Origin of the sequence: Paraburkholderia acidipaludis NBRC 101816 (assembly GCF_000684975.1) — a bacterium.
Classification (GTDB): Bacteria; Pseudomonadota; Gammaproteobacteria; order Burkholderiales; family Burkholderiaceae; genus Paraburkholderia; species Paraburkholderia acidipaludis.
The window spans coordinates 1-57,137 of sequence record NZ_BAXZ01000013.1 but is presented as its reverse complement, the minus strand read 5'-3'; the positions used below and the strand labels follow the sequence as shown (position 1 = coordinate 57,137).

At 63.0% G+C, this 57,137-nt stretch carries 50 protein-coding genes and 1 pseudogene (1 of these 51 running past the window's edge); 25 read left to right on the top strand and 26 right to left on the bottom strand.

All coding sequences use genetic code 11. From position 1 onward, the window contains the following. Positions 1–1,819, top strand: partial view of an acyltransferase family protein gene (locus tag BAC01S_RS16110; RefSeq protein WP_027795699.1) — the 3' portion only. It extends 215 nt beyond the left edge of the window; the window shows 1,819 of its 2,034 coding nt (coding positions 216–2,034); its start codon lies beyond the left edge, outside the window; its stop codon occupies positions 1,817–1,819. A gap of 58 nt (positions 1,820–1,877) precedes the next feature. Here the strand turns inward: BAC01S_RS16110 and BAC01S_RS16105 are convergent, their stop codons facing one another. After that, entirely contained in the window at positions 1,878–2,684 is an 807-nt protein-coding gene (locus BAC01S_RS16105; RefSeq protein ID WP_027795698.1) for a class I SAM-dependent methyltransferase, read from the bottom strand. 209 nt (positions 2,685–2,893) lie between these two features. Here BAC01S_RS16105 and BAC01S_RS16100 point away from each other — a divergent pair, with 209 nt between their 5' ends. Then, positions 2,894–3,853 (top strand): glycosyltransferase family 2 protein, encoded by a 960-nt coding sequence (locus tag BAC01S_RS16100; protein ID WP_027795697.1) that lies wholly within the window; start codon positions 2,894–2,896, stop codon positions 3,851–3,853. A 58-nt stretch (positions 3,854–3,911) separates the two neighbouring features. Here the strand turns inward: BAC01S_RS16100 and BAC01S_RS31485 are convergent, their stop codons facing one another. Further along, on the bottom strand, positions 3,912–5,657 hold the full coding sequence (locus BAC01S_RS31485; RefSeq protein ID WP_043202476.1) for a hypothetical protein: 1,746 nt from the start codon (positions 5,655–5,657) through the stop codon (positions 3,912–3,914). 429 nt (positions 5,658–6,086) lie between these two features. Here BAC01S_RS31485 and BAC01S_RS16090 point away from each other — a divergent pair, with 429 nt between their 5' ends. Further along, positions 6,087–7,145, top strand: coding sequence for an acyltransferase family protein (locus BAC01S_RS16090; protein WP_027795696.1), 1,059 nt, complete (start codon positions 6,087–6,089; stop codon positions 7,143–7,145). Positions 7,146–7,148: 3 nt separating this feature from the next. Here the strand turns inward: BAC01S_RS16090 and BAC01S_RS16085 are convergent, their stop codons facing one another. Then, positions 7,149–7,568 (bottom strand): hypothetical protein, encoded by a 420-nt coding sequence (locus BAC01S_RS16085; protein ID WP_156954425.1) that lies wholly within the window; start codon positions 7,566–7,568, stop codon positions 7,149–7,151. 33 nt (positions 7,569–7,601) lie between these two features. Between BAC01S_RS16085 and BAC01S_RS16080 the strand changes: the two genes are divergently transcribed. After that, a complete protein-coding gene (locus BAC01S_RS16080) occupies positions 7,602–8,738 on the top strand; it encodes a branched-chain amino acid ABC transporter substrate-binding protein (RefSeq protein WP_027795694.1) in 1,137 nt (378 codons plus the stop codon). A gap of 250 nt (positions 8,739–8,988) precedes the next feature. On the opposite strand, the gene dld is transcribed toward BAC01S_RS16080, so the two are convergent. From dld to glcC, 3 genes are all read right to left on the bottom strand, one after another. Continuing rightward, positions 8,989–10,731 carry a D-lactate dehydrogenase gene (gene dld / locus BAC01S_RS16075; RefSeq protein ID WP_027795693.1) on the bottom strand — a complete coding sequence of 581 codons (1,743 nt, stop codon included), beginning with the start codon at positions 10,729–10,731 and terminating at the stop codon, positions 8,989–8,991. Positions 10,732–10,767: 36 nt separating this feature from the next. Further along, positions 10,768–12,141, bottom strand: a complete 1,374-nt coding sequence (locus BAC01S_RS16070) for an MFS transporter (RefSeq protein WP_027795692.1) — start codon at positions 12,139–12,141, stop codon at positions 10,768–10,770. Positions 12,142–12,347: 206 nt separating this feature from the next. Next, positions 12,348–13,115 carry a transcriptional regulator GlcC gene (gene glcC, locus BAC01S_RS16065; RefSeq protein WP_027795691.1) on the bottom strand — a complete coding sequence of 256 codons (768 nt, stop codon included), beginning with the start codon at positions 13,113–13,115 and terminating at the stop codon, positions 12,348–12,350. A gap of 281 nt (positions 13,116–13,396) precedes the next feature. Between glcC and BAC01S_RS31480 the strand changes: the two genes are divergently transcribed. The 8 genes from BAC01S_RS31480 to BAC01S_RS16025 all read left to right on the top strand — a co-directional run bounded on the left by BAC01S_RS31480 (position 13,397) and on the right by BAC01S_RS16025 (position 22,420). Continuing rightward, positions 13,397–14,212 carry a DeoR/GlpR family DNA-binding transcription regulator gene (locus BAC01S_RS31480; RefSeq protein ID WP_043202475.1) on the top strand — a complete coding sequence of 272 codons (816 nt, stop codon included), beginning with the start codon at positions 13,397–13,399 and terminating at the stop codon, positions 14,210–14,212. Between the two features lie 21 nt (positions 14,213–14,233). Then, on the top strand, positions 14,234–15,136 hold the full coding sequence (locus BAC01S_RS16055; protein ID WP_084168609.1) for a substrate-binding domain-containing protein: 903 nt from the start codon (positions 14,234–14,236) through the stop codon (positions 15,134–15,136). Further along, positions 15,133–16,719 carry a sugar ABC transporter ATP-binding protein gene (locus tag BAC01S_RS16050; RefSeq protein ID WP_245616599.1) on the top strand — a complete coding sequence of 529 codons (1,587 nt, stop codon included), beginning with the start codon at positions 15,133–15,135 and terminating at the stop codon, positions 16,717–16,719. Before BAC01S_RS16055 ends, BAC01S_RS16050 begins: the two co-directional genes overlap by 4 nt. Beyond that, positions 16,716–17,720, top strand: a complete 1,005-nt coding sequence (locus tag BAC01S_RS16045) for an ABC transporter permease (protein WP_027795688.1) — start codon at positions 16,716–16,718, stop codon at positions 17,718–17,720. Before BAC01S_RS16050 ends, BAC01S_RS16045 begins: the two co-directional genes overlap by 4 nt. Further along, positions 17,713–18,699, top strand: a complete 987-nt coding sequence (locus tag BAC01S_RS16040) for a tagatose kinase (protein WP_043202473.1) — start codon at positions 17,713–17,715, stop codon at positions 18,697–18,699. The genes BAC01S_RS16045 and BAC01S_RS16040 overlap by 8 nt, the downstream gene beginning before the upstream one ends. Beyond that, a complete protein-coding gene (locus BAC01S_RS16035; RefSeq protein ID WP_027795686.1) occupies positions 18,692–19,975 on the top strand; it encodes a D-tagatose-bisphosphate aldolase, class II, non-catalytic subunit in 1,284 nt (427 codons plus the stop codon). Before BAC01S_RS16040 ends, BAC01S_RS16035 begins: the two co-directional genes overlap by 8 nt. 229 nt (positions 19,976–20,204) lie before the next feature. After that, a complete protein-coding gene (locus tag BAC01S_RS16030) occupies positions 20,205–20,981 on the top strand; it encodes an L-iditol 2-dehydrogenase (protein WP_027795685.1) in 777 nt (258 codons plus the stop codon). 104 nt (positions 20,982–21,085) lie between these two features. After that, positions 21,086–22,420, top strand: a complete 1,335-nt coding sequence (locus BAC01S_RS16025; RefSeq protein ID WP_043202471.1) for an ABC transporter substrate-binding protein — start codon at positions 21,086–21,088, stop codon at positions 22,418–22,420. A 176-nt stretch (positions 22,421–22,596) separates the two neighbouring features. Here the strand turns inward: BAC01S_RS16025 and BAC01S_RS16020 are convergent, their stop codons facing one another. Continuing rightward, on the bottom strand, positions 22,597–23,901 hold the full coding sequence (locus BAC01S_RS16020) for an adenylosuccinate synthase (RefSeq protein ID WP_027795683.1): 1,305 nt from the start codon (positions 23,899–23,901) through the stop codon (positions 22,597–22,599). 145 nt (positions 23,902–24,046) lie between these two features. Between BAC01S_RS16020 and gcvA the strand changes: the two genes are divergently transcribed. Both gcvA and BAC01S_RS16010 read left to right on the top strand, forming a co-directional pair. After that, positions 24,047–24,946, top strand: a complete 900-nt coding sequence (gene gcvA / locus BAC01S_RS16015; RefSeq protein WP_027795682.1) for a transcriptional regulator GcvA — start codon at positions 24,047–24,049, stop codon at positions 24,944–24,946. Between the two features lie 241 nt (positions 24,947–25,187). Next, positions 25,188–26,738, top strand: coding sequence for an FAD-dependent monooxygenase (locus BAC01S_RS16010; protein WP_027795681.1), 1,551 nt, complete (start codon positions 25,188–25,190; stop codon positions 26,736–26,738). 121 nt (positions 26,739–26,859) lie between these two features. Here the strand turns inward: BAC01S_RS16010 and BAC01S_RS16005 are convergent, their stop codons facing one another. The 8 genes from BAC01S_RS16005 to BAC01S_RS15970 all read right to left on the bottom strand — a co-directional run bounded on the left by BAC01S_RS16005 (position 26,860) and on the right by BAC01S_RS15970 (position 34,406). Then, a complete protein-coding gene (locus BAC01S_RS16005; protein WP_043202467.1) occupies positions 26,860–27,648 on the bottom strand; it encodes an SDR family NAD(P)-dependent oxidoreductase in 789 nt (262 codons plus the stop codon). 2 nt (positions 27,649–27,650) lie between these two features. Further along, a complete protein-coding gene (locus BAC01S_RS31475; protein ID WP_043202463.1) occupies positions 27,651–28,757 on the bottom strand; it encodes a glycerol dehydrogenase in 1,107 nt (368 codons plus the stop codon). Beyond that, positions 28,751–29,464 carry an HAD family hydrolase gene (locus tag BAC01S_RS31470; protein WP_043202460.1) on the bottom strand — a complete coding sequence of 238 codons (714 nt, stop codon included), beginning with the start codon at positions 29,462–29,464 and terminating at the stop codon, positions 28,751–28,753. The genes BAC01S_RS31475 and BAC01S_RS31470 overlap by 7 nt, the downstream gene beginning before the upstream one ends. Continuing rightward, positions 29,461–30,978 (bottom strand): xylulokinase, encoded by a 1,518-nt coding sequence (locus tag BAC01S_RS15990; protein ID WP_027795679.1) that lies wholly within the window; start codon positions 30,976–30,978, stop codon positions 29,461–29,463. The genes BAC01S_RS31470 and BAC01S_RS15990 overlap by 4 nt, the downstream gene beginning before the upstream one ends. 33 nt (positions 30,979–31,011) lie before the next feature. Further along, positions 31,012–31,926, bottom strand: coding sequence for an MBL fold metallo-hydrolase (locus BAC01S_RS15985; RefSeq protein WP_052408760.1), 915 nt, complete (start codon positions 31,924–31,926; stop codon positions 31,012–31,014). A 2-nt stretch (positions 31,927–31,928) separates the two neighbouring features. Continuing rightward, complete coding sequence (locus BAC01S_RS15980; protein WP_027795677.1) at positions 31,929–32,702, bottom strand: SDR family NAD(P)-dependent oxidoreductase; 774 nt, start codon at positions 32,700–32,702, stop codon at positions 31,929–31,931. 94 nt (positions 32,703–32,796) lie between these two features. Then, a complete protein-coding gene (locus tag BAC01S_RS15975) occupies positions 32,797–33,765 on the bottom strand; it encodes a shikimate dehydrogenase family protein (protein WP_027795676.1) in 969 nt (322 codons plus the stop codon). Then, positions 33,762–34,406 carry a glucose-6-phosphate isomerase gene (locus BAC01S_RS15970; RefSeq protein ID WP_027795675.1) on the bottom strand — a complete coding sequence of 215 codons (645 nt, stop codon included), beginning with the start codon at positions 34,404–34,406 and terminating at the stop codon, positions 33,762–33,764. Before BAC01S_RS15970 ends, BAC01S_RS15975 begins: the two co-directional genes overlap by 4 nt. A gap of 212 nt (positions 34,407–34,618) precedes the next feature. Between BAC01S_RS15970 and BAC01S_RS15965 the strand changes: the two genes are divergently transcribed. The 8 genes from BAC01S_RS15965 to BAC01S_RS33875 all read left to right on the top strand — a co-directional run bounded on the left by BAC01S_RS15965 (position 34,619) and on the right by BAC01S_RS33875 (position 43,807). Then, positions 34,619–36,043, top strand: coding sequence for an FAD-binding oxidoreductase (locus tag BAC01S_RS15965; protein WP_027795674.1), 1,425 nt, complete (start codon positions 34,619–34,621; stop codon positions 36,041–36,043). A gap of 73 nt (positions 36,044–36,116) precedes the next feature. Continuing rightward, a complete protein-coding gene (locus BAC01S_RS15960) occupies positions 36,117–37,094 on the top strand; it encodes a sugar ABC transporter substrate-binding protein (RefSeq protein ID WP_218001699.1) in 978 nt (325 codons plus the stop codon). 69 nt (positions 37,095–37,163) lie between these two features. Further along, the gene (locus tag BAC01S_RS31465; protein WP_043202457.1) at positions 37,164–38,696 is read left to right on the top strand and encodes a sugar ABC transporter ATP-binding protein; all 1,533 of its coding nucleotides are present in this window, start codon (positions 37,164–37,166) and stop codon (positions 38,694–38,696) included. A gap of 33 nt (positions 38,697–38,729) precedes the next feature. Then, positions 38,730–39,740 (top strand): ABC transporter permease, encoded by a 1,011-nt coding sequence (locus tag BAC01S_RS31460; RefSeq protein WP_084168608.1) that lies wholly within the window; start codon positions 38,730–38,732, stop codon positions 39,738–39,740. Between the two features lie 125 nt (positions 39,741–39,865). Beyond that, positions 39,866–40,723, top strand: a complete 858-nt coding sequence (locus BAC01S_RS15945) for an SIS domain-containing protein (RefSeq protein WP_027795672.1) — start codon at positions 39,866–39,868, stop codon at positions 40,721–40,723. A 112-nt stretch (positions 40,724–40,835) separates the two neighbouring features. Beyond that, on the top strand, positions 40,836–41,627 hold the full coding sequence (locus BAC01S_RS15940) for an SDR family NAD(P)-dependent oxidoreductase (RefSeq protein WP_027795671.1): 792 nt from the start codon (positions 40,836–40,838) through the stop codon (positions 41,625–41,627). Between the two features lie 983 nt (positions 41,628–42,610). After that, the gene (locus BAC01S_RS35805; protein WP_281175916.1) at positions 42,611–43,309 is read left to right on the top strand and encodes an H-NS histone family protein; all 699 of its coding nucleotides are present in this window, start codon (positions 42,611–42,613) and stop codon (positions 43,307–43,309) included. A 144-nt stretch (positions 43,310–43,453) separates the two neighbouring features. Continuing rightward, complete coding sequence (locus BAC01S_RS33875; protein WP_084168607.1) at positions 43,454–43,807, top strand: hypothetical protein; 354 nt, start codon at positions 43,454–43,456, stop codon at positions 43,805–43,807. A 58-nt stretch (positions 43,808–43,865) separates the two neighbouring features. Here the strand turns inward: BAC01S_RS33875 and BAC01S_RS15930 are convergent, their stop codons facing one another. Next, the gene (locus BAC01S_RS15930; protein ID WP_027795670.1) at positions 43,866–44,057 is read right to left on the bottom strand and encodes a hypothetical protein; all 192 of its coding nucleotides are present in this window, start codon (positions 44,055–44,057) and stop codon (positions 43,866–43,868) included. Between the two features lie 467 nt (positions 44,058–44,524). Here BAC01S_RS15930 and BAC01S_RS33870 point away from each other — a divergent pair. Next, positions 44,525–44,941: pseudogene (locus tag BAC01S_RS33870) on the top strand (GTP-binding protein); the annotation flags it as partial. Between the two features lie 733 nt (positions 44,942–45,674). Here the strand turns inward: BAC01S_RS33870 and BAC01S_RS31450 are convergent. The 9 genes from BAC01S_RS31450 to BAC01S_RS15880 form a co-directional block, all read right to left on the bottom strand. Beyond that, a complete protein-coding gene (locus BAC01S_RS31450) occupies positions 45,675–46,040 on the bottom strand; it encodes a copper chaperone PCu(A)C (RefSeq protein ID WP_281175915.1) in 366 nt (121 codons plus the stop codon). A 113-nt stretch (positions 46,041–46,153) separates the two neighbouring features. Continuing rightward, positions 46,154–46,573, bottom strand: a complete 420-nt coding sequence (locus tag BAC01S_RS15915; RefSeq protein ID WP_027795668.1) for an ExbD/TolR family protein — start codon at positions 46,571–46,573, stop codon at positions 46,154–46,156. A gap of 15 nt (positions 46,574–46,588) precedes the next feature. Beyond that, positions 46,589–47,314 carry a MotA/TolQ/ExbB proton channel family protein gene (locus tag BAC01S_RS15910; RefSeq protein ID WP_027795667.1) on the bottom strand — a complete coding sequence of 242 codons (726 nt, stop codon included), beginning with the start codon at positions 47,312–47,314 and terminating at the stop codon, positions 46,589–46,591. A 31-nt stretch (positions 47,315–47,345) separates the two neighbouring features. Further along, positions 47,346–48,083: an energy transducer TonB gene (locus BAC01S_RS15905; RefSeq protein WP_245616598.1), complete on the bottom strand. Its 738-nt coding sequence runs from the start codon at positions 48,081–48,083 to the stop codon at positions 47,346–47,348. A gap of 53 nt (positions 48,084–48,136) precedes the next feature. Further along, positions 48,137–48,616: a TlpA disulfide reductase family protein gene (locus BAC01S_RS31445; RefSeq protein WP_052408758.1), complete on the bottom strand. Its 480-nt coding sequence runs from the start codon at positions 48,614–48,616 to the stop codon at positions 48,137–48,139. Next, positions 48,613–49,803, bottom strand: a complete 1,191-nt coding sequence (locus BAC01S_RS15895) for an exo-alpha-sialidase (RefSeq protein ID WP_156954424.1) — start codon at positions 49,801–49,803, stop codon at positions 48,613–48,615. The genes BAC01S_RS31445 and BAC01S_RS15895 overlap by 4 nt, the downstream gene beginning before the upstream one ends. 77 nt (positions 49,804–49,880) lie before the next feature. After that, positions 49,881–52,103 carry a TonB-dependent receptor gene (locus BAC01S_RS15890; protein ID WP_027795664.1) on the bottom strand — a complete coding sequence of 741 codons (2,223 nt, stop codon included), beginning with the start codon at positions 52,101–52,103 and terminating at the stop codon, positions 49,881–49,883. 53 nt (positions 52,104–52,156) lie between these two features. Beyond that, on the bottom strand, positions 52,157–52,501 hold the full coding sequence (locus tag BAC01S_RS15885; RefSeq protein WP_322786894.1) for a DUF2946 domain-containing protein: 345 nt from the start codon (positions 52,499–52,501) through the stop codon (positions 52,157–52,159). 252 nt (positions 52,502–52,753) lie between these two features. Then, complete coding sequence (locus BAC01S_RS15880; RefSeq protein ID WP_027795662.1) at positions 52,754–53,752, bottom strand: SDR family NAD(P)-dependent oxidoreductase; 999 nt, start codon at positions 53,750–53,752, stop codon at positions 52,754–52,756. A gap of 86 nt (positions 53,753–53,838) precedes the next feature. Here BAC01S_RS15880 and BAC01S_RS15875 point away from each other — a divergent pair, with 86 nt between their 5' ends. After that, positions 53,839–54,771 carry an AraC family transcriptional regulator gene (locus tag BAC01S_RS15875; RefSeq protein WP_027795661.1) on the top strand — a complete coding sequence of 311 codons (933 nt, stop codon included), beginning with the start codon at positions 53,839–53,841 and terminating at the stop codon, positions 54,769–54,771. Positions 54,772–54,998: 227 nt separating this feature from the next. Here the strand turns inward: BAC01S_RS15875 and BAC01S_RS15870 are convergent, their stop codons facing one another. Continuing rightward, complete coding sequence (locus tag BAC01S_RS15870) at positions 54,999–55,742, bottom strand: AraC family transcriptional regulator (protein WP_027795660.1); 744 nt, start codon at positions 55,740–55,742, stop codon at positions 54,999–55,001. 188 nt (positions 55,743–55,930) lie between these two features. Here BAC01S_RS15870 and BAC01S_RS33865 point away from each other — a divergent pair, with 188 nt between their 5' ends. Then, a complete protein-coding gene (locus BAC01S_RS33865; RefSeq protein ID WP_043202447.1) occupies positions 55,931–57,022 on the top strand; it encodes an FAD-dependent oxidoreductase in 1,092 nt (363 codons plus the stop codon). The last annotated feature ends 115 nt before the right edge of the window (positions 57,023–57,137 follow it).

Below are 57,137 nucleotides of genomic sequence, written 5' to 3'. Positions count from 1 at the left end.
CTTCTACACGCGAAGAATCAAGCGTATCTATCCCGCGCTGATCATCGTGCTCCTCGCGAGCCTGGCGGCGGGGCTGCTGATGATGACTTCCGGCGAGCTGATGCAGCTTTCGAAAGATGCACTCGCGAGCGTGCTGTTTGCCGCCAATCTCTACTTTTACCTTACCGCGGACTACTTTTCGCAAGGGGCTGCGGCGAGCCCGCTGCTGCATTTATGGTCGCTCGGCGTTGAGGAGCAGTACTACATTGTCTGGCCCGTGGCGTTATGGGTGCTGTGGAAATACGCAAGCCGTCGCGTGGCCGTCGCGCTGATCGTCGCGGCACTGCTGCTGTCGTTTGCGGCCAGCATCGCGCTCAGCTCCTCGCATGCGACGGCCGCGTTCTATCTGCCCGTCACGCGCATCTGGGAACTGCTGTGCGGCTCGCTGCTGGCGTGGGCGGAATCGAGGGGCGTGCAGTGGCTTTCCTCGGCACGCGCGCTGCCCGGCATGCCTCGCGGTGCGAGCCTGCGTCTTCGCGATCTGTTCGCGGGTGCCGGACTCGCGCTGATCGCGGCAAGCGTGATGCTCTACGACCCCAAGGTCGTCTTTCCAGGCTGGCGCGCGGCGTTGCCGGCTATCGGCGCCACGCTCGTCATGGGGGCCGGCGGGGCGGCGTGGATCAATCGCGGGCTGCTCTCGCGGCGGCCGGTCGTGTACTGCGGCCTGATCAGCTACCCGCTCTATCTGTGGCATTGGCCCATCCTCGTCTTCGTGCGGCTCTTGAGCAGCGGCTCGCCGTCCGTGCCGCTGACCCTGCTCGCCATCGCGCTTGCGGTGCTGCTCTCGGACGCGACGTTCAAATTCGTCGAAGCGCCCGCCCGGTTCAGCCGGCCTGCGCGCAAATATCCGGTTCTCGTGGCGAGCGCACTGTTTAGCGTCATGATGGGCGTCGGGCTTTCCAGCTACGCCATCTCGCGCGACGACGGCTTGCCCGACCGCTTTCCGGACGCCGCTTTCGGCGCGAATCAACCGGGCTGGGCCTTTACGGCGGGCTGCAAAGAGCGGTTTCCCGCCTCCGACTTCTGCGTGATGCCGCGCGACGACGGCCGCTCTGAAATTGCGCTGCTGGGCGACAGTCACGCCAACCACTACTACGAGGGGTTGCGCGCGGCGCTCGCGGGGGGCGATACCCGGCTATTCGCGGTGGGAAGCGGCAATTGCCCGCCGTTCTACGATGTCGACATTCACCTGGGCGGTTATGTGAAGCACTGCTCCGCCTTGTTCGACAAAGTTCTCGGCTACGTGGTCAAATCGCCCGCCATCCATACGGTGATTCTGTCGAGCTACGCCATTTCGTCGATCAAGGGCGGCTTCGACTATGACGAGGGCGGTTACATCAAGCTCGTGGCCGCGGACGGCGCTCATGGCGGCGGGGACAATCTGTCCGTCTACCTGGCGGGTCTCGACCGGACCTTGCGCGAACTCACCGCGGCCGGGAAGACCGTCGTGTTCGTGCTCGATACCCCCGAGCTCGATTTCGATCCCAATACCTGCGTGCGGCGTCCCGTGCAGTTTTCCGTTCGCTCGCCCTGCGCGATCTCCCGCGTGAAAGTCGATCGGCGGTTGACGGACACGCAGGCGCGGATCGAAGCGACGCTGGCGCGCTATCCGCAGGTCAAGGTGTTCAATCCGGTCCCGCTGCTGTGCGATGCCGAGCGCTGCTATGCGCGGCTGGGACAGACCTTCCTGTACTCCGATCGCGACCACCTGTCCTTCGAAGGATCGAAGTACATGGGCAAGCGGCTCATCAAGGATCTTTCGAGCGCAGGCGGAGCATGACGCTCGCTGCGGGGCGCGGGGAGAGGCCGCGCAAGCGGCCGTTATTCGCTAGTCCCGACTACATGTGGCTCACGCGGCGCAGCACGAAATACAGATTGGACGAGATCCGGTTGACGTAGGGAATGCGCTCGACCGTTCTGTTCATTCGTGCGCCCAGGTTGGCCGCGACGTTGAGCAGTTTCGATCCCTCTACGCCCTTGGCAAAGGTCGGAAATACCTGGTGATAGCCGCATGCTTCGATGACGAAGCCCGAGCGCAGAAAGGTGCTCTTCGCTTCTTCGAGCCGGTAAAGGCGGTTGTGACCGTGGTAGTTGCGCGTCACCCGCGACATGTTTTCCGTGATCGAGGAACGGTTGGGCAGGAAGGTCACGATGAAGATGCCGTCGCTCTTGAGCACGCGCCAGATCTGCTCGATGCTTTTCTGCTCGAAGGCGACGTGCTCGAGTACTCCGCTGCTCAGCACTACGTCGAAGTACTGGTCCTGATAAGGCAGCAGATATTCGTGATCGAGCGCCCGGTAGGCCAGGTTCGCGTAGTCGTGGAATTCCTGGAAGTCGTCGCCGGCCACGTCGCAGCCGTGGATTTCCAGCTGCGGGTACAGGGTGCGCAGCATGCACGAGTCGGGGGCGTGACGGCATCCCCAGTCCAGCAGGCGCATCTGGCCGGAAATATACGGCGCGTACAGCTCGAGCGAGCGTATGTGCCGGTCGAGTGTCGCGTCGTTGCCGATGGCGGACTTGATGTAGTCGCTATAGGTTCCATCGGGATTGCGCAACAGCCAGGTCCTGCAGAGTTCGGAATAGGCCGACTTCGCGGACTCGATACGTGATCTTTCCAGCTGCTTCGGATTGCTCGGCTTGTGCATGACGGTTTCCTCGCTATCTTTCGCCTGTGCGCTCGCACATTCTCCAAGGTAGCAGTCCGGCGCGCTTCTGACTGTGTGCCAGGCGACACAGCGCGGGCGCTGCCGCTCGGGCGCCGTTTGTGCGTTCGAACGCAGACTCCGGCGCGCGGGCGATGCAGACTGCAGCACGACATGGCGGATTTCACGCCTCATACAGCAAGGAATGTGCGATGCCCACTTTTTCGATCATCGTGCCCGTCTATAACGTGCAGAAGTATGTCGAGGCCGCGTTGAGCAGCGTTGCGGCACAAACGTTTACCGATTTCGAAGTCGTTGTGGTCGACGACGGTTCCACCGACGCAAGCGGTGCCATAGCCGAAGCTTTTTGCGCGAAGGACCGGCGCTTTCGCTACCTGCGCCAGGAAAACGGCGGACTGTCGGCCGCGCGCAATGCCGGGACGGCACTGGCGAGCGGCGACTATCTCTACTACATGGACAGCGACGATGTGATCGACCCCGAGACGCTAGGTCTTTGCCATGACGAATTCGCGCGCTACGGGGTGGACGTGGTGCTCTTCGGCGCCGTGCCTTTCATGGACGAAGCGCCGCTTCCGGCGACACTGAGCGAGGGCGGCAGAGGGAGGCGGCCCGAGGTCTCTTCTCCGCTGTCGTCGGAAGCTTTCGTGATGGAGTCGGTGCGGCAGGATCGTTACTTCGTCTCCGCCTGTTGCCTCGTGGCCCGGCGTTCGGCGATCGGCAGCCTGCAGTTCATCAACGGCATGCTGTTCGAAGACAATCATTTCGTCACGGCATTGCTGCTCGACAGGAAGATCATGGTCTCCGTGCTGAGCCAGGCGCTGTTCAAGCGCCGGTACCGGCCCAACTCGATCATGACTTCGCAAAGAACGATCCGGCATTACGACAGCCTGTATCGGCTCGTGCGCGAAATGTGCGCGCTCTCCTTCGCGGCGCTCGATCCGGCGCCGCGCGACGCCGTCCGCTCGTTCGTCATCGGCCATCTGCTTGGCGACCTGCACAATACGAGTGCCCAGGTGGGCGCGGGAGTCGGATTGCGCATCCGGAATATCGTGGCGACGTGGTACGTGGCCACCCACGTGTCGTTGCGTCTTCTCACGCTCAAGCGCGTTCTGCTCGCGCTTCTGCCCGAGCTATATCGCATCCGGGCCTGAGCGGCACGATCGGCGCGCCGTTAGCAGGCGCGCCGGATTCACCCCGCACGAAGGAAGCTCAGGTACCCGAGCCGGTTTCGGCATTGCTTTCGGACTTGCCTATCTCGATCTGGGTCTTTTCCCATCGATCATCTGCCTTGCTGAAGACCAGCGTGTCGTAGAAGCCCAGATTGCCGGCGGTATCGAACGACGCCACGAGCTTGCGGCTGTAGAAGCCTTCGAACCGCTGCGACGGCCGGTCTTTCAGATAGACCACGCCATAGCGCCATGCCTCGACGAACTGCGGGTCGTAGAAGATACGCTTGAGAACGGCTTCGTTCCACTCGCTATTGGGCGAGCTGAGCAGAACATCGATTGGCAGTGCGTAGAAAGCCGCTTTCTGGAAGGCGGCGTGATCCTTTACGCCGATGCGGGTGCCCGGCAGGTGAGCGATATAGGCATTGTTCAGGCCCATCAGATCGACGATAGGTCCGCGATAGGTGCGTGCGATGCCGCCGGCGGCGACGACGCCGATAACGGGGGGCGTGGAGCGGTTGGCGGTGAAGAGCGTATCGAGTGTCGCGCCGGTTTGTTTGCCTTCCGAGCCGATGGTGAACTCGCGCTTGATCGGCGAGCCGTACCTCGCAAAGGCGAGCCACGAATCGCGGTAGGAGGAAAGGGAAAGGAGCGCCGCGAGGCCGACGACCGTGGCGGGTGCAAGCCAGGTGCTGCTACTGCGCCGGGTGTTTTGGCGCCGTTGCTGCCGCGCGGAAAGCAGACGCGTGACCGAAAGCGCGAGCAGCAGCGAGAAGAGCGGCCAGGCCGGCTGATAGAAGCGCGACAGGCTGAAGTGATCGCCGCCCACGGTCACGGGCAGCGCGAGCATCAGCAGGCAGACCGCGGCGAGGGCCTGGCAGGCATCGTCGAGCGGGTCGGCCGGCGCGAGCTGCGAACGCCCAGGCAGGGCGCGGACGACACGGACCAGAAGGCGCCATCCGAAGGGCACGCACGTGATCGCCGCAATCAGGACGATGTTGCCGCCGAAGAGATATTTGCCGAGATAGGTCGTGCCGATCTTCAGGTTGTACCAGGTGGAGCTAGAGACCTTCGCGTAGTAGGTGTTGGGCAATGGGTAGCCGAAATAGGCCAGCCGGAAGAGCGTCAACGCCAGGGTGGCGGCGCACAGCGAGGCGAGGATGTACCAGACGGGTGCGGTGCGCCGGCCTTGCATGCGTAGCTTGAGCCACAGGAGCACGAGTATGGCCGGGGCGACGACCATGGCTTCGGGTCTCGCCAGCGGGGCGAGAGCGAACGGCACGCCGGCGACGAGCCAGCCTGAAACGGTGGCGGGGGGAAAGAGGAGCACGAACACCATGGCGACGATCAGCGTGCTCCAGACGCCGGTATCCATGAGCGTGATCGTGGTCCACGAGAGGTAGGCGGGCGACGCGGTAACGAGCACCGCGTAGATCAGTTTGGCCTTCCGTGCCGGTCCTTCCGGGAGCAGCTTTTCGATGGCGCTGAACGCGAGGACCTGCGTAACGAACAGCAAAAGCAGGGAGACGGCGAGCACGCCGGCTTCGTTTGCATGGACCCAGAACATCAGCGAGCATATTGCCATCCACAGCGAGGACGTATAGCCCTCGGCTGGCGGGATGCCTGGAGAGTAGATCAGCCCTTCGCCGTGGGCGAGATTCTGCGCGTAGGTGAAGAAGATTTGCGCATCGTCGATACCCAGCCCCGGTTTGCCGGTGGCCAGGTACACCAGCAGGGTGACGGCGAGCACCCAGAGCGCAATGAGCAACCATTCCGTTCGTTTCGACATGCCCCCTCCGGTGGCTGGCCGGGATTGACCATAGGCGCGCCCCGGTCTCTTCCGGAATCGCGCCACGCATGGCGGCCGGCACGGGTGCCGATATGCGACGCCTGGGCCGTGGCGGCAGGTCCCGCGGAAACTGTAACCGCAGTCCCGCGGCAGCCTGTGTGCGCTCCATAACCGAAGCGCGATCAATTCGGGCGTGGCGGCCGGCGCAGGGTGCGGAGCACTCGTGCGCGAGAGCGGGAAAACCGGGGCGCAGAAGCCCGCAGGCGATCTGGACGGCACTGTTCGTCATCCCACAGAGCGCCGTGCGATCGGGGCTTAGGCTCGCAACATTCTTCTTTCCGGCGGCGAACAGCGGCGACGTGAGCCTGCTTGGGCCGAAAGCGTATGAAGTGCGATGTGATCGGCGAGTCGAAGCTCGAGAGGTGACGCATGGCCACGGACCGCAGGATAAATGAAATCGATCTGCTGAGATTCCTGGCGGCGCTTGGGGTCGTTTTCTATCACTATGCGTTTAGAGGGCATGCGGCCGACGATTTATCCGTGGTGTCCTATCCCGCGCTCGTGCCGATCGTGAAGTACGCCTATCTGGGTGTCGATCTGTTCTTCATGATCAGCGGCTTCGTTATTTTCATGACGGTGAGCAGCGGCTCGCTTCGGCATTTCATTGTTTCGCGCGTAACCAAGCTTTATCCGGCCTTCTGGATCTGCTGCACGATTACTTTCTTCGTATCGCTGACGATCGGCGGTGCCCGCTTCCCCGTGTCGCTCACGCAATACCTGATAAACATGGCGGGTCTGGGAGCGTTTGGCGCGGAACCGGTCGATGGGGTTTATTGGTCGCTGTGCGTCGAGATGAAGTTCTACGCGCTCGTGGCAGTCATGCTGATGTCGGGCGCAATGAAGCGTGCGCCGTTGCTGTTATGGCTGTGGCTGGCGATTTCGGTTTTTGCCACCTGGCGTCACCTTCACGCCATACAGAATGTGCTGATTGCGGATAACGCCGCACTCTTTATCGCCGGCGCGGCGCTTTATCAGATCTGGTCAGGGGGCTGGTCGATCTCGATCGGCATGTTGCTCGGTGCTGCAATCTGCGTTTCGACGGCTCAGGCCGTGCATCGCGCGGCCCATATTGCGGCGTACTTCAATACGCCGATCGATCCTTTCGTGGTGGCCGCTATCATGGCCGTGTTCTTCGTGGTCATGCTCCTCATTGCCACGGGGCGTACGGGGCGCCTGGGCGAACGGCGATGGGTGCTGCTTGGGGCCTTGAGTTACCCGCTATACCTCGTTCACCAGAATGTCGGCTACATGGTCTTCAATGCCGTTTCGCCGATGGTCGGCTATCAGGTAGCGTTTTGGGGCATGGTCGTTACGGCGATAGTGATGGCGTATGTGGTTCACACGTGCGCCGAACGGCCGTTGGCGGCATCCATGAAACGCCGGCTTCGTATGGCGTTTGGCGGAGTCGTGGCGTCTACGTCGGTCTAGTGGCTAGTGGCTAGCGGCGGCGACTCGGCCGCTTTGGCGGATGCCGGCGCGGCAACGCGCGTCGAGCGGCGTGACGAAGCCCAAACGATCGATTTTTCCCTCAGGCAACTCCCACCGCGCACCAGGGTTTTCCCGCGCCGCCAGAATCCGGCCGCGCAACGGCACTATGCCGATTTCGTCATTCTGATGCGCAAAAGCCCCCAAGCCGCCGGCGCCGCGCATGGCCATACTTCTTTGCATCGCCAACCCGATCGGCAGCACCTTGTAACGAGCGAGGCAGTCATCGTAAGCCGCGACGCTATCCCCTGTTCCAGGGGCGTCCGCTGTTATAGAGGAATGCCACATGCCGCGAGCGCGCAACAAACGATAAAGCGGCATCCGTGAATAACGTGAAAGTGTGAGGAGAGAGATCTGATGAGTCATTCCGAATTTCGTCTGCCGCTGCGCGCGAGCGCCATGACCCGGGCCGTTGCGGTGTTGGCCTGCACCGCCGCCGCACTGGGCAGCACCGCGGCCCTCGCTCAGACCGACGACGTGAAGATCGGCTTCGCCGCGCCGCTCACCGGCGGCCAGGCCCACTACGGCGCCGACTTCAAGAGCGGTGTGGAACTGGCGATCGAGGACATGAACGCGACCCATCCGGTGATCGGCGGCAAGCCGGTGCACTTCGTGCTCGATGCGCAGGACGACCAGGCCGATCCGCGGACCGGCACGACGGTCGCGCAAAAGCTCGTGGACGACGGCGTGGTTGCCGTGATCGGCCACTACAACTCGGGCACGAGCATTCCGGCCGCGCCGATCTACGCGAAAGCCGGCATCCCCGAAATCGCCATGGCCACGGCGCCCACCTATACGCGCCTTGGTTTGCCCACCACCTTCCGCCTGCTGACTTCCGATACGCAACTGGGCAGCGTCCTTGGCGGGTACGCCGCGAAAGATCTCAAGTTCAAGCGCTTTGCGATCATCGACGACCGCACCGCCTATGGGCAGGGCGTGGCGGAGGAGTTCACCAAGGCCGTGAAAGCGGCAGGCGCCACGGTGGTCGATCAGGAATACACGAACGACAAGGCCGTGGACTTCCGCGCAATTCTCACGAAGATCAAGGCGTCGGACGTCGACGCGGTGTTCTACGGCGGCGCCGATACCCAGGCCGCGCCGCTCCTGAAGCAGATGCGCTCGCTTGCGATCAAGGCGACGCTGATCGGCCCGGACATGGTGCAGTCCGACAACCTGATCAAGATCGCGGGCGCGGCGTCCGAAGGTACGCTGGCCGCTTCGGAGGGCAGCCCGCTCGACCAGATGCCGAGCGGCAAGGAATTTTCGGAGCACTACACGAAGCGTTTTAACCAGCCGGTGGAGTTGTACGCGCCTTATGCTTACGACGGCACGATGGCGGTGTTCAACGCGATGAAGAAAGCGAACTCGACCGATCCGCACGTCTATCTCGCCGCGCTGAAGGCCACGAACATGAAGGGTGTCACTACCAACGAACTCGCCTACGATCAGTATGGAGACCTGAAGTATGGCGGCGTCACGGTGTACAAGGTCGTCGACGGCAAGTGGGTGCCGTCGCAGACCGTGGGCACGAAGTAGATCGTACGAAACTTCGGACCGGAAGCATTCGCGGGCGCATATCTTGCCGCCGTGGTGAACGGCCTTTGCGCGGGGTCGCCATTACCGTATGCGGTAAGTCAGCCGGCTCATGAAGGCAGGAGTGCAGTTCGGGGGCGGCGGGTAGGCGAATTGCAGATTGTCAATTATGATGCCCGCCGGCCACAGCAATTGTCGTTCTCCAGGCGGATGGTTGCGGGCCGTATTTTTCCGAACGTATCCAGAACGATGGCTATCCTGCTTCAACTGGGCAGTCGCGATAGGCAGCGAACTTCGACGTCTTGCCGATGCCGGGATTGAAGCAATTGCACGGGTCCAGCTTCTCGTAGAACGCGGCAAGCTGCGGCCTGGCTTCGTATAAATGTCCCACGTTGTGCTCGGCAGGATACTCGGCGCCGCGAACGTCGAGCAACTCGAGCATCTCATGTTCGAGCGCGAGGCAGTCGTTACCCTTGGCGACGATGTAGTCCTGATGAAAGACATGACACAGGAAGTGCCCATAATACAGCTTCAGCACGATCGCACGTTCGATCTTGTGCGGTAGCCGTTCGAACCAGTCGCGGTCGTTGCGTCGTAGCGCGATATCGAGTGCAACGATATCCTCGACCTCGCGATGATGGACCGCACGGTATCGAACGGCCGCGCTTGCTGCCGCGAAGCGATGCAGAAATGCCTTGCGGCCTTCTTCTTCGGTGCATTCGAAATATGCGCCGCCCGATTGCGAGAAACGTTTCGACAGGAACGCGCGCGCTTCGTCGATGCCCGCCGCCGGCACCTTCAGCATCAGGTGGTGCTCGTACTCCTCGCGGTACGCCTTCAGCCGCGCAGGCAAATGATCCGGCAGACACTCGCTGATCCATTGCAGCACGCGATCGGTCAGATGCTTTGGCATGAAACTCAGGCGCTCGAACAACGCATCGCAGCGCGTTTTCAGATTGAAGAACATCGGCAGCCGGTCCGTGCCGAACCGGTCGATGATGACGAACAGATCCTTGCCATATTTCCGCGCCACGTCGAACGCATCGCGATGCAGATATTCGCCCGCAATCGGCAGGTGTGCGAAGTTTGCGAGCGCGTGACGTCGGATGTCGGCCAGCACGCTCGTATCGTTCGTGCCGATGTAGAACACCTTCGCGCCTTGCTCTGCCGCGAACGTGTCGAGACGCACGGCGAACACCATCAGCTTGCCGGCGCAGCCGGAGGCTTCGAACAGGCGCCTTGAATCGGCGTTGAAGCGCGCGGGCGTGGGCGCATCGACATCGCGGACATGGATCGCGTACTCGTGATCCGAAGCCGCCACGCCGTTGTGAATATCCGCGTCGGTAAACGTGCCGTTTTCCACGCGCGACAGAATCTCCTCGGGCGTGCTGCCGAGTTCGATACCCAGATGGTTGACGAGCCGCAGCGTGCCCGCTGCATCGACGGCGGCGAACACCGCCATCTCCGTATAGGCGGGTCCGCGATGCACGAGCGAGCCGCCCGAATTGTTGCTGATGCCGCCCAGCACCGACGCGCCGATGCACGATGAGCCGATTACCGAATGCGGCTCCCGTCCGAGCGGTTTCAGCGTGCGTTCGAGTTGATCGAGCGTCGTGCCGCCGATGCAAACTACCTGATGCCCTTCGCGGATCAGATGCACGCGGCGGATGCGCGTCGTACTGACGATGACAACGTCGCGGTCGTAGTCGTTGCCATCGGGCGTCGAGCCTCCGGTCAGTCCGGTATTCGACGCCTGGGTGATGACGATCGCGCGCGCGGTGACGCATGCGGCGAGCACCCGCCATTGTTCGAGCAGCGTAGCCGGGCGCACGACTGCCAGCACGCGGCCCGTCCCGAAACGGTAGCCGGTGCGGTAGCGGCGCGTTTGTGCATCGCTGGTGAACACGTTGCGAGCGCCGACGATATTGCCGAGTGACGCGAGCAAGGTTCTACGCGTATCCCCGAGAGGCATGGCGGAACAAGCGGTATCTGACATGACGACCTTCGATCACGTATCGACGCAGGTGTCGCGTCAAGTCCGGCTCGGCTTCGACGTCGCCGCTGACGAAGACGTCGTCGTGCGCTGCGTCAGCGTCAGTACCGCGCCGACGAACAGCGCTGCCGCGACGACGACCAGACCGGCGTTCGTGCTATGCGTCACGTCCTTCATCCATCCGATGATCGACGGGCTGACGAATCCGGCGAGATTGCCGATCGAATTGATCATCGCGATGCCGGCAGCGGCGGCCGTGCCTGTAAGCACGCTGCTCGGATAGGTCCAGAAGACGGGCATCATCGACAACACACCGGCGGTGCCGAGCGACAGCGTGAACAATGCGAGCGCGAGATTCCCCGTATGGAGCGTGCTTGCGTAAAAGCCCGCTGCGGCGGCAACGGCCGCCATCGCGAGATGCCAGCGGCGCTCGTTGCGACGGTCCGAACTGCGCGCGACCAGAATCATCGACACGATTGCGACCGCATAAGGCACCGCGGTCAGCAAGCCGACATCCAGTACATCCTTGACACCCGCCGCCTTGACGAGCGTGGGCAAGTAGAAGCTCGCACCGTAGAGACCCATCATGCAGCAGAAGTAGATCGCCGCGAGCCGCCAGACACGGCCATTCGACACAATGCTGCGCAGCGACGCCTCTGCGTGCGCATATCCGTCGCATGCGATGTTATCTTCGAGAAGCTGCTTTTGCCGCTCGTCGAGCCACGACGCGGCGCGGATGCCGTTCGGCAGCACGAACAGCGTGACGATGCCCAGCACCAGCGACGGAAGCGCTTCGAGCAGGAATAGCCATTGCCAGTTCGACAGACCCTGCGCGCCGTTGAGCGCCTGCATGATCCAGCCCGATAGCGGGCCGCCGAGCACGCCTGCAACGGGAATGCCGACCATGAAAAGCGCGTTCATGCGGCCACGGCGCGCAGACGGATACCAGTACGTCAAATACAGCACGATACCCGGAAAGAACCCGGCTTCCGCGACGCCGAGGAGAAAACGCAGCGCATAGAACGTGGCCGGCGTCTTCACGAACAGCGACGCTGCCGACACCAGCGCCCACGTCACCATGATGCGGCTGATCCATAGGCGCGCGCCCACGCGATGCAGCAGGATGTTGCTCGGCACCTCGAAAACGAAATAGCCGATGAAGAAAATTCCCGCGCCAAGCCCGTACACCGACTCGCTGAATTTCAGGTCGCTGAGCATTTGCAGCTTTGCGAACCCCACGTTGACGCGATCCAGATAGGCCGCGACATAGCAGATGAAAAGAAACGGCAGCAGGCGCCAGGTCACTTTCGCGTAAGCCGCGTTCTCGAACGCGGCCTTTGCCGCTGGAACGTGGGTACGGGATCTGTCCGTGGCGGGCCGGGCGGGCACGCCTGTCGGGTTGTGCGGGGTCATCGCGAGTCTCCTGATTCGTGTGCGGCTTGCCGCCGCCGCTGAGTTTGCTAGCGCGCATTGTTCCGCGTCAGTCAGGGACTGTCGAGATATTACGGCACTGGTCCTACCAGTTAATTTTATCGTGCCAGGCGTGGCTTCACGTGCAAATCAGCGCCGACGCGGGTGCCCGGCCGGACGCGCACACGTGCCCCCGCTCGCGGTTCGCGTCATGCCCAGCCCTTGAGCCGCAGCGTCGCCCGTACCAGGCGCTGCTCCTCTGCTTCGATTTCTCGCAAACAGGTGATAGTCGTGGCGATATGCGTAGCGGCAGCCTTGTGTGCCTGTTCCGGCTGTTTGCCGATCACGGCCTTGTAGAGGCGGGCATGCTGCCTGTCGATCACGCGTTTCTCCGCCTCGCGATGATAGAGATTGTTGACGGAGGCGAAGACCGAACTCACCAGCAAATCGGTGAGCGAACTCAGCGTGTGCACGAGCACGGGGTTGTGCGATGCCTCGCAGATCGCGAGATGAAAGGCATAGTCGAGCCGCGCGCGCGTCGACTCGCCCGCGTTGTTTTCGTTTGCGGCGAGCATCTCTTCGTAGCGGCGGGCAATCAGCGCGAAATCCGCCTGCGTGCCGCGAAGCGCGGCAAGACGCGCCGATTCGGCTTCGAGCATCTGGCGGACTTCGAAAATGTCGTAAAGGGTTCTCGGCTGCGAGCCGAGGAGATGCATCATCGGCGTGAGCGCGGGTTGCGAGGTAAGCGCCGCGACGAACGATCCGCGCCCATGCGCGGTATCGATGATGCCGCGCGTTCGCAGCACCTTCAGTCCTTCCCGCACGGCGGACCGCGAGGCCCCCAGTTTGACCATCAAACGCCGCTCGGAGGGCAAGGCTTGACCGGGTTTCAGGACGCCGTCGACGATCAGGCTTTCTATGCGTTCGGCGACCACATCCGCGATCTGCAACGCGTATTCCGGCTTGTCTTCCTGCATGGCATGTTTCACTGGTCAGACCACTTTTCGAAGAGACTTTCGCTCGTAGCAATCCTAGCAACTATTGCCGCAACGCGCCGCTTATGACGAGGACTCGGGCGTTGCTCCCGGAAGATCACACATCGCGCTTTTAAAGGGTGTCGTTTCCCACCCGCCCTCGACTGCAGGGAAGACGAAGATAAGTAAAAACCCTATGTTTCGAGGAGCAAATTCACTTTGACGTTCTTTCGAATCGAAACTAAACTCTTTCGAAACAAAAGAGTCATTTTGAGTCTGGAGATATGCAGGCAAACAAGAGTTCCCTGAGGCGGCGGCTGCAAATCGTCGAACTGGTCCGCAAGCGCGGCGAGGTTTCGGTCGAGGAGTTGAGTCAGGCGTTCGACGTCTCGAGCGTCACGATCCGTACTGACCTGACCTACCTGGAGCAGCAGCGCTACCTTCTGCGGTCTTTCGGCAAGGCCCGTTATCTCGCGCAGAAGCCCGGCGAGAACGTCCTCGTTCCGGTCGCGGACGGTGCAACCCGCAAGGCATCGGAAACGGCCATTGCGCGTTTTGCCGCCGAGGCTGTTGGCGATCACGAGTCGCTGATGGTCGGCACCGGCGAAATCGTTCACAAGATTCTGCCATTCCTGGCCGATCGCTCGAACCTCGCGTTGCTGGTTCACGATGTCGGGATGGCCCAGACGGCGCAGCGGTTTCTGCACTGCGAACTGATACTGACCGGCGGCCAACTGGAGCCGGGAGCATCGGCCATGACAGGTCCTGACACGGAAGCTTCGGTGGCCCGCCGGTCCATCGATCTTTGCTTTCTCGAAGCATCGGGCCTCGACCGGAACGGCAACCTGCTTTGTGCCGATCCCGGCGTGGCAAGGGTATTTCAGGCCGCGGCTCAGGCGGCTACACGCACGATCGTCGTTGCGTACCAGCCGCAGTTGAATGAGCGCGAGGGCGAGGTGTTCGCCAAAGTCAGCGAAATCGACACGCTGCTGATTGATGATGGAATTGATCCACCAACGATGGAGCTGATGCCGGGCAACGGCCTGCAGCTCCACAGAAGGGAAAGCGGAATTCTTGAGTTCCGCAAGTCCACGACCTGACCGTAACAGAGGATGAGACAAATGAAGGTGACACCGAACCGTATTGCGGCGGTCTTCGCTACCGCAGGTTGCTTCGTCGGCGCTCCGTTTGCCTGCGCAGAGCAGGTGACGATTGGCGCTTCCCTGCTAACGCAGCAGCATCCGTTCTACGTCGCTCTGGCGGACGCGATGAAGCAGGAAGCGCAGAAGGACAACGCGAAACTCGATCTTTCGATCGCCAACCAGGATCTGAGCAAACAGATTGCCGACGTCCAGGATTTCGTCACACGCAAGGTCAACGTCATCGTGCTATCGCCAGTCGACTCGAAGGGCGTCAAGGCGGCGGTCACGATTGCCGAGAAGGCGGGCATCCCGGTTATTACCGTTGATATTGGCGCAGAGGGCGTGGAGGTAGCCTCGCATATCGCGACGGACAACTATGCCGGCGGACAGATGGCCGGACAGCTGATGTGCAAGGTTCTCGGTGGCAAGGGCAAGGTCGGTGTGATCGACTATCCGACCGTGCAGTCGGTCATCGATCGCGTCAACGGATTCAAGAAGGCACTGGGTGCTTGCCCCGGCGTCGAGGTCGTCGCGGTCCAGCCGGGCATTACCCGGGCCGAAGCATTGACGACGGCGCAGAACATGTTGCAGGCCCACCCGGATCTCGACGGAATCTTTGGATTTGGCGACGACGCAGCCATGGCTGCAGCAGTGGCCGGCAAGTCTGCGGGTAACCATGTCAAGGTGATCGGCTTCGACGGCATGCCGGAAGCACGTGCCGCTGTCGACAAAAATCCCAATTTTGTCGGGGTCATCCGTCAGTACCCCGAAAAAATGGGGGCAATCGCCGTCGATACCGCAGTGAGGGTTGCGGAGAAGCAACCGGTTCCGAAACTGATCCCCGTGGCGCCTGGGGTCTATCTGCACGAAGCCTCGAAATGAGCGCCAGCCCGAACAGCCTGCGCGCCCAGGCATCGGGCGCCATGCCCCGGTTGCATCCCGGAGCCGGTTTTGCCGTAGGCGATGAGACTGCATTGGTCGAATTGCAGTCGATCGCCAAATCGTTCGGTCCCGTCGAGGCCATCAAGAATGTCTCGCTCAAGCTGCGCCGTGGTCGGGTCCATACCCTGCTCGGCGAAAACGGGGCGGGGAAGTCGACATTGATGAAGATTCTTGCGGGCGTTCACGAGCCGACCAAGGGAAAGTTGTTCCTGCGCGGTCAGCACGTCACCTTTTCCTGTCCGTCCGATGCGCAGGCTGCCGGTATCTCCATCATCTATCAGGAGCTTAGCCTCGCAGCGAATCTGAGCGTCGCCGAGAACATCTTCGCCGGCCACGAGCCGCGCAGGCTCGGCATTGTCGATTTCCGGTCGCTCTATCAACGGGCGCAGGATCTGCTCGACGATCTCGGCATCGACATCGACGTGCACACCCCGGTCGCACGCCTGTCGATGGCGCGCAGGCAGCTCGTCGAAATTGCCAAGGGGCTGAGCCGCAACGCCGAACTCGTCATCATGGACGAGCCTACCTCGTCGCTGAGCGACCGGGAGGCAGAAGTGCTGTTCAACATTGTGGGCAAGCTGAAGGCACGGGGCGCTGCCGTCGTCTACATCTCGCATCGGATGGACGAAATCATGCGCATTTCCGACGATATTTCGGTAATGCGCGACGGAGAGTACATCTGCACCCACGACAAGAACGAGACGACGATTGGTGCGCTGATCAACCTGATGGTGGGCAGGGAGATGAGCGACGTCTATCCCCGTCGTGCCACGCCCCTCGATACGGCGCAGCCAGCGCTGCTGGAGGTCAGGAATCTGACGATTGAGGGCAAGTTTCACGATGTCGGCTTTGCCGTCAGACCGGGGGAGATCGTCGGCTTTTTCGGGCTGATCGGCGCCGGTCGTTCCGATGTGATGAGCGCCTTGTTCGGGTTGGGCCGCCCGCAGGGACAAATTGTCATGAATGGCAAGCCGCTGCGGCTGCGTTCGCCGGAAAGCGCGATTTCCGCGGGCATCGCGTTTGTGACCGAGGATCGCAAGCACGAAGGGCTCGTGCTCATGCACTCGATCGCTCATAACGTCACGATGGCCAGCTTCGAGCGAAAGGGATCCCGATTCGGCATCCTTAACAGTCGGTTCGAGGAGCGCGAGACGCGAGACGCCATTGCCCGCATGAAGATCCGGGCTGCCGGACCGCATCAGGCCGTTGGGAACCTGAGCGGGGGAAACCAGCAGAAGGTTGTCTTTTCGAAATGGCTTGCCCTCAAACCGCGCGTTCTGATTCTCGATGAGCCGACACGGGGTGTCGATGTGGGCGCGAAGTTCGAGATCTATCGCGTGATGCGTGAACTCGCCGGCGCCGGCACCGCAATCATTCTGGTTTCCTCGGAGCTGCCGGAGGCGCTGGCGATGAGCGATCGTCTCGTGGTGATGCGTGAGAAGCGCGTCGTGAAGGAATTTGAAACGGCCGGTCTGACGCAGGAAGCCGTCATGTCGTATGCAACAGGAGCGGTACAAGCATGAAACCCACTGAATTCACCGCCGATTCCGGGTCCGGCGAGACTGTTGACCGCGCGAAAAGCGTGACCACACTGTCGAAATGGCTTCGCCAGTACGGCGGAATCGTCTGTGGCCTTGTCCTGCTCTGCGGACTGTTCTCCGTCATGTCGCCGGATTTCCCGACGCTTGGCAATTTGCTGAACATCGTCATGCAGGTGTCCATCATCGCCATCCTCGGTTTTGGCATGACATACGTCCTGCTGCTGGGCGATATCGACTTGTCGGTCGGCGCCGTCATGGCGCTTGTCGGAACGGTAGCGGCGTTTGCGATGCAGCACGGCGTCCATCCCGTACTGGCCGTTGTGCTGGCCATGGCCGCTGGCCTGGTTCTCGGTCTCGTCAACGGAACCCTGACGGCGCTGCTGACGATTCCGTCGTTCATCGTCACGGTGGCGACCATGGGGGTGTTTCGCGGCCTGGCCTACATCACCTCCGGCGGTGTACCCATCTCGATTGACGACGATCGCTTCGCCGCGCTCGGAAATGGGACTATTCTCGGCGTCGCCGTTCCGATCTGGGTGCTGGGCATCCTGCTGGTCGTCAATCATTTTGTCCTGGCCAGAACGGTATTTGGCCGCAAGGCGTATCTCGCAGGAGGGAATCGCGAAGCAGCGCTCTACTCGGGCATCAACGTCAAGCGGCTGAGGGTCGCCATTTTCATGGTCTCCGGGTTGATGGCGAGCATCGGGGGCGTGCTGATGACGTCGCGCCTGTATTCAGCGCAACCCAATGCGGGACTCGGCTATGAACTGGATGCGATTGCCGCCGCCGTGCTCGGCGGTACGAGCCTGAACGGCGGTTACGGGACGATCGCGGGAACCCTTATTGGTGCCCTCATCATCGGTGTCATCAACAACGGCATGAATCTGATGAGTGTCCCGTATTTTTATCAACTGATCGTAAAGGGCGTCGTTATCCTCGTCGCCGTTTGCATCGACGTTCAAACGAAGAAGCGCCATGGCTAACACTGAACTGCATAAGGCCGGAAAAGCCGGCTACATCCTGACGATGGGCGAAATCCTGGTCGAAATCATGGCCACCGAGCGTGGACAGTCGTTCCGCAGACCTGGCACGCTCATCGGCCCATACGCGAGTGGAGCGCCCGCGATCTTCATCGACCAGGTCGCGAAGGTGGGCAGTCCCTCCGCGATGATTGGATGCGTTGGCGATGACGACTTCGGTACGCTCAACGTTGAGCGTCTGCGCGCAGACGGCGTCAACGTCTCGGGTATCTCGGTTATCAAGACCGCAACCACGGGCAGTGCGTTCGTGACCTATCGCGAGGATGGGGATCGCGACTTCATCTACAACATTGCAAACAGTGCTTCCGGGCACCTCGCTGTCGGAAATATTCGGGACGATCTGCTCAAGCAATGCAGTCATTTTCACGTGATGGGCTCGTCGCTGTTCTCGTTCCGTATCATCGAGGCGATGAAGAAGGTCATCGAGGCCGTAAAGGGGCACGGCGGCACGGTGAGCTTCGATCCGAACATCCGCAAGGAGATGCTCCGCATTCCCGAGATGCGGGAGGCACTCGACTTCATCCTGGATTACACGGACGTCTTCCTGCCGAGCGGGCACGAGGTGATGTTGCTCTCCAGCGCAAGCAGCGAGCGTGGTGCAATCGAAGAGATTCTCAAGCGCGGTGTGCGTGAAGTCGTGATCAAGCGCGGAAAAGAGGGATGCAGCTACTACGACGGCACAACCGAACTCAACTTCGCGGCCCTGCCGGTGGAGGAAATCGATCCGACCGGGGCAGGCGATTGTTTCGGTGCTACCTACATTGCCTGCCGCGCCCAGGGGTTCGGCGTCGAGCGGGCACTGACCTATGCCTGCGCCGCCGGCGCGCGGGCGGTGACCTTCCGGGGCCCCATGGAGGGGACGGCCACGCTTGCCGAACTCGACGATTTTATTGCGCAATCCTCGGAGCAACCTCATGGCTAACGTCGTAGCACGGCTCTCCGGGGACGAGGGCGCAGGGAAGCGTCTCAAGGGCATCTATTCGATCTGCTCGGCGCACCCGTGGGTACTGGCTGCTGCGATGAATCAGGCGCTCGCCGACGACACGCCGCTGTTGATCGAGTCGACCTCGAACCAGGTCGACCAGTTCGGCGGCTACACGGGGATGAAGCCCGCCGATTTTGTGCGATTTGTTCACCTCATTGCCGACCGAGCCGGTTTCCCACGCTCGCGCCTGATTCTCGGAGGCGATCACCTCGGTCCCAATGCGTGGCGCGGGTTGCCGGCGGAGGAGGCCATGCACCGGGCAGAGGCGCTCATCGATGCCTATGTCTCGGCGGGCTTTACCAAAATCCATCTCGACACCAGCATGAGCTGCGGTGGTGATCCGGTGCGCCTCCCGGACGCACTGGTTGCGGAGAGAGCGTCGCGTCTGTGCGCCATCGCAGAAGCGGCCGCCCACCGCGAAGGAAAAGACCAGAAGCCGGTCTATATCATCGGCACCGAAGTCCCGGTCCCAGGTGGCGCGGCGGAAACACTGGACACCGTCGAGGTGACGCACGCGGGTGCGGCGCTGGATACGGTCGAGATTCACCGGCAGGCGTGGCGTGACCGCGGGCTCGACGCTGCCTGGCAACGCGTGATTGCGCTCGTGGTCCAGCCGGGCGTCGAGTTCGACCATACGAAAGTGGTCGACTACAAGCCCGAGCTTGCCACGGAGCTTTCCGGGGTTCTCAAGCAGTTGCCCGGCATGGTCTTCGAAGCCCACTCCACCGATTATCAGAAGCCGGAGGCGCTTGCCTCACTGGTGAGGGACGGGTTTGCAATCCTGAAGGTCGGTCCGGGCGTCACCTTTGCGCTGCGCGAAGTGCTTTACGCGCTGGCCGATATCGAGACCGAACTCGTACCCGTAGAAACAAGGTCGAACCTGCGCGAGGTGGTTGAGCAAGTCATGCTGTCCAAACCTGGAAACTGGGAGAAGTACTACCACGGTGACGACCAGCAAAAGCGGCTGTTGAGAACCTACAGCTATAGCGACCGCATCCGGTATTACTGGGCGGACCCGGAGATCGACTCAGCGGCGCAGAAGCTGATCCGCAATCTAACGGACACCGGCATCCCGGAGAACCTGCTCAGCCGCTATTTGCCGGAACAATACTGGCAGTTTCGGCGGGGCCTCATCGACGCGTCGCCGATGAGTCTTGTCCAGAGCAAGGTTCGCGAGGTCATTGGTACCTACGCCGCCGCTTGCCGCGCTTGAGGTGGACCCAGTCCAGATACGTTTGAAAGGTGCGGGGGATCTGGCAAAGCGAAAGATCCTCCCAGCCCTTTTTGAGGCGCATCGGTTGGCGCATTGCTGGCTGGAGGAGGAAAACTAGACGGTCCATCGATGAAATCGTGAGAACCTGAGAGCAGAATAGATAGATATCCTGAATAGATGCCAACAATCAAGCACAGATTCGGAAATTTCCAGATCCAGGAGTTGAGAGATGCAACTGAAAGACAAGGTAGCCATCGTCACGGGTGGAGGTACGGGAATCGGTGGGGCGGTTGTCCGCCGGTATCTGGACGAAGGGGCAAACGTCGCGGTGGTCGACATCAAGCCGCAGTCGGAGCTCGATGTGACCTATGCAGACGGCGACAAAGGCCGTCTCCTGCTTGTTCAGGCCGATGTGACCAAACGCGAGAGCATCGAGCACATCGTGAACTCGACGGTCGAACGCTTCGGCCGTATCGATGTTCTCTATAACAACGCAGCCGTGTTCGACATGCGCCCGCTACTCGACGAATCCTGGGAGATTTTCGACCGGATCTTCGCGGTGAACGTGAAGGGCATGTTCTTCCTGATGCAGCGTGTCGCGAAGCAGATGGTCGAACAGGGTGGTGGTGGCAAGATCATCAATATGGCCTCGCAGGCCGGCCGCCGAGGCGAAGCACTCGTCTCGCACTATTGCGCGAGCAAGGCGGCGGTCATCAGCTATACGCAGTCGGCAGCGCTGGCATTGGCGCCGCATCGCATCAACGTCAACGGCATCGCGCCGGGCGTCATCGATACGCCGATGTGGAAGGACGTAGACGCACTCTTTGCGCGCTACGAAAACCGTCCGATCGGCGAGAAGAAGCGCCTCGTCGGCGAGGCGGTTCCCCTGGGACGCATGGGACGGCCCGATGAGCTGACCGGTGCTGCGGTGTTCCTCGCTTCGGCCGACGCCGATTACATCACGGCCCAGACGCTCAACGTCGACGGCGGCAACTGGATGAGTTAGTCGGTTTTCCAGGTATGCCGTTCCTCGGGCTTCGATATGCCGGATGGAACGGCGATGCAGTGCAGTACTCCATTATCGACAGCAATGAACCAAAGGAGACAGTCATGACCCTGAAAGCTTCGGCATGCCGTGGAGCAACCCGCAAGGCAGTCCTCGCCGGTGTTGCGCTCTGTGCGGCGCAGCTCGCAAATGCTGCGACCGTAACGATCGCTACACTCAATAACCCCGACATGCTGGAGCTCAAGAAGCTCTCGGCCAACTTCGAGAAAGCCAATCCGGATATCAAGCTGAACTGGGTGATCCTCGAAGAGAACGTGCTGCGGCAGCGCGCAACCACGGACATCACGACGAACAGCGGACAGTTCGACGTGGTGGCTATAGGAACGTACGAGGCGCCGCAGTGGGGCAAGCGCGGCTGGCTGACGCCAATGACCAATCTGTCGGCCGACTACGACCTTGACGATGTCGTGAAGACGGGGCGCGATGGTCTCTCGTACAACGGCACGCTGTACGCGTTGCCGTTTTACGTCGAGAGCTCGATGACCTTCTACCGCAAGGATCTGTTTGCGGCGAAGGGGCTGAAGATGCCGGACCAACCCACCTACGACCAGATCAAGGACTTCGCCGACAAGCTGACTGACAAGGCCAATGGCGTGTATGGCATATGCCTGCGCGGCAAGGCGGGCTGGGGCGAGAACATGGCGTACGTCGACACGGTGGTGAATACGTTCGGTGGACGCTGGTTCGATGAGAAGTGGAATGCGCAACTCGCGACGCCCGAATGGAACAAGGCCATCACGTTCTACTCGGATCTGCTGAAACAGGACGGCCCTCCGGGAGCGAGCTCGAACGGCTTCAACGAGAACCTGACGCTGATGGCCTCGGGCAAGTGTGCGATGTGGATCGACGCCACGGTGGCGGCGGGCATGCTGTACAACAAGGCTCAATCGCAGGTCGCGGACAAGATCGGCTTCGCAGCGGCGCCGGTCGCAGTTACGCCGAAGGGTTCGCACTGGCTGTGGGCGTGGTCGTTTGCAATTCCCAAGACCTCCAGGTCCCAGGATGCAGCAAAGAAGTTCGCCGAGTGGGCGACCTCGAAGCAATATATCGAACTGGTAGCGAAGGACGAAGGCTGGGCATCGGTCCCGCCCGGAACCCGCAAGTCCACGTATGCGCGCCCGGAGTACAAACAGGCCGCGCCGTTCGGTGATTTCGTCCTGAAGGCGATCGAAACTGCCGACCCCAACGACTCGACGCTTCAGAAGGTGCCCTATACCGGCGTGCAGTACGTAGGCATTCCGGAGTTCCAGTCGTTCGGAACCGTCGTGGGACAGCAGATTGCCGGCGTTATCGCGGGTCAGATGGATGTGGCCACGGCGCTGAAGGTCGGAAACGCGGCCGCCAACCGGGCGGTACGCGAGGCCGGCTATCAGAAGTAACGCCGGACCTTCTTCGAGTGGGGCCGTCGCACCGGGCGACGGCCCCGAGAAACGCAGGTGACACGATCATGCAGCAAGCCACATTTTCCTCGCAACCGTCATTCGGTACGAACTGAGTCAATGGGCAAGCACGACAGGAAAGCCATCCTGATGGTTCGATATCCTCTGGAGCCCCGTCAAATTTCCACGCCTTCCGCTTCCGCGAATGGCGAGCGCAGGACAATCGCATCATCGCGTTCAGGGCCGGTTGTGATCATCGACACGGGAATGCCGACTTCGTGCTGAATGGCTTCGATCAGCACCGCAGCCTCCCGCGGCAGATCGCTATATGACCGGGCGCCTCGGGTCGAGCTGTACCAACCGTCAAAGCGCCTGAGAACCGGCTGCAGCCGCTGCTGTTCGGCGTTTGTGGATGGCATGTAGTCGATACGCGCCCCGTCGAGCTCGTAGCCCACGCATAGATATATCGACTCAAAGCCATCGAGCACATCGAGCTTGGTCAGTGCCAGCAGATCGATGCCCGCGACTTTGCTGCTCTGACGCAGTTGCACGGTGTCCAGCCAACCGCAGCGACGCGGGCGACCGGTGTTGACCCCGTACTCGCTGCCTCGCTGTCTGAGCACGTCGCCGAGCGTTCCGTTCACCTCCGATGTGAAAGGGCCTTCGCCGACACGCGTTGCATAGACCTTGCTGACGCCCAGCACCCGTCCCAGATGCGACGGGGCGATGCCGACGCCACTGGCCGCGCCAGCGGCGATGGTGCTCGACGACGTCACGTAGGGATAGCTGCCCCAGTCCACGTCCAGCATGACAGCTTGCGAGCCTTCGAATACCACGCGTTTGCCCAACGAATGGGCGTCGTTGATTTGCTCCCAGACACGTCCCATGAACGGCAGGATTCCAGGCGCCATGGCAAGCAGGTCGCTCAGCATCGGGTCTCGCGGGAAAGGCTCCAGGCCCAGACCACGAAACCAGGCGTTATGGTGCGCGAGCAGGACGTCGAGCTTCTGAGCCAGCAGTTCCGGTTCGGCCAGGTCGCAGACGCGCAGGCCCCGGCGCCCGACCTTGTCTTCATAGGCCGGACCCATGCCGCGCAGGGTGGTGCCAATCGGCTTCGCACGCAAGCGTTCCTGGGCGGCATCGATGGCACGATGGACCGGCAGGACAAGCGTGGCCGTCTCGGCGATCTGGAGCACCTCTGGCGTTACGCGGATGCCCATCGCAGCCATACGGTCGATCTCCGCAAGGAGCGCCTCGGGATCGAGCGCGACGCCGTTGCCGATCAGGCCGAGCTTCCCGCGCACGACACCGCTGGGAAGCAGTGCCAGTTTGTAGGTCCGACCCTCGACCACCAGCGTGTGCCCGGCGTTGTGGCCGCCGTTGTAACGGACGACGATGTCCGCCTTCTCAGCAAGCCAATCCACGATTCGGCCTTTTCCCTCATCGCCCCACTGTGCTCCGATCACGACGACATTCGACATCCGGTAGTTTTTCCTGGTGAATTTATCGAACAGATCCGGAACCGGAACTGCTGCTAACGGGTGCAATATAGTGCTCCGGCGCAGCCTCGAAAAGCGATGTAAACTCATCAGTCTTGTCAGAAAAAATCACATAGGAATTTGCGTTATGCCTCGCCGTCTGCCACCGTTGAATGCCCTGCGCGTGTTCGAAGCCGCGGCCAGAGTGGAGAGCTTTTCCGCGGCAGCCGAGGAGCTTTGCGTCACGCACGGGGCCGTGAGCCGGCAAGTGCGGCAACTGGAGGACTGGCTTGGACTCAACCTGTTTGAGCGTCGCGGTCGAAGAGTCGTGCTCACCGCGTCGGGGCGCGCTTACCTGGGCGAGATATCGGCGGCGCTCGACCGTATCGCGCTGGCGACCAGTGAGCAACTTCGGGCCACGCGGCAGCAGATCGTGAGGGTCAATGCGCCGACGACTTTCGCGTTGCGCTGGTTGTTGCCGCAGCTTTCCGGTTTTCAGCTGACCCATCCGGCGGTGGAGGTCCGGCTGACTACTTCGGAGGAGCCGATCGAAAAGCTGGGCGACGAATGCGATGTCGCCATTCGCGGCAGCGAGCAGAAATCAGCGGGATATGCAGTCCATGAATTTTTATCGGAAGTCCGGCTGCCGGTGTGCTCGCCCAAGGTGCTGGAGTCTCACCCGATACACGATGTCCCGGACCTGGCGCACCATACCCTCCTGCACAGCGCGACCTATCCCGGCCTTTGGGCGGAATGGCTTGCAGCGAGCGGCAACCCTGGGCTTGTCGCCCGCAATTCCCGGCAACTGGATCACTTTTATTTGACCCTGCAGGCCGCCATTGATGGGCTTGGCATTGCAATGGGTCCTACTGCGCTTGTCGCGCTCGATGTCGAAGAGGGCCGGCTCGTGTTTCCGTTCGACGGGCCCGCCTTGCCGGCATGGCGCTACTGCAGTTATGTCCGCAAGGCGCGCGTTGAGGATCCCGCGATCAATCTTTTTCTGACGTGGTTGCGCGAACTCGGACAGCGCTTTTCATATAGCGCATAGTGCGGGAATGTCGACATAGCCAATCGTTGCGGCCCGTTTATTCCAATGGTATAAAGCCGTGTCGGAAAAGGCAGACTTGGTCTGGTAAGCCCAAGTCCTTTCGGTAACGAAAGCTCTGGTCTTTGGCCTCGTGCACGAGATCCCCACGACGAACAGCGGACGCGTTCAAGCGTCCAGTCGTTCGTCCGTGTGGTCCCCAGCATGGGAAACGCTCCGGTCGAACATGACACAGGAGTGAACCATGCACAAGAACCCGTCAAACATCTACGGCGTCGTCATTGCCGGAGCCGGCCCCGTCGGCCTTTTTCTCGCCTGCGAACTGCGCCTCTTCAACCTGTCGGTTCTGGTGCTGGAGCGAGCCGAAGATCGACACTCTCCCTTGAAGCGCCTTCCGTTTGGGCTGCGCGGCCTTTCCGTACCTACCCTCGAAGCGTTTTATCGTCGTGGCTTGCTGGACGAAGTCGTCGCGGCGCAGCGTGCGATCGATGCCGCAGGCAAGACCGCAGCAACCGCACATTGGATGCAGCAGCCGCGTCGGCCAGCCGGCCACTTTGCGGGCATTCCGTTCTATCACGACGACATCGACACCTCGAAGTGGCCGTATCGCCTGCCAGGTCCGACCGACACCAGCATGGCAGTCACATTGGAAACGCTCGAAACCATTCTCTCGCGCCGGGCAAGCGCGATGGGCGCCGAGATCCTGCGCGGCTTCGGCGTCGATGATGTTCTCGCTTCAGACGATGGTGTCATCGTTCATGCTGGCGGCGAGACCTTTCGCGCACGTTGGGCGGTGGGTTGCGATGGTGGCCGCAGTACGATGCGCAAGGCAGGTGGGTTCGAATTCCTCGGCTCCGATCCCGAGTTCACGGGTTATTCCGTCCAGGCCGAGTTGGCCGACCCGGATGCGCTGCGTCCTGGCCGGCACTACACATCGACCGGCATGTACACCTTTGCCTCGCCCGGCACGATAGCGATGGTGGATTTTGACGGCGGCGCCTGTCACCGGATGCAGCCGGTCACGCTCGAACATGTGCAGGCCGTATTGCGCCGCGTGTCCGGCGCAGACGTCACCTTGACGGGTCTTCAGCAGGCTTCGACCTGGACGGACCGCGCCTGTCAGGTGAGCGCGTATCGCAGAGGGCGGGTGCTGCTCGCGGGCGATGCCGCACACATCCATTCGCCGCTGGGCGGTCAAGGGCTCAATCTCGGGCTCGGAGACGCGATGAACCTCGGTTGGAAGCTGGCGTCCACGATCCGCGGCGACGCGCCCGCCGACCTGCTCGACAGCTATCAGACAGAGCGATATCCGGTGGGCGCGTGCGTTCTGGACTGGTCGCGCGCGCAAGTCGCGCTCATGCGACCCACACCGGGCACGCGCGCGCTTGCAGCAGTCATCCGCGATCTGATCGGGACCCGCGATGGCGCGACGTACTTCGCCGAGCGCGTGTGGGGCGTGTCGCTCCGCTACGATCTCGGCGGCAGTCACCCTCTGACAGGCCGCAGCGTTCCCGATTTCGAACTCGCCGACGGAACGAAGGTCGGCCACCTTTTGCGCGAAGGTAAGGGCCTCCTCCTGGACTTCGAGCCGGATGCATCGGTTCAGGCGCTTACGAACGGTTGGCGACAGCGGGTGACTTATGTCGCCGGCGGCGCCAACGATCGGCTGGGCTTGCGCGCTGTATTGGTGCGTCCCGATGGGTTTGTCGCATGGGCAAGTGAAACCGCAGTTGACAATGAGGAGATCGCCGAGGCCATTTCGCGATGGTTCGGCAAACCAGGCAATGCGGGCTAATCCGCCTGGGCGTCATTCATCGCATGCCCGGTTGTGCCTTGAGAATCGCCTGGGCGCGGTTCTTGATACGTCCTTGTGCTCATGGCTTTGCTAACGCGCGTATGCAGTTGCTGTGCCTCCATCAGCTCCCGCTCACATACCCCCCATCGACGGGCAACGTGACACCCGTGACGAACGCCGCCGCGGGCGAGGCGAGAAAGACCGCGGCGCCCACGAGATCGTCGGCTTCGCCCCAGCGCTTGAGCGCCGCGCGCGCCGCAATCTTCCCGGCCGACGCGGGCGACTCCCAGAGCGCGCGCGTCATGTCCGTGCGATGGTAGCCCGGCGCAATTGCGTTCACGCGCACGCCGGCGCTGCCGAACGAGTGCGCGAGCGCACGCGTGAGGCCCAGAATGCCGGTCTTGCTCGCGCAATAGGCGGGAACTTCCACGTCCGCGAGATAACTGAGCATCGATGCGATGTTCACGACCACGCCCTTCGAGCGTTCGAGCAGCGGCCGCGCCGCCATCGAAAAGCGCATGGCCGCGGTCAGGTTCACGTCGATGACCTCGCGAAATACCTCGTCGCGGTACTCGTCGAGCGGGCGCGCCACGCCCGCCGCATTGATGAGGATATCCAACGATTCGAGATCGCTGCAAAAGCGATTGATGTCCTCGACGTTGCGCACGTCCACGCGCTCGAAGCGGATGTGAGAGCGCGTGGCGTCGGCGCGCAGCGCTTCGAGCTTGGCGGGCGAGCTGCCCGTGGCGATCACGCGTGCGCCGAGCGAGGCGAAGCCTTCGGCGATCGCGAGGCCGATGCCGCTCGTCGCGCCCGAGACGAGCACGGTCTTGCCGTTGAAGAGGCCGGGCCGGAAGGCGTGGATTTCCTGCTTTTCCACGCAGTCATGTTGCTGGGCGGTTTGCGTCATGGTCAGGCAGCTCCTTGCTGGACGAGTGTGTCGAGGCGCGCGGCATAGCGGTCCATTGCCTTGAGAGCGGCGACGACCATGGCAGGCTCGACGGGATACGGTTCGTTGTGGATGATTTCGCCCGTGCGGCACGCGCGTGCCGCCACGGTTTCGAGCGCGTGGTTGTCGGCGGCATCGACGTTGACCTGCGCGAGGCGCGTCGGCAGGCCGACCGCGCGACAAAAGCGGAACACGCGCCGGCGTTCGTCGTCGGAGACGGTCGAGAGAAACAGCGAGGCGAGCACGCCGATCGCCACTTTTTCGCCGTGCAGCAGGCTGTGCGACGAAGCCAGGTCGGCGAGCCCGTGATGGATCGCGTGCGCTGCCGCCACGCCGCCCGATTCGAAGCCGATGCCCGAGAGCAGCACGGTGGCTTCGAGCGTCGCGTCGAAGTCGGGCGTGACGATCTGCGCGCGGCAGTCTTCGACCGCCTGCGGCGCGTGCGCGAACAGCAGGTCGCGGCACAGCCGCGCGGCTTCGAAGGCGAGCGCCGTGCCGCGTCCGCCGCACAGGTTGCTTGCATGGGCGCGCCGGCACGCTTCGGCCTCGTAGTACGTCGCCAGCGCGTCGCCAATGCCGGCGATGAAAAAGCGTGCGGGCGCGCGCACGATCACGGCGGTGTCGAGCAGCACGAGATCCGGGTTGCGGCGCACGAAGCGGTCGCGCACCACGCGGCCCGCTTCGTCGTAGATCACGGCGAGCGCGCTGCACGGCGCATCCGATGCCGCGATGGTCGGCACGCAGGCGAACGGCAGGCGCAGGTCGTCGGCGGCGGCGCGGCCCGTGTCGATCACCTTGCCGCCGCCGAACGAGACCACCACGTCCGCGCCGCTCACGCGAATCCACTCGGCGGTTTCGGCGACCGAGCGCTCGGTGCAGGCGGCGTCGACTTCACGCACCTGCAATGTGACGCGCTCGGCACGCGCGAGCACCGGTTCGAGCAGCGCAGCGACATTGCGGTCGACGAGGCACGCGGCGCGCGAGCCGAGACGCGCGAGTTCGGCATCGAGTGTGGCGAGCGCGCCTGCGCCCTGGACGTAGCGCGAGGGGAAAATGCTGGTTCTCAACATGGCGTGGTCTGCGACGGGGATTTAGATGCGGGTTCGGAAAAGAGTGCGTCCGGCAACCCGAGCGCGGCGGCAATTTCGTCTGCGCTGCGCACGATTCGTGTGCCCTCGGGGAAGTTCGCGTTGACTCCGGACGCGCCGGCATCGGGCCAGCCGAGCACGCGCATGCCGGCGGCGAGCGCGGCGCGCGCGCCGGTCGGGCTGTCTTCGATGACGATGGCCTCGGAGGGCTCGACGTCGAGCAGATACGCGGCGCGCAGATACGCTTCAGGATCGGGTTTGCCGTGGCGCACGTCATTGGCGCTCACCGAGACGCGCTCCGGCGCCTGCAGTCCGAGCGCGTTCAGATTCGCTTCGAGCAGCATGCGGCCCGCGTTCGAGACGATGGCCTGGCGCAGCCCGGCTGCGTGCGCGGCGCGCCAGAGTTCGAGCGCGCCGGGGCGCGCTTCGAGTTGCGGCGCTTCGGCCACATAACGCGCGGCCCGCAGCGCCGACCAGGTAGGGAAATCCGCTTCGATGCCGAAGCGCTCGCGGCAGATGCGGTACACGTCGAGGCCGGTGCGGCCGAACATCAGCGGATGCAGTTCGTCGCCGGCTTGAACGCAGTAGTGCGCGAGCGCCGCGATCAACGTGTGCATATGCAGCGGTTCGCTGAGCGCGAGCGTGCCGTCCATGTCCCAGAGCACGGCGCGTGGTGACGATGCGCTCATGCCTCGTCTCCGGCGAGTCGGTCGAGGTCGTCGTAGAACTGTTGCGAATGCGTATAGAGGCGCTCGAAGATCGGCATCATGCGGTCGTAAGTGTCGGCGGCGCGCGGGTCGGGCTGCACTTCGCGCGCGAAACGCACGAAGCGGCGCACGGCTTCGCCGAGCGTCGCGAACTGGCCGGTGGCGGTCGCCGCGAGCAGCGCACAACCCATCACGCCGCATTCGACCTCCGCGGGCACGAGCACCGGCGTGCGATACATGCTGGCCTTGATGTCGAGCCACAGCGCGGCCTTCGCGCCGCCGCTCGCCGCCACGAGCCGCTCGATCGCGACGCCCGCGGGCTGGATCATCGCCATATGGCGGCGCACGCCGAAGGCCACGCCTTCCAGTACGGCGCGATGCAGATGCGCGAGACCGTGCCGCGCCGCAATGCCGAAGAACTGCGCGCGCGAGTTCGGCTGCGCGCCGAAGCGCTCGCCGGTGAGGTAGGGCAGGAAGAAAAGTCCTTCGGCTCCCACGGGGGCTTCGGCGGCCTTGCGTGCGACGTCTTCGTACGAGAGCGCATTCTCGTGGAAGGCGCGGCGGGCCCAGCGCATGGCGTCGCCGCCCGAGTCGAGCAGCGTGAAGCGGCCCCACAAGCCCTCGCAGGTCGCGACGTTCGAGACCTCCGGATGCAGCATGGGCGTGTCGGCAATCACCGTGATGATCGACGAGGTGCCCGTGATGTCCGAGGCAAGGCCGGGCTCATGCACGCCCGAACCCAGCACCGAAGCCGGATAATCGGCTGCGCCCACCAGTACGGGCGTGCCTTCGCGCAGACCGGTGGCCTGCGCGGCCGCCTTCGTCACCGCGCCGAGCACTTCGTGCGGCGCGCGGATGGGCGGCAGCTTGCGCACGTCCAGACCGAGCGCGTCGAGCATGACCGGCGACCACGCGCGCGTTTGCGGGTCCATCAGGAAGGTCATCGAGGCGTCGCTCCAGTCGCAGGCGCGCTCGCCGGTCAGCCGGAAGTTCACGTAGTCCTTCGGCATGAATACGGTCGCGGCGCGTTCGTACGCCTCGCGCTCGTGCTGGTGGATCCACTGAAGCTTGAAACCGGGCCACGCAGGCGTGGGCGGATTCGCGGTGCGCGCGAGCCATGCGTGCGCGTCGGCGCCCGTGCCGTGGCGGGCGCGAAAGGCCTCGACCTGCGCGGCGGCGCGCTTGTCGTTCCAGAGCGGTGCGGCCTCGCGCGTGAGCTCACCCCCGGCGTCGATGAGCACGGTGCCGTGCATCTGTCCGCAGGCGCAGATCGTGGCGATGTGCTGCGCCGCGCCCGGCTCGGCTGCGAGCACTTCGCGGATCGCGTGGACGGCGCCTGCCCACCAGTCGAGCGGCCGCTGCTCGGACCAGCCGTAGCGCGGCACGATCTGCTCGTGCTCGCGTGCGGCGAGGCGGCGGATCGTGCCGTTCGCATCGACGAGCGCGGCGCGCACGCTGCCGGTACCCACGTCGATTGCCAGATAGGTTGTCTCCATGTTTGCTTCTCCCATCGTGGGGAGTCCCGAAGTTCAGGCGCTGCCCGCACGGGCGCGCACGCGCCACGCGCATTGGGTGCGCGCGCGGTAGAGCGCCAGCGCGCCGAGCTCCCCGGCGATGCGCGCGTCGATCTCGTCCGGCGCGATCGTGTTGAAGTCGAAGAGGCCATGATGATGCGCGATCATCGCGCGCACGCCCGCGTCCTTCGCGAGCGTCACCGCTTCGTCGAGCGTAAAGTTGCCCGGCACGCCGTGGCCGCCGCGCTCGGCGTCGCGCCCGTTCACGGGCAGCAGCGCCAGATGCGGCGCGAGCGCGGCAACGCGCTCGGCGAGCCCCGCATACGGCACGCAGTCGCCCGAATGATAGAGGCGCACGCCGGCGATTTCGATCACGTAGCCCAGCCAGGGGTGGCGCCCCTGCGCATCGGTGTCGAGCGTCTCGTGCGCCGAGGCGAGCGGCGCGACGCTCAGGTCCGGCGCACCGGCCAGCGGCCTTACGCGCTCGCCCGCATCGACGGCGATCAGGCGCGCGGCATCCACGCCGCAGCGCTTCACCGCTTCGTCGAGCGTGGCCGCGGGCACCACGAAACGCAGTTGCGGAAAACGCCGCGCGAGCGGCTGCAGCGTGTCGGGGTCCATGTGGTCGGTGTGGCGGTGCGTGCAGAACACGAGGTCGACGCGGTCGAAGTCCTCGGGCGCGATCGGCGCGGCCATCATGCGCTCGTGCGGATAATGCGTGCCGCGGTACTTGCGCGCGAGCGAATCGGAGAGATACGGATCGATCAGCAGGCGCAAGCCCGCGCCCTCGATCACGAAACCCGCCTGGCCGAGCCAGTAGAGCGCCACTTCGCCGGCGGCGACCGGCGCATGCGCGCGCGGCGCCGCGAGACGCGCCGCGAGCGGCATCTCGAAGGTTTCGACGTCGATGGAAAGAGGCGCGGCGCTCATGCTTACCAGCACACGTAGCCGCCGTCGGCGAGCACGATCGAGCCCGTCATCAGGCTCGCGGCCTCGCTGGCGAGAAAGAGCACGACCGAGGCCACTTCGTCCACGCGGCCAAGCCGGTTCATCGGCGTGCCGCCGACCCAGTGGCGGTACATCTCCTCGTTCTCGTAGACGTACTTGTTCATCTCCGTATCGATGTAGGTGGGCGCGACCGCGTTCACGCGCACGCCGCGCGCGCCCCATTCGGCGGCGAGCGAGCGCGTGAGGTGATGCACGCCCGCCTTCGACGCGTTGTAGTTCGCCTGCTCCTGCGGCCGGTTCACGATGAAGCCCGACATCGAGCCTACGTTCACGATGCTGCCCGCGCCGCGCTCCAGCATGCTCTTGCCGAACGCGCGGCAGCAGCGGAACACGCCGTTGAGATTCACGTCGATCACGCGGTCCCAGACCTCGTCGGTCATGGTTTCCGCGGGATGGTTCGAGATGGCGATGCCCGCGTTGTTCACGAGCACGTCCACGCGGCCGTGGCGCGCGATCAAGGCGTCGTGCACGCGCTGCACGGCGGCCGCGTCGGTGACGTCGAGCCGTTCGCCTTCGACCTGCGCGCCCGCCGCCGCGAGCTTGCTTACGGCTTCGTCGAGCGCGCCCTGGTGCATGTCGGTGAGCACCACGCGCGCGCCGGCCTGCGCGAGCGCATCGGCAATCGCGAAGCCGATCCCGCGCGCGGCGCCCGTCACCACGGCGAGCTTGCCGTCCAGCCGGAATTTGTCGAGATACATCGTCGGTCCTTCGAATGGAGTGGATGAGTGCGCCCGCCCGCGTTCACGCGACCGGCTGCTGCGGCGGCGTATCCGCCGGCGTGGCGCGGGCCGGTTATGCCGACTGCGCCGGCTGCGGTTTGCCCGCCGCGGCGGCGATCCGGCAGATTTCATCGAAAGCCGGGCCGTGCGTCGGAATGTCGATATGAAACACCTCGGCCATCACCCGAGTCCAGCCGTAAATGAAATAGGTCCAGCCGTCCTCGACCTGCAGGCGCCGCGCGTCCTGCTGCGCGCGCGCCTGGTCGAGGAACACGAGATTGCCGCGATAGTTGAGATCCCAGGCGATGGCGCGCTCGGGAAAGCGCGCCGCGTCCGTGAGCGGCGAACCCGGCGCGTCCTTGCCGAGTCCGGTTGCGTTGATCACGAGCGCGCCCGGCTTGAGGCGCGCAAGCACGGCGTCGTTGTCCTCGGGGTGGGGCGCGATCACGTACTCGCACGGCACGCCCAGATCGAGTTCGCGGTGAATGCGCGCGATTTCCTCGAGGCGCGCGCCCGAGCGGTTCGAGACGATCACGCGCGAGGGCCGGTTCGCGCCGCGGCTTTGCTGCATCAGGTGCCACGTGAGCGCGATGGTCGAGCCGCCCGCACCCATCGAAAACACTTCGGCGCCGGTGCGCGTGAAATGCTCCGGCGGCAGGAAGCCGTCGAGCGCGAAGCCCGACGTGATGGGATCTTTCGCGTGGCATACGAACTTGCCGTCGCGTTTCGAGAGACAGCTCGTTTCGCCCATGACGCGCGCATGCGTGTCGATCTCGTCGAAGAGATCCCCGCACGCCGCGTACAGGTCGATCTTGTGCGTGGTGACGAGCGCGCCGAGCGAGAGCGGATCGCGGCGGATGAACTCCACCGCTTCGCGATAGGCCTCGGGGTTCGCGTGCGGTGCGAAGTCGATGCCTTTCATCTCGACGTCGCCGAGCCCGAGATGGCGCGCCCACGCCGGGAAGACGCGCATGATCGAACTCTGCGCGGTGGTCACGCCGATGAAATAGAAGGTGGGTTTCGTGGCGGCGGCGTAGCTCATCGTGCCTGCTCCATTTCGGGGTGAGACGCAATGAGCGCGTCGATCTCGGTGCGCGTGCGCGCGCGCCAGGCGGGATTGGGCACGCTGCACCAGCCTCCGGCGCCGTCGTCGACGATGCGCGTGCGCATGCCGTTCGAGCGCTCGATGATGGCGTAGTCCTGGCCCGAGTCGGCGGGGTAGCAGAACAGCATCACGAAGTCGCTCCCGCCGAGGTTGACGGAACGGTGGATCCAGCGCGGCGGCACGTAGCAGACCGTGTTCGCGCGGATCTCGACGATGCGCGTCTCGCCGTCGGGCGCTTCCATCAGCATCAGTCCATGGCCCTTGAGGCCGAAGTACAGCTCCGGGCGGTCGACGTTCGCGTGAATGTGGCCGCGCGTCATGAAGAACTCGTCGCCCACCTTGCCCGCGCCCATGCGGGTCACACCCGTGATGAGGTCGCCCGGGTTCGCGTTGGGCCGGTGATCCGTGACTTCATAAACGACCTCGTCGCCGCGCGAGGCGGCGAGCGCCTCGAATGCGCGCGTGTCGGCGTAAAGCCCGGCGAGATCGCCAAGGCGTTTCTGGTAGTGCGAATCGGTGCCGGCCATCAGGCCGGTCGCCAGATCCACGTCGAACGAACGCGGTTCGGGCCATTGCATCGCTTTCATCTCCCTCGAAGATCAGGTTCGTGCAGTTTTCTAAACGTTAGTGTTTGCGATGATATAGTTTGTGAAACAAACGACTATACGGGTTTTTACCGAGGTATTTCGCTGTTTTCACTCAGTAAATAGAAGTGTTACTATCGTTACAGTTCAAATAACCTACGCTCTGCGACTAACTGGAGCGTCCCAGGAAAAAGCAGGAGGCAAGCATGCAAGAGAGCCCTCTTCCGGCGTGCGCCGCGGCAGGCGCGCCTGTGGTGGAAGCATTGCGCGAGGCGCTGGGCGCGAGCGTGGTGAGCCTGCCGGCGGAGTTCGCCGGCCGCCGCCACGCGGACTCGAGCCGCATGCCGTGCGCGGAGCCCATTGCGCTCGTGCGTCCGCGCACGACCGGGCAGGTGGCCACGGCGCTGCGCATCTGCCATGCGCACGCCCAGCCGGTGGTGACCCAGGGCGGGCTGAGCGGGCTGGCGGGCGGCGCGTGTCTGCTGGGCGGCGAAGTGGCGCTGAGCCTCGAACTGATGAATGCGATCGAGGAGATCGATCCGGTGAGCGCCACCATGACGGTGCAGGCGGGCGTCCCGCTGCAGACCGTGCAGGAAGCCGCCGACGCCGCGGGCTTCATGTTTCCGCTCGATCTGGGGGCGCGCGGCAGCGCGACCATTGGCGGCAACCTCGCGACCAACGCGGGCGGCAACCGCGTGATCCGTTACGGGATGATGCGCGAACAGGCGCTCGACGTCGAAGCCGTGCTCGCGGACGGCAGCGTGGTCGGCGGCCTGCGCAAGATGATCAAGAACAACACGGGCTACGATCTGCGCAATCTGCTGATCGGCAGCGAAGGCACGCTCGGCGTGATCACGCGCGCGGTGCTGCGGCTGCGCCCGAAGCCGCGCGCCGTCTCCACCGCATGGTGCGGCGTGCCCGACTACGCGAGCGTCACGACGCTGCTGCGCCTCGCCCAGGAGCGCCTGCCTGCCGGTGTTTCGGCCTTCGAAGTGATGTGGCCGGGCTACTACGACTTCGTGCTCTCGCGCCTGCCCGAACTGCGCGCGCCGCTCGCGGGCCGCCACGCGTTCTACGTGCTGCTCGAAAGCAGCGGCGCCGATCCCGAAAGCCAGAACGACGCCTTCGAAGCGTTTCTGGCCGCGATGCTCGAAGCCGGCACGCTCGAAGACGCCGCGCTCGCGACCAACGAAAGCCAGGCCGCGGCGTTCTGGGCGATCCGCGATGCGCCCGGCGAGTACGGCCGCCTGATCCCGGGGCGCGTTTCGTTCGACGTGAGCTTTTCGATTGCCGACGTGGGCGAGGCCGCGCGCCGCTGCGACGAACGCCTGCGCGCGCAATGGCCCGACGCCACGATCCTGATCTACGGCCATCTGGGCGACGGCAATCTGCACATCGTCGTGCAGCAGCCGGACTGGCCCGCGAGCGCCGCCGCCGAAGTCAAGCGCACGGTCTATGGCGTGACGGGCGAGATGGGCGGCTCGGTATCCGCGGAGCACGGCATCGGCACCAAGAAGCTGGAGGTGCTCGCGCTCTCGCGCAGCCCCGCCGAACTCGCCGCAATGCGCGCGGTGAAGACCGCGCTCGATCCTTTAGGCATCCTGAATCCCGGCAAGTTGCTCGCGTCATGAACCGGTGCCGCATCGCGGCACCCGCGCGCAACGCGCCGTTTTACCGCGTGACACATCGATAACAGGAGGAGACATGTCGCGTTTCATGCAGAAGCTGATGTGCGCCGCCGCGCTCGCCGCGGCTGGCATCGTGGCCACCGCGCCCGCGTTCGCCGCGGACAAGATCAAGGTCGGCATTTCGATGAAGGTGCTCAACGCACCGTACTTCGCGGCCGCGATGGAGTCTGCCAAGGCCCGGGCGACCGAGCTGGGCGCCGACGTGATCGTCGCGGACGCGCAGGGCAAGATGCAAAAGCAGATCGCCGACGTGGAGGATCTCGTTACGCGCGGCGTGAAGGTGCTGATCATCGATCCCGCCGATCCGGAGGCGCTGGTGGGCGCCGTGAACGCGGCCAGCGCGGCCGGCGTGAAGGTCGTGGTGATCGACAGCACGCTTGACCCGAAGGCCAACTACCTCACGCTGGTGCAGTCGTCGAATCGCCAGAACGGTGCGCTCGTCGGCCGCTGGGTCGTCGACAACATGGGCGACAAGCCGCTGAAGATCGCGCTGATCTCGGGCGAGAAGGGCAATCCGGTCGGCAAGGAACGCCGCGACGGCGTGCTCGACGGCATCATCGAAGCGCAGCTCGAAAAGACCGGCAAGGCCGACGTGCAGATCGTCGGCCAGGGCTGGGGCAACTGGTCCGACGAAGGCGGCCTGAAGGCGATGGAGGATCTGCTCGTCGCCAACAAGGACATCAACATGGTGCTCGGCGAAAACGACAGCATGGTGCTCGGCGCGCGGCGCGCGATCGAGAGCGCGAACCGCCAGGGCATCACGCTCGTGGCGGCCGCGGATGGCCAGAAGGAAGCGCTCGCGCTCATCAAGCAGGGCAAGTACGGCGTGACCGCGCTCAACGACCCGGCGCTCGTCGCGCGCACGGCCGTCGACATCGGCATGAAGGCCGCCGAGGGCCAGGCCGTGAGCGTGCCGAAGCTCTCGTACACACCGCCGGTGGCGATTTCGAAGAGCAACGTCGACAAGTACTACAACCCGAAGGCGATTTTCTAGGCCTTGTTTCAGGACGATCGCGCGTGCTGCCGAGGTGCGGCGCGCGCCCGTCCGGATGGAGGACGTTCCATGATTCCGTTCATCGCGCTCACGGGCATCGAAAAACGCTTCGGCGGCATTCATGCGATCGAGAACATCGACTTCGACGTGAAAAGCGGCGAAGTGCATGCGCTCGTCGGCGAAAACGGCGCGGGCAAATCGACGCTCATGCGCGTGATCGGCGGCGGCCATCAGCCCGATGCCGGCACGATTCGCGTGGAGGGGCGCGAGATGGTGCTGCACAATCCGCACGCGGCGCTGGCCGAGGGCATTGCCGTGATTCACCAGGAAACGGCGCTTGCGCCCGATCTTTCGGTGGCCGAGAACGTCTTTCTTGGCGCGCTGCCTCGTATGATCGACTGGCGCACGCTGCGCGCGAAGGCGCGCGCGCTGATCGAAAGCCTCGGCTTCGAGATCGATCCGGCGGCGCTCGTCGGCACGCTGTCCGCCGCGCAGTGCCAGGTGATCGAAATCGCCAAGGCGCTTTCCGGCGAGCTCAAGCTGCTCGTGCTCGACGAGCCGACCGCCGCGCTCGCGCCCTCGGACGCCGGGCGCCTGCTCGAAATCGTGCGTGGACTGCGCGCGCGCGGCGTGGGCATCGTCTACATCTCGCACCGGCTCGAAGAAGTGTTCGCGATCGCGGACCGCATCACCGTGCTCAAGGACGGCAAGCGCGTGGACACGGTCAAGCCCGCCGACCTCACGCGCGATGAGCTGATCCGCAAGATGGTTGGTCGCCCGCTTTCGGTGCTGTTCCCCGAGCGGCACGCCACGCGCGGCGACGTCGTGCTCAAGGTGAGCGATCTGGCGCGCGGCAACGCGGTGCGCGGCGTCTCGTTCGAGGTGCGCGCGGGCGAGGTGGTGGGGCTCGGCGGGCTGATCGGCTCGGGACGCACCGAGGTCGCGCGCCTGATCTTCGGCGCGGACCGGTCCGAGGCCGGCGCGGTCGAACTCAAGGGCCGGCGCCTGAACGCCCGCTCGCCGCGGGCGGCGGTGCGCGCGGGCATTGGTTTCGTGCCCGAGGACCGCAAGGGCCAGGGGGCGGTGCTCCGGATGCCGATCCGCATCAATGCGACGCTCGCGGCGCTCAAGTCGGTGAGCGCGCCGGGCGGTTTTCTCGCCTTCGGGCGCGAGCGCGCCCGTGTCGCGCAGCTGATGGACGCGCTGCGCATCAAGGCGCGCTCGATGGACGCCGACGTCTCGACGCTCTCGGGCGGCAACCAGCAGAAAGTCGTGCTCGCGAAATGGTTCCATGCCGACGGCGATCTCATCATTCTGGACGAGCCCACGCGCGGCGTGGACGTGGGCGCGAAAGTCGAGATCTACACCCTCATCAACCAGCTTGCCGAACGCGGCAAGGCCGTCCTCGTGATCTCGTCGGAGCACCAGGAGCTGATCGGCCTGTGCGACCGCATTCTCGTGATGGGCGACGGGCGCATCCGCGGCGAACTGCGGCCCGCCGGGTACAGCGAAGAAGCGATTCTCTCGCTCTCGCTGCGCCGCGACCCGGGCGAAACGCAGGGCGCGCCGCCGCGCGACCGTGCTCCGCTCACGCATGTCTGATCCTCAAGCCCAATCAGTCTGGAGACACCCATCATGAACCCCAGCGCCGTCACCTCCGATTCGCGCGAGCGCCGCTTCGGCATCGCGTCGCTCAAGCATGGCTGGCAAGCCGCGCGCAAATTCAATACGGTCGCGATTCTCGTCGTGCTGATCGTGGCCGCATCGTTTATTTCGGACGACTTCTTTACCATCGCGAACCTCTCCAACATCTCGCGCCAGGTGGCGGAGGTCGGCATCATGTCGGTCGGCATGCTGCTGGTCGTGCTGACCGGCGGCATCGATCTTTCGGTGGGCTCGGTCGCGGCGCTCGGCAGCGTGCTTTCGGCGCTGCTGATTCCCGACCACGGCCTCGCGTTCGCGCTGGGCGCCGCGCTCGTCACGGGCGGGGTGTGCGGGCTCGTTTCAGGCGTGCTCGTGGCGTTCTGCCGTCTCACGCCGTTCGTCGTCACGCTCGCGATGATGACCGTCGCGCGCGGCATCGCCATGATCGTCTCGAACGGCTCGCCGATTCTCGTCGACGACTCGGGCCAGGCGCTGCTCGACTTCGGCCGCAAGAGCTACCTCGGCATTCCGGGGCCGACGCTCGTGATGCTGATCGTGTTCGTGCTCGGCGCCATTCTGCTCGGCCGCATGCGCGCGGGGCGCGTGGTGCGCGCGATCGGCTCGAACGAGGAAGCGGTGCGGCTTTCCGGCGTGCCGGTGGCGCGCCACGTGCTCGGCACCTACGTGTGCTCGGGCGTGCTGGCGGCCATGGCGGGCATCATCTCCACCTCGCGCGCGAGCGTGGGGGCGCCGACCGTGGGCGTGGGCGACGAACTCACCGTGATCGCGGCGGTGGTGATCGGCGGCGCGAGCCTCATGGGCGGCAAGGGCGGGGCGCTGAACACGCTGATGGGCGTGCTGATTCTGGGCGTGATCGGCAACATCATGAATCTCGCGAGCGTGCCGGGCTATCACCAGCAGGTCGTAATGGGCGTGATCATCGTCGCGGCGGTGCTCATGCAGCAGGGCCCGAACTTCTGGCGCCGCTGGCTCTTCCGCTAAACTGCGTCGTAACCCGTCGCAACCGCGCGGCGGCTGCGTGGTGGTTGCCTGGTGGTTGCGTGGTGGCCGCCGCGCGGCCATGCGGCCACGGCGCTGCGCCAGCCTGTCGACGAAGGAATTTTCGCGTGCCCGATTACAACATTCTTGAAGTGATTGACCGCGCCCGGCCGAACCTGCGGCGCGGCAGCCGGCAAGTTGCCGACTACATTTTCGCCAACGTGCACACGATCGCGGACCTGAGCCTGTCCGAGCTTGCGCGGCTTGCGCAGGTGAGCGAGCCCACGGTGCTGCGTTTTTGCGCCACCATCGGCTGCAGCGGCTTCAAGGAATTCAAGATCCGCGCGGTGCAGAGCCTCGCGCTGGGCGCGCCTGCCACGCATTCGGTGCTCGCGGCGGCCGACGCGCCTGAAACGGTGGCCACCAAGATCTTCGACTACACGATCACGAGCCTCGACTGGGCGCGCAAGAAGCTCGACTTCGAGGCGATCGGGCGTGCGGTGGACCTGCTCGCGGCCGCGCAACGCATCGAGTTCTTTGGCTTCGGCGCATCGGGCATCGTGGCGCTCGACGCGCAGCAGAAGTTTCCGCTCTTTGGCGTGCCCTGCATCGCGCATCAGGATTCCCACCAGCAGTTCATCGCGGCTTCCATGCTCAAGGCCGGCGACGCCGTGGTGGCGATTTCGAACACGGGTGCGACGCGCTCGCTCATCGAGGTGGCGCGCACGGCGAAGGAGCGCGGCGCGAGCGTGGTCGTGATCACGGGCTCGCACGGGCCGCTCACGCGTTACTGCGACGTGGCGGTGGTGGCCGAGACGCTGGAGAACACCGACGTCTATACGCCGACGACCTCGCGGCTCGCGGCGCTCGTGATCGTCGACATTCTTTCGACCAGCGTGGCGCTGAAAAAGGGCGAGGCGCACGCGCTCGACGTCCAGGACATGAAGCGCCATCTTGCCGACATGCGTTCCTCGGGCGTGATTTGAGCGCCCCGGCGCGCAGTTCGGCAAGTCCGGCGTAACCCCCGCTTCGGCACCGTTGCATGAGGCCGCAGTCAGTGACGAAGCACGCGGCTGCGCTCGACACAGGAGACGTTCGATGGATCTGAAACTGCGCGGCAAGGTTGCCGTATTGACGGGCGCCAGCGTCGGCATCGGCCTTGCCGTGGCCGATGCGTTCGCAGCCGAAGGCGTGCATCTCGTGCTCGCGGCGCGGCAGCGCGAACGGCTGGAGGCCGCCGCCGCAGACATTGCGGCCCGTCACGGCGTGCGTGCATTGGCGGTGGCGTGCGACGTGTCGAGTGCGGAGGGCGTGGCGCGGCTCGTCGATGCCACGAAGGACACGTTCGGCGGCACGGACATTCTGTTCAACAACGCGGGCACCGGCAGCAACGAAACGATCATGGATGCGCCCGACGAGAAGTGGCAGGCGTACTGGGATCTGCACGTGATGGCCGCCGTGCGCCTCGCGCGCGGCTTCGTGCCGACGATGCGCGAGCGCGGCGGCGGCGCGATCCTGCATAACGCGTCGATTTGCGCGGTGCAGCCGCTGGGTTATGAACCGATCTACAACGTGACCAAGGCCGCGCTCATGATGTTCTCGAAGAACCTCGCCAACGAGGTCATCAAGGACAATATCCGCGTCAACACGATCAATCCGGGGCTCGTGCTCACGCCCGACTGGGTGAAGACCGCCAAGCAGCTGACGGCGGATACCGGCGGCGACTGGGAGGGGCATCTGCAACAGGTCGCCAACGAGCACGCGCCCATTCGCCGTTTCGCCACGCCCGAGGAGCTTGCGGATTTCATCGTGTTTCTGTGTTCGGAGCGGGCCAGCTATAGCGTCGGCTCGACGTATTTCGTCGACGGCGGGATGCTGAAGACGGTTTGAATTGTGGTGTCGGCATCGCTTCGCCTCGCATGCCGCCGGGCGTTCCCGCATCAAACTCATCCCGAATGCCGCGTTTGGTCGTGTCTTCGCGTTCCGCGCGGCGCCGCAAGGTAACGGTGTCCAGGACACAAGCAAATGGCATTGGCAGGGGAGACCGGTTCGCCAGGCGGTCCGACTAGATGCGGCCCGGTATTGCTTCGCCGATCAGACTGCCACGCAGGCAGACGCGGTGGTACCTGTTCAGCGCCATCTACGTCTGGACGAACTCGTCTGCCTGGCGGTGGCTCTTTTCGCAATGCTGACCTCGATCGGTATCGCTGTGCTGTCGGGTTGGCAGCATGGCAGCGGATTCGCGGAAAAGACCGTCTGCATTGCACCCGGTGTTATGTGTGATGTTCTGGATCGGCGCCTGTACACGGTTACTGACTGGTGCACCAAATAGTGCGTGATTCGTTATATGGGCATGAATACGAAAACCGATGCCCGAAGACTTGATGGCGCCACGCAGGCACACCCAACGTCGTGCTGCGGGCGGAAGCGAAAGCGCCAACTGTTTTGCCTATTTCTTTCGGATAGCAGCTCACGACCACGCTTTGCGCCCGGCACGACTCGCTACCGCTCCCCGGAGTCCACTGGCCATTGGCGTTCCTTCTGCGGGCGAGTTTTTATTCAACAGAGCGACCGACGCTGTGAAATATTTCTCTTCGTGACGCCTTCAGTTTTTGGACTCGGCGGCTGTCCGCGAAAGAACGCGTTGATGAGGGGAGTGATGGCTGAATACAACTTCGCATGTGATGGCGAATCGGCAGCACGATGAGCCAACGAGAATTGCTTTGTAACGCTTGATGATCAAAAGAGTCGTTTCAGTACAGTCAAACAGGTCCGGGCGCGCTCCATCCAATTTCCGCTCGCTTTTAGATCGTTGAGCTTGCGCCCGCAATTTGCGCGCGTGAACGGATAAAGTCATAATCACCACCGCGACGATGGCATCAACACTGAAGGGCAAGCCGAATTTCGGTCTGCCAGGGAAGTTCCAGGATTGCAAGAACGGCAAACCCCACAGCAAGGAGCAGGAAATGGTTACTCTGGACGCGATCAATCTGAAAATTGCGAAGCTGCAGAAACAGGCAGCGACGATCGCCGAAAAGCAGACGTCGGAAGGGCTGACGAAGATCCGTGATCTGATGCACAAGCATGGCCTGAGCATTGCTGACATTGAGAGCTTCGTCGGAAAAAAGCGCGGCGGAAAAACGGGGACTTCGGGTGCAAAGGCGGCAGCCAAAACCCCGCATGTGAACGTCCACCACGCTGCTCCCAAATATGCTGATCCGAAAACGGGCGCAACGTGGACTGGTCGTGGACGCGCACCGGCCTGGATCCGCGATGTGAAGGATCGCTCGAAATTCCTGATTGAGGCGGGTGCGAAAAAGAAGGATGCCGGTTTAAAGGCGGCGCCTGCAAAGAAGGTTTCCGCGAAGCGTGTTGTCGCGAAGAAGGCAGTCAGCACGCCGGCAGTTACGAAGAAAGCGGCTGGCCGACGTGCTGCTGCGCCGGGCAACGGTGCTCGCGTGCGCAAAGCCGCGGCGCCAGCGAAAGAGACTTCGGCGCCCCGCAACGTCGCCGCCAGAAAGGCACCGCCTGCACTGGAAGCCGGTACCACACCTGAAGTTGCCGCGGCGTAACGGAGGATACAGTCGTAGCTGAAGGAGCTTCACAGGGACCACACTGCATCCCGGCCCGCTACGACTGATCGCTCAGTTCTCTTTGTGCGTCATCGTGCATTTCCATAAAGAAGCGCGGACGCGTGTCCGCGTGCCTTAAATATCATGGCCCATCGCTTCGAGATTGTTTCGCTGGCGTTGCCTGCCGATTGCGCACCTGAGGCCGTTCCGCACGCAGTCGATCGGCTGATCTCGATCTCGTGGCCCGGCATGAGCTGGGCGCAACTCGCGGACCGTGCCCGTCGGCTCGACCTGCGTGCATCGTTGCGGGTACAGTCCGGTTCCGGGCCAGATGGTTTGATACGGTTCAGGCTTGCGCTTGGTTTTGCGGGCGGGAGTTTTGAGCTGATCGCTCACGCGCGTCGTGTTGCTCGTCGACGCACCGCCACACGACGCGAGAAGCCGTCGTTGCCACCAGCGCGCGACGTGAGGCAGCAGCATCTCTTCTGTGTTTCCTGAGATCGCACGAAGCCAGTCATGGTCAGGCGTTCGCCCGACGTAGTGGGAAGGGCTGAGCCTAAAGAATCCTGAGATTGCGGATCTTGCCGATTGACGGGGAGCGCTCGACGATCAGGTTGGCGATGTACTCGGGCAGCAAGGCACGCGGAACGTTCGCCGGGACATTGCTCACGAGCTGTGAGGGAACCTGAGCAATGAACTTTTCCGGAGCAGACGCCAGGCTATGTTCGTAACTGACGAGAATGTCCATGGTTTTTCGTTTGGAGGGCGTGATTGCCAACGTCGCATTCGGTGTGTGCGTGCGTTATGCATGGTTCTTTCCGGACGCAGTTTAGCGCGCGACACCCGCTATCGCATCATTGGACGGTATTGAATCACTGGTGGCGCGACCTGGCGTTCCTTTGCCTGCGAGCAGCGGCGGCCAGCAAGCGCTAATTCTCTTCTCTGACAACGCAGGCGTGCCGGTGTGGTCCCAGTTCCAAAGCTGGTTACCTCCGCGCAGACCAACCGTATGAAATTTGCGGGCAGCTTCCTCATACCGGTGCGTCGTCGGTTCACGTCGGACTCTGAAGCAACCGCGCCAGCCGGGCTATGTCCCCGGTCGACCAGGGAATTAGGCTACCGTCCAATCCGTAGGTGGCTGTCTGCGGAGCGCATATCGTGCGCTGCGCGCTCAACAAGCTTTCGAGGTGATCACTTGCGCGGGCCAAAACCTCCATCGTGCTCAACAAGGTGGATCTGATCGGCGATGCCGACTGCGAACGGCTGGTGGCGATCCTGCATGGCCTGAATCCGCGCGCGAAGATCGAATTCGCGGAGTTCGGCAAGGTGCCGCTCGAAAAGGTGCTGGGAACGAAGCTGTTCGATTTCGATGAGGCGTCAAAGGCGCCAGGATGGCTCAAGGAACTGCGCGGCGAGCATGTGCTGGAAACCGAGGAGTACGGCATCCGTAGCTTTGTCTGGCGCGCGAGGCGACCGATGCATCCGCAACGTTTCTGGGATCTCGTCAACAGCGAATGGCCGGGAGTCGTGCGCTCGAAGGGTTTTTTCTGGCTTGCGAGCCGGCCGACCCACGTCGGATCGTGGTCGCAGGCCGGCGCAGTGTGCCGCCATGGTGCAGCAGGTCTGTGGTGGGATTGTCGCGAGGTCGAAACGCGTGCATCGCGCGGCGCTGCTGGCGTGGCTCGTCGTGGCCGCCCCAACGGCGGTATTGCTGGTCGCACCGAATCTGGGGGACATCGGCCTCGCCTGTGGCGGCCCGGCCTGGGCGGCCTACTCTCTGCTTGTTGCGCTTGGGGGCGTGCTCGGGAAGATGCGCTGGGGGCGGCTGACAGCGGTGCTTCCGCCGATCTTCAGGGGGTACGGATTTATCCTCTGGTTCGGATTGGCACTGAACAAAGCGTCTTTCGCGGCGTGTGTCGTGCTTTGTCTGATGGCATTCTGGATCGTTCAGGACTGACTGCGAAGCAGGCCCGCGATCCAGCGCCCGCGCGGTTGCGGATCACCCACCAATGTTCAGGCCAGCTTGAATCGATGGTTAGCCCGAATTTTGTAACCCTCAGCAGGTATTGAAATCATGTTATCGCGACGATTTGGTCAGTTAGGTAACTTGTCGCAGATTGTTGGCGATGCACGGTGTCGTGTCGACAGTCCGGAACTGGCCGAGATGGAATGGACACCGCAGCCGGCTAGCGACCGACGATTGAGCGCGAAGATTGCCTCGGGCATGGGCTCTCACGCAGGTAGCATAAACGACCCGAAGCGGTCTACCAATTTCAGCAAATCGGGCGGCCGGTTTATGAACTCAACCAGCCGCCAGGTCCGGGCGATGTCTGGCGGCCAACTCACCAACATGCGGATGCGCTTATTATCCCGCCGCGTTTTTCACAACGCACCGCACCTGAATTTTCTCGCCGTCGCTGAACGTGAATGTCACGGGAATCGTCGAGCCGACCGCAAGCGGCTTCCTCATCATTTCAAACATGACGTGATAGCCGCCCGGCGCGAATGCGAGCGTTCCGGTGGCGGGTACAGTAGCCTTGTCCACCATGATCATTTTCGAGATGGAACCGTTGGTCTGCGTCTGATGCGGTATGTTCATACCGAACGCATCCGTGCTGGCGCCTACAAAGCCGACTGGATTATCGCTCATGTTCATCAGCTTGAAATAGCCACCTGACGGCACGTCGCCCAGCATCGAGCGAATCCAGCAATGCGGAGAGCGACATCGCAAAAAAAGAAAGACAATCGTGATCGAGCGAAGAACGCCGTGTATGGTTCATCTCCTGTCTGGAATTCGGGAGGGAATCAGGACAACATCAATTGTCGCCAGGCATCGGCGAGATTTCATTTTGGCTCCGGAGCAGTTACGAAGCCGATCTTCGCGAGTCCTCCACGCTGAGCCGCCGACATGATCTGTGCGACTTTCTCATACATGACCCTGCGATCCGCGCTCAGATGCAGTTCCGGTTGCGGCTGAGCCTGCGCAGCCGTCGCAATCTTTCCACGCAATGTGTTTTCGTCGACAGGCATGCCGTTCCACAACACCGTGCCGTCCGCCTTGATCGTGACATCGACGTGGGTGGGCTTTGTGTCCTCCCTCTGACTGCTCGCACGAGGCAGATCGATTCGAACCGCGTGATGGATCACGGGTATCGTCACCATGAACACGATCAGCAGGACGAGCATGACATCGACTAGCGGCGTCATGTTGATTTCACTCATCAAGCCATCGTCCTCATCGTTGGTAAAGGGATTCGTTGCCATTGGAAACCTCTGCCATTACCGCCATTGTCGCCGCGCGGCCACGCGCAGATCGCCGTTCATCGGCGACAGCCGCTCACCCGTTACGAAGAATGCATGCAGGCTATGCGCAAATCGGTTCAATCGGGTCACGATGCTCCGGTTCGCGCGTGTGAGCGCGTTGTAACCGAGCACGGCTGGAATGGCGGCGAAGAGTCCGAATGCCGTCATGATCAGCGCCTCTCCAACCGGGCCAGCGACCGCGCCAATGGACGTCTGGCCCGTCTCGCCGATAACCAGCAGCGCATGATAGATGCCCCATACCGTGCCGAACAGGCCAACGAACGGGGCCGTACTGCCGATCGAGGCGAGGATGGCGAGACCGCTCTGCATTTTCGCAACCGAATCGTCCATGGTGTCCTTGAGACAGCGCGTTATCCAATCCGAAACGTCCATGCGGTCGCGCAACTGTTGCTGCGTCTGCCGATGATGTCTCGCGGCTTCCTGGCCCGACAGCGCCAGCGCGAGGAACGGGTTGTCGCCGCGCGTGCCGCTATCAAGTTTTGCGATACCTTCGGCGAAGTCATCCGAGTACCAGAACGATTGTTCGGCACTCCTTGTCAGTCGCTTCAGTGCAACGACATTCCATGCTTTTACGGCGATCACGCTCCATGAAAGGATCGACATGATCATGAGCGTGACCGCGATGGCACGCGTCACGAAATCTCCTTGCGCCCATAAATGGGCAATCCCATAGTTTTGCATTGCAATTCCTTGTGCGAGCGGTCTGCCAGCTTCAATCACCTAAAGCAAAGTAGAAGGGTTGTGTATAGGTGGCGCGCACCGGCACGCCATTCTCCAGGTATGGCTTGCACGAGCTTGCGTGCATCGCGTCGAGTGCCGCGGCGTCGAGGCGGTCGAACCCACTGCTCTGCTTCAGTTCGACGTCTTCAATCTGGCCGGTGAGGCCGACTACGAAACGAACGTATGCTGTGCCAGTTTCACCGAGTCGTTTCGACCGGGCCGGATAGTCGGGTGCGACTATCCGGCAGTCGAGGTGAGAGACGTTCTTCGGCACGTTCAGGGCCATCACAGATTTGCCTGACAACGAGGTCCCGGATACCGGCTCCGATGCCGCCGCGGATGCCGTCGGCGGCGGGGGCGAAGCGATGGGTGCCTGAGTTTGCACCCGTTGGTGCGATGGAACCGGCGTGTGCGCTCCAGGAGCCGGGGAGAGTTTCGGCTTCGGTTCGCTTCGTTCCTTCGGTTTTGCTCGCGCGACGACTGGTGCGGACTTCGGCGGGACGACTGGCGTCGACTGAATTGCCGTGGCTGCTGCAACCGGTTCCGGTTGCAGCAGTTCGGCGGTGATCACATGAGATTCCGGCGCGACGACAGGGGTTTGATCGCGCTTCGTCAGCACGAGTGCCGCGAGCGCCAGATGCAGCGCTGCGACAATCACCGTTACGCCGGCCAGGCGGTAATTTGCTCTGGACGCTATTGCAGGGGAAGCGCCTTGTGACGTGGACTTCACTTTCGTTTCCTGGGAGCAAATGAACTCGCTAATCGGTTTTATCCATCCCCTCGCTATGGCCTCTTTTGTGCGCCAGCCCAGGCGGCAAGCCGCCGAAAGTCCATCGTTCCTGTGACGGTCTGGACCTTGCCATCCGGCGAAATGAGCAAGGTAAACGGAATCTCTCCTCCCCAGTGACGGTCGATCGCATAGCGCTGGGAGGAGTCGAATCCGTTCGCGCTGAGCCACTGATCGCTGTTGGTGAGCCCAGCCTGAGCGAGCGCAGACTGGATCTCCGGTGGCGCGGCCTGCTCGACTTCGATGAATGTGACCTGGGCTGCCGGATGGTCATGCACGAACTGCCCCCACGCTGGCATTTCCTTTCGGCACGGATCGCAGCTCATTCCCCACAGATGGACGATCCAGGGGCGCGACGCATGCGCATGCATCAGCATGTTCCAGCTGTCTGCGTCATACCACTGCAGCCCGGCGGCTCCCGCGAATTTGCAGATCGACAGGCCCGCAAACGCGAGCAGGATTTGACGGCGCTTCATTGCGGGTCCTTCAGTTCGACGAGTTGATAGCCGTGCTCACTGCTTAGCCACGACAGGAACACATGTTCCTTGTTGCCGATCAGCAGCGGATGGTCCGAGTGGCCCATCGCGCCGTCGATGATCTCCGGTGCGCTCCAGTCGCGGCCGTCGTTGCCCGAACGCTGGGTCAGCACCTGGGAAGTGTGGCCATCGAATGTCTTCCAGACTCGCCACACCTGATCGCCATGCGCGAACACGAACGGGCGCGAGGTGACGTCGTCCGGTTTGCCGAGACGCTGCGGATCGCCGAAGGCCGTCCCGCTGCCGTTCGATCTTGCGTAGAACAAGCCCTGCCGCGCCTTGCCCTGCGTGTACCAGGCGACGTGTATCGTCCCGTTTCCCGAGACCGCAATCGACGGTCCCTGATGCGGACAGGCGTCGGTCACCCAGTCGTCGACCGAGACCCGCTGCGGCTTGTCCGGCAACCCCGAAGGCAGAAAGCGAAGGGTCACATGGTCGCGTACCTCGCCAGGGAAGATGGTCCGGAACGCCAGAATCGGCGAGCCGTCGGGCGTATTCGTCACGCCGATGCGGCAGCACTCGCAACTGGCGTCCGCCGCGAGTGCCGACGGCGAGAACGTCCGCCCGCCATCGGTGGACCAGGCATAGGCGATGGATGCACCCGGAAGCTTTTGCGGCCCGCTCAGGCGCTTGTCTTGCCAGACCATCAGGATCTTGCCGGATGCCGTCACGTCGAGCACCGGAAGCCGCTGGCTCACAGCCGCCGGTTCGAATACACGCGGCGCGTCGAAATGAACGCCGCCGTCAGATGAGGTGGCCAACCAGATTTCCGCGTTCCAGTGCTGGTCCTTGAACGTGTCGTACGCAATCAGCACGTGCCCCGTCGTGTCAGCGACCAGTTGCGGCCGCGCGTCGCCGCCGCCGTCGAAGCCCGAACTAACGTCCCCGATGCGCACGGGCAGCGTCCAGCTTTGCCCGAGATCCTTCGAGCGGGCGAACCAGACTTTCTGGTCCTGCGTCCAGGCCAGCAGCAATGTGCCATCTGGCGCAAACGCCGGGGTCGCCGAGTCGGCACACCCAAGGGGTTGCACCGACTCGCAGGGATGAGCCGCCATGTGGGGCATCATGGACATGCCGGGCATCGTCTGCGCGCCGGCATTGCCTGCAAACAGCAGCGCGATCAGCATCGCGATGGCAATCGATACGAGGGTCCGGAAGCGAATTTCTGGCAGGGGCATCGTGTTCTCCGTGCTTGTTCGTAAGATCAGAACGACGCTTGCATGCCGACGAAGGCCATGCGAGGCGGTGACAGCGTCTGCGTGTACGGCTCGTTATATGTCCAGGTGTTATCGGTGTAGGTTCGATTGAACAGGTTGTTCACGGCCAGAGTCAGATCGATGGCAGGCGTGATCTGATAGCTGCAGCCGATATCGAATACGGTGTTTGACCCTTGCGAATAGGTGCCGGCTGTCACCGAACTGTAGTAGTTCATCCGCCCGATGTAATGGGCCTGGGCCTCGAGGGTGAGCTTGCTTAGCGGACTCCAGGTGACACCGAAGTTGCCGACCAGCCTGGGGATGCCGGTAATCTGAACGCCAGTCGGCGTGTTCGTGGACGTGCTGGTGAGGACGGCGTCGGTGAACGTAAACGATCCGTTGAAGCTCAGACGCGGCGAGATCTTGTACGAACCGATCAGCTCGAGGCCCTGGGATCGCTCATTGCCGGCATTGCTGTAGAAGTTGCAGGAGGTGCTCTCCGAGCCCGCAAGGAAGTCCTCGCACAGTTGCTGCTGATAGGCGGACGGCGCGCCTGATGCAGGGCTCGTCGTCGACAGGATCGTGTTGTGGATCGTGTAGAAGAAGTACGTCGCGCTCAGATCCAGTCCGCCACGATCGTAGTCGAGGCCAATCTCCCGCTCCAGCATGTCCTGCGGAACGAGAGAGGGATCGGCGATCGAGGGCGTCGAGGAGGCGCTTCCATAGGAGCGAAGGCTATTGTTCAACCCTGGGCCGCGAAATGTTTCGTTTACCGAAGCGCGCAGCGACAGGTCGTCGTTGATGAAGTAGCGCGCCGAAACGCTCGGATCGAACCGGGTTTTGGTGGTCCCGCCGCCGAGCTGTGGATTGCCCCCCTCGGTCGACGCGATGTCGCTGGAGAAGCGGTCCAGCCGCCCGGCAAGCGTGATGAGGAGCGACTCTATCGGCGCGATCCGGGTCTGCAGAAACAGGCCGCCGTAGCTCTGCACGCCGCTGCCGGACACTGATGCCGCCAATGACCCGGTCGGCAGGCCATAAACGGTCGGCGTGTTGTAGATCGATTCACTGTCGGACGCACTCAGGCGCCGATAATCTGCACCCACCTGGATATCCCGCCATATTTTGCCGATCGTTCTCGAATACGTCGTCGAAAACCCGCTCTCGTGATAGCTCTGGTCGCCGTACTGCGTGTAGTACTGGTCGACGGGATCATCCGCCGCCGAGGCAGGCAGGCCCGTCAACGTAGAGGACAACGACAGGCAGCCGCCCGCGGGCTTCCAGTAACACGTCGCGCCGTTGTACTTGTCGAACGACACTTCCTGCGCCCAGGCGGTCGCGGTCACCGAGCTTTGCTTGTCGAGCGTTTTGGTGAGACTTGCCGCGAAGTCCGGGCTGGTCTGCTTGTTCTGTCCGTACTGGTACGAGATTTCTTCGTTGTTGACGTGATAGCCGAAACGCAGGTAACCCTGCAGGTCGGCCGAAGGATGCAGATAAGCCGTCAACTGCGCATTGGTGTCACGGGTCCAGATCGGCCCTTTGTCCGGGAAGCGCCAGAGGTAGGCCGATGGGGTCAACTGGTAGCCCGGCGAATCGAGCTGGCTGACGGAAAAATTGAAAGCCAGGGCGTCGTTGACCTTGAGGTTCTGGTTCAACGACACGTTTTTCGTGCCGAAACTGCCGTAGCTTGCCGACACTGTCGTGCGATTGTCTGTTGGTTTGCGTGTAAGGATGTTGATCACGCCTCCGACCGCCATATTGCCCCACACGACCGATCCGCCGCGCACGATCTCGATGCGGTCAATGTTGTCGAGCGGCACCTTGAACCACTGCACGGTTCCATAGAACGGGTCCATGATCGGCACGCCGTCCAGCAGGACGAGCACGGTCGAATTGCCGAGGCCGCGCATGCCGAGAGATTGCCCGGTCGGATCCTTCGAGGTCGCCGGGACGGTGCTGAGGTTGATGCCCGCGACGTTGCGCAGCAACTGGTCGAGCGATTGTGCGGGGCTGTTGTCGATCTGCTGCCGGGTGATGATGGTCGTGCTCTGGGGCATTTCCGCGAGGGTTGCCTCGTCGCGGCTGGCGCTGACGACGATCTGCGGTAGTACGGCCGGCGCGCCCGAGCTATCGGCGAAAGCCAGTTGGGCGGGCAGCATCAACGCCACCGAGGTGGTGAGCAGAGAGCGCTTCATTTTTTGTGTTTTCTCGATTCGCGATTCGTCGCGCCGCATGGCGGCTCGACGTGCCCACTACGCGCCGGTCGGGCGTCGCGTGGGGCCGGAGATTACGATCGGGAAAAAGCGGGGGGCGCGCGCGGTCTTCCGGACGGAAAGGCGCCGAGCGGCGTGAAGCGGGTGGACGGAACGGACAGCGCGACCAGCGTCACGAGCATGACGAGAATCGGCAGCGGAGGAGCAATGGTCGGTAACGTGGCGTGATCGGCCAGCAGATCGCAATAGCCGCAGGCGACCATGCCATTGCCATGACCAGGCCGTGTGTCGGTGGACGGCGTAGTCGCCGCGCACATCGCCGCGACAGGCTCAGCATTTCTGGCCGCAACAATCAACTGACTGACGACAGGCGCCAGCACGATCAGCCATATGGCGATCATGCCGAACCAGGCAGTCAATCGACGGTGCGCGTGCAAACTCATCCAGATTACATAAAATTTTCCGATAGGAGTCTAGCATTTTCAGATTTCACCCGCAGCCTGGCTGCGGCCGGTTGTCGCACAATAAACCCGGAGCAGTTGGTCGAGCCGGTACGACTTCAGCTGTCGCTTTCGAAGTCAAACGGCCCACTCTTTTTTCGAATACGCAGCAGATTCCCGACTTTACCTATGCGGACGACAGCCACCCACAAAAGAAGCAACTCGGTGACGTCATGCCGGCTGGATGCCGAGCAACTTTTCGCCGAGCGTCCACAGCCCGTCGGCAATCGCGCGATCGACGGCGTACGACGCCACGCCGACGAGCCGCATGGCATCGGCCATATCAGCGATTTCGGGCCGCGCCGCCATCAGTGGAGCCACATCGACGTTTTCGCAGTACACCCCACCCCTACCGTCGAGCAGCGGGCTCGTCGCGCACCAGACCTGTGTGGCCGCGCCTTGCCCAACCGTCTTGAGCTGCCTTGCCGGATCGCGTATCGGCTTGCCTTGTGCATCGAGAACACCTGCGGTGACCAGCTGCTCACGCGAAACGTATTTCCCAAGGCCCGTATCGACGATGGCACCCGGATGCACCGAAAATGCGCGGATGCCGTGGCTCTTCTCCCGCTCATCGAGCGCGACCGAAAAGAGGATGTTGGCCGTCTTCGACTGCCCATATCCCGTCCACGGATCGTACGGACGCCGATCGTAATGTGGGTCGTCGAGAAACACCGGCGAATAACGATGACCCACCGACGAAACCGAAACCACGCGTGCGCCATTCGCGCGACGCAGCGCGGGCAAGAGTCGCAGCGCAAGTTGAAAATGCCCAAGGTGATTCGTTGCGAATTGGGACTCGTATCCACGCGCGTCCCGCGTCAATTCCGGCACGGCCATGATGGCAGCGCTGTCGACCAGTATGTGCAACGCACGAGTCGTTTCGAGAAACGACGCGGCAAAGGCATCGATCGAAGCGGGATCGAGCAAGTCCATCGGGACGATTTCCACGTCGATGCCAGTCAGTGCCGCACTCGCCCGCTTCATATCGCGTGCGGGAACGACGACACGAGCGCCGGCGGCGCGCAGGACGCGCGCAGTCTCGCGCCCCAGGCCCGAATAGCCGCCGGTCACGATCGCGACCTTGCCGGACAGGTCAATGCCGGCGATAACTTCGTCGGCAGTGGTGGCGGCTCCAAAATTCGAACCGATCGGTTTTTGCGGCGTCAGCATAGAGCCCTCCTGGGCGAACAATGTTGAATACAGTGTGAGCCCGATTTCCGGTACGATGAATAATCAAAAAGCCGGATTACTGTCGTATGAGTTCAGAAATGGAAGGCGATCCCCTGTCGGACATTCTTCGGCTGCTTGACGCGCACCCGGTCGTGGCAGGCGGCTTCTCCGCCGGCGGCACGTGGGCGATCCGCTTTCCGCAGCCGAACAAGATCAAGTTCTTTGCGCTGGTAAAGGGCAGTTGCTGGCTCGACTTCGAGCCTCGGACCGAGCCGGTCGCGGTCGGCGAAGGCGATGTTTTTTTGCTGAACGGCGAACGCTCGTTCATCCTCGCAAGCGACCCGGACACCGAACCCGTCGAGGCGACGAGCCTGTTCTCCGGCAGTGGGAGGCGGACTGCGCAGATCGGTGACGGCAGCGGCTGCACGCAGATCGGCGGCCACGTGAGACTGGCCCCAGCCAACGACGCGCTGCTAACGGACGTGCTGCCACCGCTCATTCATATCCGCGCAAACTGCGAGCAGGCGGGTGTTCTGCAGTGGCTGCTCACACGACTGGTGAAGGAGTTCGAAGCTGGGAGGCCCGGCGCCAGTCTGGCTTCGGCATACCTCGTGCAATTGATATTCGTCGAGATGCTACGCGTTCATCTCGACACAGGCGCGGACATCCCCCGTGGATGGTTGCGTGTCATCGGCGACCCCCGGCTTGGTCCCGCGTTGCGCCTGATGCACGGGGATCCGGCCAGGGCCTGGCGGCTCGACGAGCTTGCTGCAGCGGCGGCAATGTCGCGCACTGCGTTTGCAACCCGTTTCAAGTCGGTCGCAGGCATGGCACCGCTTACGTGGCTGACGCACTGGCGCATGCGTATGGCGAAGCGCGCCCTGATCCAGGAGGCAACGCCGATTGCCGTTCTCGCGAGCAGGCTGGGATATGCGTCGGAAAGCGCGTTCAGCAGCGCGTTCAAACGCGTATCTGGCGTGGCGCCGAGGGACTATCGGCGTACGGGCGGTGGATCCTGATGCAGAGTTGGACGTTCGAACGCTTCGACAACGGTCATGGCGAATGAGGCTTCATGGCCGGATAGCGCCCGACGAGCGGTTATCGCCGCGGGCGGCCCCATTATGCACAAAGCAGTCGTCCGGATAAGCGCCTCCTCAGCGATAGTGAGTGGCAGGTTCTTGAGCCGCCAAACGAAATGCGCTATTTGCCGCGCTGGCTCACTGAACACTTTTGGCTGGATGTCGACTTAGGCATCCAGGCCGCCAAACCTGACATATCTCCCTGGCGTCACGCCAAAAGCAATGCGGAACATCGCAATGAAATTGCTCGGGCTGGCATAGCCCAAAACATCTGCCACTGCCGATACGGACTCGCCCTGCGCAAGCAGATCGATCGCACGCAGGAGCAACGCCTGCTGTCGCCACTCGGCTAACGATATGCCGAGCGATGCGGAGAATAGGCGCCGAGCGGTTCTCGCCGACAGGCCGGCCATTGACGCCAGTGCTTCCAAAGAGTGTTCCCGGCTCAAATCGTTCAGCACGATATTGACCATCTTGAGCAGGCGCTTGTCGCCCGGTATGGGAAGGTGCAACGGTTCATGCTCTGCCGCGCGGATTTCGTCGATCAGCACAGAGACGACCCGCGCTTCTTCAGGTGTTCGCACGACAGTATGGTCCCACGGTGCGACGCGCTCGATCAACGCTTCCAGCAGCGATCCGACCGCCAGCACTTGCGGTAGCTCTGGTAGCAGACGGCAAAGTCTGGACGGTAGCAAAATGTGCGACCACGCTTTGACGCCGTGCAGGTCACCGGTATGCATGAGATCGGGTGGGATCCAGATCGCACGTCTTGGCGGCAGCAGCCACGCACCGACCTCGGTTCGAATCTGCAAGCGACCCGTCACGATATAGATGAGCTGACCTTCTGGATGCTGGTGAAATCCGGTGCGGCGTTTTCCCCTCGGCGAGGACTCGCGTGCGGGCACCGCCATTGCGTCCCTCGCATTCGGGCGTGAAGGGTTGGCCTTGATTGGGTCACAAGCAGCCATAGCGGGAATATAGAAGGTTGGCCGATTTTCAGTGTATTTTGACCAAGTATCGATAACCGATCAACCCTCTTCAAGGGTAAGGTTGAAGCCATCCCAAGCCTCTTGGCTTGGGACCGACCAACAGAACCGACATGGCATCGAAACCATCTATCGTGATTGTGGGCGGCGGTCCAGCCGGACTTACTGCGGGTAATATGCTGTGGCGCCACGGATTTGACGTGACCGTATTCGAATCCGATAGCTCGCTGGCTTCGCGAGATCAGGGCGGCACATTGGATTTGCACCCCCATGAAGGGCAACTGGCATTACAGAAGGCGGGTTTGCTGCAGGACTTTCTTGCTCTTGCCCGGCATGACGATCAGGAGCAGAGAGTTGTCGATGCGGTCACAGGCGCGATTCTGCGCGAAGAGATCCCCGATCCGGGAACCGGAACACGTCCGGAGATAGACCGGGTCGTGCTGCGAAAGATGTTGCTTGATCCGCTGCCGCGGGCGACTGTCGTCTGGGGCGCTCGCGTAGTTGAAGTCGTCGAGGCAGCCAACCGGCGCTGGGCGGTCCGTCTGCAAGGTGGGGCGGTGCATGAATGCGATCTGATCATCGGTGCAGATGGCGCTGGCTCGGCAGTGAGGACAGCACTTACCGGAGTCCGGCCTCTCTATACCGGTGTAACGTTTGTCGAGTTGCGGATTACTGAAGTGGACCGCAAGCATCCGGCAATTGCCCGACTGGTCGGGCGTGGTACGCTCCTCGCACTTCACAATGAAAAAGGAATCTTTGCTCAGCGCAACGGAAATGCCGTCGTACGCGTGTACGCTGCCCTCAAAACAACCAACGACACTGCCGAACGACCGGAACGAGCGTTGGCGGGGATGAGCAGGCACGACCTTCTGGCTCGATACGAAGGCTGGGCGCCCGCACTGCTTTCTCTCATCGAGGACGCCGATCAAATCGCTGCCATTCGCCCGATCGTTAGTCTCCCTGCCGGTACGAGATGGCCCGTGAAGTCGGGACTGACGCTGATAGGAGATGCAGCCCATGTCATGCCGCCGATGGGCACTGGCGTCAATCTGGCGATGCTCGACGCTGCTGAACTCGCTGAAGCAATCGTGTCTACGACGAACTGGCGAGAGGCGGTTTGTGCACAAGAGCAGATCATGCTCAATCGAGCGACTACTATCGCTGAGGACTGCTTGCGTGCTTTCGGCGAATGGTTTGCCGCGTAGTGGTGCTCACACACGCTGCCTGGGTGCTTGGAGGCAATACCTGGCTTTTTCTAATCGACTGATAGGCTCGTTGCTTACCTCCGGCATGTTGACGTATCGGTGGCTCTTCACAAAG

Bases quoted from the DNA above. Each gene is read 5' to 3' on its own strand.
- BAC01S_RS16010 (WP_027795681.1), top strand. From the start codon at position 25,188: ATGCACAAGAACCCGTCAAACATCTACGGCGTCGTCATTGCCGGAGCC.
- BAC01S_RS16045 (WP_027795688.1), top strand. From the start codon at position 16,716: ATGAAACCCACTGAATTCACCGCCGATTCCGGGTCCGGCGAGACTGTT.
- BAC01S_RS33875 (WP_084168607.1), top strand. From the start codon at position 43,454: ATGGCCCATCGCTTCGAGATTGTTTCGCTGGCGTTGCCTGCCGATTGC.
- BAC01S_RS15930 (WP_027795670.1), bottom strand. From the start codon at position 44,057: ATGGACATTCTCGTCAGTTACGAACATAGCCTGGCGTCTGCTCCGGAA.
- BAC01S_RS16090 (WP_027795696.1), top strand. From the start codon at position 6,087: ATGGCCACGGACCGCAGGATAAATGAAATCGATCTGCTGAGATTCCTG.
- BAC01S_RS16035 (WP_027795686.1), top strand. From the start codon at position 18,692: ATGGCTAACGTCGTAGCACGGCTCTCCGGGGACGAGGGCGCAGGGAAG.
- BAC01S_RS15940 (WP_027795671.1), top strand. From the start codon at position 40,836: ATGGATCTGAAACTGCGCGGCAAGGTTGCCGTATTGACGGGCGCCAGC.
- BAC01S_RS33865 (WP_043202447.1), top strand. From the start codon at position 55,931: ATGGCATCGAAACCATCTATCGTGATTGTGGGCGGCGGTCCAGCCGGA.
- BAC01S_RS16020 (WP_027795683.1), bottom strand. From the start codon at position 23,901: ATGTCGAATGTCGTCGTGATCGGAGCACAGTGGGGCGATGAGGGAAAA.
- BAC01S_RS15990 (WP_027795679.1), bottom strand. From the start codon at position 30,978: ATGGAGACAACCTATCTGGCAATCGACGTGGGTACCGGCAGCGTGCGC.
- BAC01S_RS16100 (WP_027795697.1), top strand. From the start codon at position 2,894: ATGCCCACTTTTTCGATCATCGTGCCCGTCTATAACGTGCAGAAGTAT.
- gcvA (WP_027795682.1), top strand. From the start codon at position 24,047: ATGCCTCGCCGTCTGCCACCGTTGAATGCCCTGCGCGTGTTCGAAGCC.
- BAC01S_RS15915 (WP_027795668.1), bottom strand. From the start codon at position 46,573: ATGGCAACGAATCCCTTTACCAACGATGAGGACGATGGCTTGATGAGT.
- BAC01S_RS16050 (WP_245616599.1), top strand. From the start codon at position 15,133: ATGAGCGCCAGCCCGAACAGCCTGCGCGCCCAGGCATCGGGCGCCATG.
- BAC01S_RS16055 (WP_084168609.1), top strand. From the start codon at position 14,234: ATGAAGGTGACACCGAACCGTATTGCGGCGGTCTTCGCTACCGCAGGT.
- BAC01S_RS16085 (WP_156954425.1), bottom strand. From the start codon at position 7,568: ATGACTCATCAGATCTCTCTCCTCACACTTTCACGTTATTCACGGATG.
- BAC01S_RS35805 (WP_281175916.1), top strand. From the start codon at position 42,611: ATGGCATCAACACTGAAGGGCAAGCCGAATTTCGGTCTGCCAGGGAAG.
- BAC01S_RS31445 (WP_052408758.1), bottom strand. From the start codon at position 48,616: ATGAAGCGCCGTCAAATCCTGCTCGCGTTTGCGGGCCTGTCGATCTGC.
- glcC (WP_027795691.1), bottom strand. From the start codon at position 13,115: ATGCAGGAAGACAAGCCGGAATACGCGTTGCAGATCGCGGATGTGGTC.
- BAC01S_RS16025 (WP_043202471.1), top strand. From the start codon at position 21,086: ATGACCCTGAAAGCTTCGGCATGCCGTGGAGCAACCCGCAAGGCAGTC.
- BAC01S_RS15985 (WP_052408760.1), bottom strand. From the start codon at position 31,926: ATGAGCGCCGCGCCTCTTTCCATCGACGTCGAAACCTTCGAGATGCCG.
- BAC01S_RS31470 (WP_043202460.1), bottom strand. From the start codon at position 29,464: ATGAGCGCATCGTCACCACGCGCCGTGCTCTGGGACATGGACGGCACG.
- BAC01S_RS15910 (WP_027795667.1), bottom strand. From the start codon at position 47,314: ATGCAAAACTATGGGATTGCCCATTTATGGGCGCAAGGAGATTTCGTG.
- BAC01S_RS15875 (WP_027795661.1), top strand. From the start codon at position 53,839: ATGAGTTCAGAAATGGAAGGCGATCCCCTGTCGGACATTCTTCGGCTG.
- BAC01S_RS15870 (WP_027795660.1), bottom strand. From the start codon at position 55,742: ATGGCGGTGCCCGCACGCGAGTCCTCGCCGAGGGGAAAACGCCGCACC.
- BAC01S_RS16080 (WP_027795694.1), top strand. From the start codon at position 7,602: ATGACCCGGGCCGTTGCGGTGTTGGCCTGCACCGCCGCCGCACTGGGC.
- BAC01S_RS31460 (WP_084168608.1), top strand. From the start codon at position 38,730: ATGAACCCCAGCGCCGTCACCTCCGATTCGCGCGAGCGCCGCTTCGGC.
- BAC01S_RS15895 (WP_156954424.1), bottom strand. From the start codon at position 49,803: ATGCTGATCGCGCTGCTGTTTGCAGGCAATGCCGGCGCGCAGACGATG.
- BAC01S_RS31475 (WP_043202463.1), bottom strand. From the start codon at position 28,757: ATGTTGAGAACCAGCATTTTCCCCTCGCGCTACGTCCAGGGCGCAGGC.
- BAC01S_RS16040 (WP_043202473.1), top strand. From the start codon at position 17,713: ATGGCTAACACTGAACTGCATAAGGCCGGAAAAGCCGGCTACATCCTG.
- BAC01S_RS16070 (WP_027795692.1), bottom strand. From the start codon at position 12,141: ATGACCCCGCACAACCCGACAGGCGTGCCCGCCCGGCCCGCCACGGAC.
- BAC01S_RS15975 (WP_027795676.1), bottom strand. From the start codon at position 33,765: ATGAGCTACGCCGCCGCCACGAAACCCACCTTCTATTTCATCGGCGTG.
- BAC01S_RS15890 (WP_027795664.1), bottom strand. From the start codon at position 52,103: ATGCGGCGCGACGAATCGCGAATCGAGAAAACACAAAAAATGAAGCGC.
- BAC01S_RS31465 (WP_043202457.1), top strand. From the start codon at position 37,164: ATGATTCCGTTCATCGCGCTCACGGGCATCGAAAAACGCTTCGGCGGC.
- BAC01S_RS15960 (WP_218001699.1), top strand. From the start codon at position 36,117: ATGTCGCGTTTCATGCAGAAGCTGATGTGCGCCGCCGCGCTCGCCGCG.
- BAC01S_RS16030 (WP_027795685.1), top strand. From the start codon at position 20,205: ATGCAACTGAAAGACAAGGTAGCCATCGTCACGGGTGGAGGTACGGGA.
- BAC01S_RS16005 (WP_043202467.1), bottom strand. From the start codon at position 27,648: ATGACGCAAACCGCCCAGCAACATGACTGCGTGGAAAAGCAGGAAATC.
- BAC01S_RS15970 (WP_027795675.1), bottom strand. From the start codon at position 34,406: ATGCAATGGCCCGAACCGCGTTCGTTCGACGTGGATCTGGCGACCGGC.
- BAC01S_RS15980 (WP_027795677.1), bottom strand. From the start codon at position 32,702: ATGTATCTCGACAAATTCCGGCTGGACGGCAAGCTCGCCGTGGTGACG.
- BAC01S_RS31480 (WP_043202475.1), top strand. From the start codon at position 13,397: ATGCAGGCAAACAAGAGTTCCCTGAGGCGGCGGCTGCAAATCGTCGAA.
- BAC01S_RS16105 (WP_027795698.1), bottom strand. From the start codon at position 2,684: ATGCACAAGCCGAGCAATCCGAAGCAGCTGGAAAGATCACGTATCGAG.
- BAC01S_RS15880 (WP_027795662.1), bottom strand. From the start codon at position 53,752: ATGCTGACGCCGCAAAAACCGATCGGTTCGAATTTTGGAGCCGCCACC.
- BAC01S_RS15965 (WP_027795674.1), top strand. From the start codon at position 34,619: ATGCAAGAGAGCCCTCTTCCGGCGTGCGCCGCGGCAGGCGCGCCTGTG.
- dld (WP_027795693.1), bottom strand. From the start codon at position 10,731: ATGTCAGATACCGCTTGTTCCGCCATGCCTCTCGGGGATACGCGTAGA.
- BAC01S_RS31485 (WP_043202476.1), bottom strand. From the start codon at position 5,657: ATGTCGAAACGAACGGAATGGTTGCTCATTGCGCTCTGGGTGCTCGCC.